The 57,671-nt window shown below is 64.2% G+C and carries 51 protein-coding genes, 1 tRNA gene and 1 pseudogene (1 of these 53 running past the window's edge); 24 read left to right on the top strand and 29 right to left on the bottom strand.

Annotated features, from left to right (window positions below):
* The 8 genes from RM530_RS08215 to RM530_RS08180 form a co-directional block, all read right to left on the bottom strand.
* Positions 1-2,905, bottom strand: partial view of a cellulose synthase subunit BcsC-related outer membrane protein gene (locus tag RM530_RS08215; protein ID WP_311364742.1) — the 5' portion only. Its footprint begins 2,150 nt before the window's first position; only the first 2,905 of its 5,055 coding nucleotides appear in the window; the start codon lies at positions 2,903-2,905; its stop codon lies off the left edge, out of view.
* Complete coding sequence (gene bcsZ / locus RM530_RS08210; RefSeq protein WP_311364741.1) at positions 2,881-4,050, bottom strand: cellulose synthase complex periplasmic endoglucanase BcsZ; 1,170 nt, start codon at positions 4,048-4,050, stop codon at positions 2,881-2,883. Before bcsZ ends, RM530_RS08215 begins: the two co-directional genes overlap by 25 nt.
* Positions 4,051-4,083: 33 nt before the next feature.
* Positions 4,084-8,529: a UDP-forming cellulose synthase catalytic subunit gene (bcsA, locus tag RM530_RS08205; RefSeq protein WP_311364740.1), complete on the bottom strand. Its 4,446-nt coding sequence runs from the start codon at positions 8,527-8,529 to the stop codon at positions 4,084-4,086.
* A 25-nt stretch (positions 8,530-8,554) separates the two neighbouring features.
* Complete coding sequence (gene bcsQ / locus RM530_RS08200; protein WP_311364739.1) at positions 8,555-9,334, bottom strand: cellulose biosynthesis protein BcsQ; 780 nt, start codon at positions 9,332-9,334, stop codon at positions 8,555-8,557.
* Between the two features lie 28 nt (positions 9,335-9,362).
* Positions 9,363-10,268, bottom strand: coding sequence for a hypothetical protein (locus RM530_RS08195; RefSeq protein WP_311364738.1), 906 nt, complete (start codon positions 10,266-10,268; stop codon positions 9,363-9,365).
* Between the two features lie 12 nt (positions 10,269-10,280).
* The gene (gene bcsD, locus RM530_RS08190) at positions 10,281-10,763 is read right to left on the bottom strand and encodes a cellulose biosynthesis protein BcsD (RefSeq protein WP_311364737.1); all 483 of its coding nucleotides are present in this window, start codon (positions 10,761-10,763) and stop codon (positions 10,281-10,283) included.
* A 228-nt stretch (positions 10,764-10,991) separates the two neighbouring features.
* On the bottom strand, positions 10,992-11,390 hold the full coding sequence (locus tag RM530_RS08185; protein ID WP_311364736.1) for a MazG nucleotide pyrophosphohydrolase domain-containing protein: 399 nt from the start codon (positions 11,388-11,390) through the stop codon (positions 10,992-10,994).
* Entirely contained in the window at positions 11,387-11,938 is a 552-nt protein-coding gene (locus RM530_RS08180; RefSeq protein ID WP_311364735.1) for a CoA pyrophosphatase, read from the bottom strand. Before RM530_RS08180 ends, RM530_RS08185 begins: the two co-directional genes overlap by 4 nt.
* Positions 11,939-12,141: 203 nt before the next feature.
* On the opposite strand from RM530_RS08180, the gene RM530_RS08175 reads away from it, so the two are divergent.
* From RM530_RS08175 to RM530_RS08160, 4 genes are all read left to right on the top strand, one after another.
* Positions 12,142-12,831 carry a class I SAM-dependent methyltransferase gene (locus RM530_RS08175; RefSeq protein ID WP_311364734.1) on the top strand — a complete coding sequence of 230 codons (690 nt, stop codon included), beginning with the start codon at positions 12,142-12,144 and terminating at the stop codon, positions 12,829-12,831.
* The gene (locus RM530_RS08170; protein WP_311364733.1) at positions 12,828-13,340 is read left to right on the top strand and encodes a SixA phosphatase family protein; all 513 of its coding nucleotides are present in this window, start codon (positions 12,828-12,830) and stop codon (positions 13,338-13,340) included. Before RM530_RS08175 ends, RM530_RS08170 begins: the two co-directional genes overlap by 4 nt.
* The gene (locus tag RM530_RS08165; RefSeq protein ID WP_311364732.1) at positions 13,303-13,977 is read left to right on the top strand and encodes a transposase; all 675 of its coding nucleotides are present in this window, start codon (positions 13,303-13,305) and stop codon (positions 13,975-13,977) included. Before RM530_RS08170 ends, RM530_RS08165 begins: the two co-directional genes overlap by 38 nt.
* A gap of 98 nt (positions 13,978-14,075) precedes the next feature.
* Positions 14,076-15,260, top strand: a complete 1,185-nt coding sequence (locus tag RM530_RS08160; RefSeq protein WP_311364731.1) for a DUF3047 domain-containing protein — start codon at positions 14,076-14,078, stop codon at positions 15,258-15,260.
* Between the two features lie 498 nt (positions 15,261-15,758).
* Here RM530_RS08160 and RM530_RS08155 read toward each other — a convergent pair whose 3' ends face one another.
* Positions 15,759-15,971 (bottom strand): hypothetical protein, encoded by a 213-nt coding sequence (locus tag RM530_RS08155; RefSeq protein WP_311364730.1) that lies wholly within the window; start codon positions 15,969-15,971, stop codon positions 15,759-15,761.
* A 180-nt stretch (positions 15,972-16,151) separates the two neighbouring features.
* Positions 16,152-16,649: an Hsp20/alpha crystallin family protein gene (locus RM530_RS08150; RefSeq protein ID WP_311364729.1), complete on the bottom strand. Its 498-nt coding sequence runs from the start codon at positions 16,647-16,649 to the stop codon at positions 16,152-16,154.
* 316 nt (positions 16,650-16,965) lie between these two features.
* Here RM530_RS08150 and RM530_RS08145 point away from each other — a divergent pair, with 316 nt between their 5' ends.
* From RM530_RS08145 to RM530_RS08115, 7 genes are all read left to right on the top strand, one after another.
* Entirely contained in the window at positions 16,966-18,039 is a 1,074-nt protein-coding gene (locus RM530_RS08145) for a glycosyltransferase family 4 protein (protein ID WP_311364728.1), read from the top strand.
* Between the two features lie 12 nt (positions 18,040-18,051).
* Positions 18,052-20,202: an amylo-alpha-1,6-glucosidase gene (locus RM530_RS08140; RefSeq protein WP_311364727.1), complete on the top strand. Its 2,151-nt coding sequence runs from the start codon at positions 18,052-18,054 to the stop codon at positions 20,200-20,202.
* Between the two features lie 107 nt (positions 20,203-20,309).
* Complete coding sequence (locus RM530_RS08135) at positions 20,310-20,498, top strand: oxidoreductase-like domain-containing protein (RefSeq protein ID WP_311364726.1); 189 nt, start codon at positions 20,310-20,312, stop codon at positions 20,496-20,498.
* A gap of 479 nt (positions 20,499-20,977) precedes the next feature.
* Positions 20,978-21,349: a S8 family serine peptidase gene (locus RM530_RS08130; protein WP_311364725.1), complete on the top strand. Its 372-nt coding sequence runs from the start codon at positions 20,978-20,980 to the stop codon at positions 21,347-21,349.
* A gap of 778 nt (positions 21,350-22,127) precedes the next feature.
* Positions 22,128-23,294 (top strand): ribonucleotide-diphosphate reductase subunit beta, encoded by a 1,167-nt coding sequence (locus RM530_RS08125; RefSeq protein ID WP_349256198.1) that lies wholly within the window; start codon positions 22,128-22,130, stop codon positions 23,292-23,294.
* A gap of 58 nt (positions 23,295-23,352) precedes the next feature.
* Positions 23,353-23,586: a BrnT family toxin gene (locus RM530_RS08120; RefSeq protein WP_311364724.1), complete on the top strand. Its 234-nt coding sequence runs from the start codon at positions 23,353-23,355 to the stop codon at positions 23,584-23,586.
* A gap of 34 nt (positions 23,587-23,620) precedes the next feature.
* The gene (locus RM530_RS08115; RefSeq protein ID WP_311364723.1) at positions 23,621-23,902 is read left to right on the top strand and encodes a toxin-antitoxin system, antitoxin component; all 282 of its coding nucleotides are present in this window, start codon (positions 23,621-23,623) and stop codon (positions 23,900-23,902) included.
* Between the two features lie 358 nt (positions 23,903-24,260).
* Here RM530_RS08115 and RM530_RS08110 read toward each other — a convergent pair.
* The 5 genes and pseudogenes from RM530_RS08110 to RM530_RS08090 all read right to left on the bottom strand — a co-directional run.
* Positions 24,261-24,513, bottom strand: a pseudogene (locus RM530_RS08110) (FAD-binding protein); the annotation flags it as partial.
* A 61-nt stretch (positions 24,514-24,574) separates the two neighbouring features.
* Complete coding sequence (gene secF, locus RM530_RS08105) at positions 24,575-25,510, bottom strand: protein translocase subunit SecF (protein ID WP_311364721.1); 936 nt, start codon at positions 25,508-25,510, stop codon at positions 24,575-24,577.
* Between the two features lie 11 nt (positions 25,511-25,521).
* Positions 25,522-27,381: a protein translocase subunit SecD gene (gene secD, locus RM530_RS08100; RefSeq protein ID WP_311364720.1), complete on the bottom strand. Its 1,860-nt coding sequence runs from the start codon at positions 27,379-27,381 to the stop codon at positions 25,522-25,524.
* A gap of 6 nt (positions 27,382-27,387) precedes the next feature.
* Positions 27,388-27,738 (bottom strand): preprotein translocase subunit YajC, encoded by a 351-nt coding sequence (gene yajC, locus RM530_RS08095; protein ID WP_349256200.1) that lies wholly within the window; start codon positions 27,736-27,738, stop codon positions 27,388-27,390.
* Between the two features lie 549 nt (positions 27,739-28,287).
* A complete protein-coding gene (locus RM530_RS08090) occupies positions 28,288-28,626 on the bottom strand; it encodes a P-II family nitrogen regulator (protein ID WP_311364718.1) in 339 nt (112 codons plus the stop codon).
* A 189-nt stretch (positions 28,627-28,815) separates the two neighbouring features.
* Here RM530_RS08090 and RM530_RS08085 point away from each other — a divergent pair, with 189 nt between their 5' ends.
* On the top strand, positions 28,816-30,102 hold the full coding sequence (locus RM530_RS08085) for an MFS transporter (protein ID WP_432276084.1): 1,287 nt from the start codon (positions 28,816-28,818) through the stop codon (positions 30,100-30,102).
* On the opposite strand, the gene fghA is transcribed toward RM530_RS08085, so the two are convergent.
* The 3 genes from fghA to ilvD all read right to left on the bottom strand — a co-directional run bounded on the left by fghA (position 30,047) and on the right by ilvD (position 34,000).
* Positions 30,047-30,889: an S-formylglutathione hydrolase gene (gene fghA, locus RM530_RS08080; protein ID WP_311364716.1), complete on the bottom strand. Its 843-nt coding sequence runs from the start codon at positions 30,887-30,889 to the stop codon at positions 30,047-30,049. The genes RM530_RS08085 and fghA overlap by 56 nt on opposite strands.
* On the bottom strand, positions 30,889-31,998 hold the full coding sequence (locus RM530_RS08075) for an S-(hydroxymethyl)glutathione dehydrogenase/class III alcohol dehydrogenase (protein ID WP_311364715.1): 1,110 nt from the start codon (positions 31,996-31,998) through the stop codon (positions 30,889-30,891). Before RM530_RS08075 ends, fghA begins: the two co-directional genes overlap by 1 nt.
* 163 nt (positions 31,999-32,161) lie before the next feature.
* Complete coding sequence (ilvD, locus tag RM530_RS08070) at positions 32,162-34,000, bottom strand: dihydroxy-acid dehydratase (protein ID WP_311364714.1); 1,839 nt, start codon at positions 33,998-34,000, stop codon at positions 32,162-32,164.
* A 113-nt stretch (positions 34,001-34,113) separates the two neighbouring features.
* On the opposite strand from ilvD, the gene RM530_RS08065 reads away from it, so the two are divergent.
* Positions 34,114-35,010 (top strand): LysR family transcriptional regulator, encoded by an 897-nt coding sequence (locus tag RM530_RS08065; RefSeq protein WP_311364713.1) that lies wholly within the window; start codon positions 34,114-34,116, stop codon positions 35,008-35,010.
* Between the two features lie 32 nt (positions 35,011-35,042).
* Here the strand turns inward: RM530_RS08065 and mdeB are convergent, their stop codons facing one another.
* Complete coding sequence (gene mdeB, locus RM530_RS08060) at positions 35,043-37,745, bottom strand: alpha-ketoglutarate dehydrogenase (RefSeq protein ID WP_311364712.1); 2,703 nt, start codon at positions 37,743-37,745, stop codon at positions 35,043-35,045.
* A gap of 149 nt (positions 37,746-37,894) precedes the next feature.
* Here mdeB and uvrB point away from each other — a divergent pair, with 149 nt between their 5' ends.
* Together uvrB and nhaD are read left to right on the top strand one after the other, a co-directional pair.
* Positions 37,895-39,949: an excinuclease ABC subunit UvrB gene (gene uvrB, locus RM530_RS08055; protein WP_311364711.1), complete on the top strand. Its 2,055-nt coding sequence runs from the start codon at positions 37,895-37,897 to the stop codon at positions 39,947-39,949.
* A gap of 81 nt (positions 39,950-40,030) precedes the next feature.
* Positions 40,031-41,485, top strand: coding sequence for a sodium:proton antiporter NhaD (nhaD, locus tag RM530_RS08050; RefSeq protein WP_311364710.1), 1,455 nt, complete (start codon positions 40,031-40,033; stop codon positions 41,483-41,485).
* A 32-nt stretch (positions 41,486-41,517) separates the two neighbouring features.
* On the opposite strand, the gene RM530_RS08045 is transcribed toward nhaD, so the two are convergent.
* Genes RM530_RS08045 through RM530_RS08000 form a run of 10 tightly spaced genes read right to left on the bottom strand, consistent with a single transcriptional unit; the run spans position 41,518 to position 48,914 of the window.
* Positions 41,518-43,224 carry a Na(+)/H(+) antiporter subunit D gene (locus RM530_RS08045; RefSeq protein WP_311364709.1) on the bottom strand — a complete coding sequence of 569 codons (1,707 nt, stop codon included), beginning with the start codon at positions 43,222-43,224 and terminating at the stop codon, positions 41,518-41,520.
* Complete coding sequence (locus RM530_RS08040) at positions 43,217-43,486, bottom strand: hypothetical protein (protein WP_311364708.1); 270 nt, start codon at positions 43,484-43,486, stop codon at positions 43,217-43,219. The genes RM530_RS08045 and RM530_RS08040 overlap by 8 nt, the downstream gene beginning before the upstream one ends.
* 11 nt (positions 43,487-43,497) lie before the next feature.
* Entirely contained in the window at positions 43,498-45,024 is a 1,527-nt protein-coding gene (locus tag RM530_RS08035) for a proton-conducting transporter transmembrane domain-containing protein (protein WP_311364707.1), read from the bottom strand.
* Complete coding sequence (locus RM530_RS08030; protein ID WP_311364706.1) at positions 45,021-46,496, bottom strand: monovalent cation/H+ antiporter subunit D family protein; 1,476 nt, start codon at positions 46,494-46,496, stop codon at positions 45,021-45,023. The genes RM530_RS08035 and RM530_RS08030 overlap by 4 nt, the downstream gene beginning before the upstream one ends.
* Positions 46,493-46,858 carry a cation:proton antiporter subunit C gene (locus RM530_RS08025; protein ID WP_311364705.1) on the bottom strand — a complete coding sequence of 122 codons (366 nt, stop codon included), beginning with the start codon at positions 46,856-46,858 and terminating at the stop codon, positions 46,493-46,495. The genes RM530_RS08030 and RM530_RS08025 overlap by 4 nt, the downstream gene beginning before the upstream one ends.
* Complete coding sequence (locus RM530_RS08020; RefSeq protein ID WP_349256199.1) at positions 46,855-47,283, bottom strand: Na(+)/H(+) antiporter subunit B; 429 nt, start codon at positions 47,281-47,283, stop codon at positions 46,855-46,857. The genes RM530_RS08025 and RM530_RS08020 overlap by 4 nt, the downstream gene beginning before the upstream one ends.
* The gene (locus RM530_RS08015) at positions 47,283-47,843 is read right to left on the bottom strand and encodes a DUF4040 domain-containing protein (RefSeq protein ID WP_311364703.1); all 561 of its coding nucleotides are present in this window, start codon (positions 47,841-47,843) and stop codon (positions 47,283-47,285) included. Before RM530_RS08015 ends, RM530_RS08020 begins: the two co-directional genes overlap by 1 nt.
* Complete coding sequence (gene mnhG, locus RM530_RS08010) at positions 47,840-48,166, bottom strand: monovalent cation/H(+) antiporter subunit G (protein WP_311364702.1); 327 nt, start codon at positions 48,164-48,166, stop codon at positions 47,840-47,842. The genes RM530_RS08015 and mnhG overlap by 4 nt, the downstream gene beginning before the upstream one ends.
* Positions 48,163-48,441 (bottom strand): MrpF/PhaF family protein, encoded by a 279-nt coding sequence (locus tag RM530_RS08005; RefSeq protein WP_311364701.1) that lies wholly within the window; start codon positions 48,439-48,441, stop codon positions 48,163-48,165. Before RM530_RS08005 ends, mnhG begins: the two co-directional genes overlap by 4 nt.
* Positions 48,441-48,914: a Na+/H+ antiporter subunit E gene (locus RM530_RS08000; protein WP_311364700.1), complete on the bottom strand. Its 474-nt coding sequence runs from the start codon at positions 48,912-48,914 to the stop codon at positions 48,441-48,443. The genes RM530_RS08005 and RM530_RS08000 overlap by 1 nt, the downstream gene beginning before the upstream one ends.
* Positions 48,915-49,291: 377 nt before the next feature.
* Here RM530_RS08000 and RM530_RS07995 point away from each other — a divergent pair.
* The 9 genes from RM530_RS07995 to RM530_RS07955 all read left to right on the top strand — a co-directional run.
* A tRNA-Val gene (locus RM530_RS07995) sits at positions 49,292-49,368 on the top strand.
* A gap of 382 nt (positions 49,369-49,750) precedes the next feature.
* Entirely contained in the window at positions 49,751-51,610 is a 1,860-nt protein-coding gene (gene atzF, locus RM530_RS07990; RefSeq protein ID WP_311364699.1) for an allophanate hydrolase, read from the top strand.
* 76 nt (positions 51,611-51,686) lie between these two features.
* Positions 51,687-52,373, top strand: coding sequence for a biuret amidohydrolase (gene biuH, locus RM530_RS07985; RefSeq protein ID WP_311364698.1), 687 nt, complete (start codon positions 51,687-51,689; stop codon positions 52,371-52,373).
* Between the two features lie 136 nt (positions 52,374-52,509).
* A complete protein-coding gene (gene hpxZ, locus RM530_RS07980; RefSeq protein WP_311364697.1) occupies positions 52,510-52,911 on the top strand; it encodes an oxalurate catabolism protein HpxZ in 402 nt (133 codons plus the stop codon).
* A 93-nt stretch (positions 52,912-53,004) separates the two neighbouring features.
* Positions 53,005-53,700, top strand: a complete 696-nt coding sequence (locus tag RM530_RS07975) for a GntR family transcriptional regulator (RefSeq protein ID WP_311364696.1) — start codon at positions 53,005-53,007, stop codon at positions 53,698-53,700.
* A gap of 407 nt (positions 53,701-54,107) precedes the next feature.
* On the top strand, positions 54,108-54,986 hold the full coding sequence (locus tag RM530_RS07970) for a hypothetical protein (protein WP_311364695.1): 879 nt from the start codon (positions 54,108-54,110) through the stop codon (positions 54,984-54,986).
* A 53-nt stretch (positions 54,987-55,039) separates the two neighbouring features.
* Entirely contained in the window at positions 55,040-55,711 is a 672-nt protein-coding gene (locus tag RM530_RS07965; protein WP_311364694.1) for a cysteine hydrolase family protein, read from the top strand.
* 54 nt (positions 55,712-55,765) lie between these two features.
* Entirely contained in the window at positions 55,766-57,361 is a 1,596-nt protein-coding gene (locus RM530_RS07960; protein WP_311364693.1) for a regulator, read from the top strand.
* A gap of 70 nt (positions 57,362-57,431) precedes the next feature.
* A partial coding sequence (locus tag RM530_RS07955) for a nucleoside deaminase (RefSeq protein WP_311364692.1) occupies positions 57,432-57,671 on the top strand: 240 nt, incomplete at its 3' end.

Raw genomic sequence — 57,671 nt, 5'->3', positions numbered from 1 at the left:
GAGCGCGCGGGGCATCCGCCCCGGTTTGCGATGCAGGCCTGGTCTGCGCTGTCACCGGCTCGGGTCCGGCTCGCATCGGTGCCGGTTCGATGCCGTAGATGCTGGGCCGAATGCCTTGATCGACCGAGACTCCTGGAATCGGCTCAACCCTCTCTTCCGGAATCTCGGACTTCTGGGGCTCGGCTGAGCGTCGCGGTGCCGCGGTCTTGATCAGGTAGCCGCCGCCGCGTGCCGGTTGCCAGGCCGCTTCACGCGCCCGCGCCGAATCACTGCGCCTCGGGCTCTGCGCAGATGAGGGACGAAAACCGAAACCACCACGATCGCTCGGGGCCGGAAGCACCCGGCTGCCAGCCGCAGCCGGATCCAACAGATACAACTGCGGCGCATAGCGTCCCCCGAACTCCTGGGCACCCTGCTGCGCATCCAGCGCCAGGGCGCGTTGGTAATACTCCAGCGCGCGCCCGTCTTCGCCGCGCGCCCGGGCCAGCCGCCCGGCCAAGGCATACAGGCGTGCGTTCTGTGGGTCCAAATTGAACGCCTCGTTCAACAGCTGGTTCGCGGCTTCCAGATCGTTGCGTGCCAGGGCGGCGCCGATCGAGCCCTTGTAGGCGTCGAGGTTTTCCGGATCGGTCTGCAGTACCCGATCGTAGATCTGCGCGGCGTGGTCGTATTCTTCGGAATCGTTGTAGAGGCGCGCCAGCGCCATCAGCAGCCGCGGATCATTGGGGTTCACCTGCAGCAGCGGCGCCAGATAGTCATAGGCGCGCGCAAGATCACCTTCCTCGCGCACCAGGTCGGCCTGACGCAGGCGATAGGCCACGCGCAGATTGGCCAGATCGAGTGCCTGTTGCTGGGTCAAGCCGCCGCGCTGCACCAGATCGGTCATCACCACCTCGAACTCCGCGTCCTGTCGCAGCTTGAACAAGAGCGAGGCGTATTGCAGGCGCAGCCCCGGATCGGGATCCGGCGTACCGGACAGCGCCGCGCGGATATAACCCAGCGCCCTGCCCTCGTCACCGACTTCGGCATAGGCCGTGGCCAGTGCGCCCAGCAGTTCGGGGGCGTTGTCGACCTGCGGTTCCACCCGGCGCAGCAGATCCAGCGCATCCTGGGTGCGACCGTACCGGGCGTAAACACCGGCGCGTTCCGTCTGGTAACGCACCCACAGCCGATGCTGCAGCTGCACCATGCCGGTGTCACGCGTCGACAGCGGGATCTGCTCCATCAGTTGCAGCGCGTCATACCAGCGTTGCTGTTCCGATAACAGCAAGGCCTTGACGAAAATCGCTTCGCCCATGTTCGGGTTGCCGGACAGAATGCCGTCAACCAGGGTGTTGGCTTCACGCGTGCGCTTCTGTTGCTGGTAGATGCGTGCCAGATCGAGGCGCACCCAGACGCTGTTCGGATCGAGCAGCAGCGCCTGTTTGAGCAGGTTCTCGGCGCCCTGCTGCTCACCGGCCTCGGTCGCCTCGATTGCCTGATCCCTTAGATATTGCGCCTTGAGTTGACTGAGGCTGCCGATCTGGTTGCGCAGTTCGGGCGGCAAGCGTTCCGCCAGCTGGATCGCTTCCTGAATCCGATTGCTGCGTGTGAGCAAGCCGACCAGTCCGCGTGTCGCATTCATGTTGTCGGGGTGACGCGACAAGACTTGACGATAAAGCCGTTCGGCTTCGCCGATTTCATCCTGCTCGGCGAGCACGTCAGCCAGGGTGCTGCGCACGTCCGAGTCGTCGTCGACGCCATCCGCGGCGAGTGCGCTGCGCAGCAATTGCTCGGCGCGTACCGGCTGCGCCGCCTGACGCGCCGTTTCCGCCTCCCTTACCAGCGCGTAGAACCGTGCACTGGACAGGGCTTCCGACCAGCGCTGCGAGCGCTTGGGGTCGGCAATGCTGGCTTGTTCGAGCAGCGAAGCCGCTTCGGCAAAACGCTGCTGGCGTAGCCGTACGATGCCCAGACCGCCGAGTCCATCGGCGTCGCGCGGATCGTCGAGCAGCAAGTCCTCGAAACGAGCAGATGCGGCGGCCAGTTCGCCGCCATTCAATGATTCGTACGCTTCCTGCACCTCGGCAACACGCGGGTCGGCCTGCGGTGTGACGCTGGCCACCGCCTCCTGCACGCTGCGCAGCTTGGCGGCAACCTCCGGATCGTTGCCGTATTCGTCGAGGTAAGCCTGATAGTAGCGCCGGTCATTGGAGTCCGTGGACAACCAAAGCAAGGCTTGGCGCCATGCTTGCCGCGCCTGCACCGACACCGCCGCATTGTCGGCGAGCTGTGCCAGGCGACTGATGCCGTCGCGGCGCGAATCCTCGCGATAGGTCAGGTGCTGCGCCAGCGCCAGACGATAGACCGGGTCATCGGGGTAGTCCTTGGCCAGTCGCTCAATGCCCTGTCGGGCCTCGCCCCATTTGCCGTCGACACCCGCCAGGGTCTGGTAGTACTCGAGACCCAGGCGGCCGCCGGGAACTTCACCGCCGAACAGCCTGCGATAGGACTCCACCGCCTCCGGATAACGCCCCTGCCGGGCGAGGCCTCGGGGTTCTTCGAGTTTGGTCTGATCGATGGCGCCTTGCTGAATCGCGGCTTCGATCCGGGAAATCGCGGGGTGCTTGGGATGCGCTTCCTTGAGCCGCTCCAGGTAGACCCCGGCCGCCTCCGGCTTGTTGCTGCGCGCCTCGGCCTTCGCCAGACCCTCCAGCGCCTGTGCGTCGTCGGCTTGCACGCGCAGCAGCTTGAGCCAGGATTCCCGCGCGAGATCATAGCGACCGCGGTCCTCCCAGTAATGCGCCTGGGCAATCAGCGGTTGCAGTTGGGCATCACCCTCGGCCGCGCCTGCGACGCCGCAAACAGCGGCGCCCATCAGCAGTCCGACGGTCAGACCCGTCAGCGCGAAAATACGCCGCAGCACGATTGCTCCCATCTTGTCTCGAGTTGACCGTTGTCGCCGAACCGAAAGCGGCCCGCGACCCATCCCTCACCGAACAGGGCCAAGACCTGATCGTAGTAATGCGCAGGATCACCCAGGCTCCCAGATTCCGCCCCGCCCTCGCCATCAGCTGCAATTCTGTTTTCAATCAAACGCTTTTCTTGCCTTTCTAAGAGCCTATCTTCATTCAAGGCATGTAGATATGGCAAGGCGGCTGCTGAAAATCCAAGAGGATTCCCCCCATTGATGCCGCGCGTCGTCACCTGCACCTGTTCCGGCGGGAGTCCGCGCATCCGAATCAGCTCCGCATAACCGTCCAGCATCGATGGCGACAGCGTCGGTTGTGGCGTCATTCCTGCCCACAGGTAGACTCGGATCGCATCGTAGCTTCCGATACCGGCGGTCTTTCGGTCCTGCTGGGCTCCCTGCTCGGGGTACCACTCGAACCAGTCCGGAGCTACCTTGGCTGGCGTGACCTGCGCCAGCATGTCGGTGTATGTGCCCCAGACTCGCGACCAAGGTCCCGATGGATCTTCCATGGCGAAATAGCGGATCTGGAACTCCGGAAGGTAGCTGGGATTGAAGCGCCAGCCATTGGGCTTGAGTGCGAAGCCTTCGGGCGCCGGCAGCAACATCGGGCCGGCCGCCGTGTCGATCACCTCGTGGGCCTTGACCCGCCACAGAATCGCGCGCCCGATTTCCTCGTAGCGCGGCGCGTCCCACAGTCTGGCGGCCTCCATCAGGCTGTATGCCATCCACAGATCTGCATCACTGGCGGGATTGGCATCGATCACACCCCATGTCCCGTCATCGCCCTGGCCCCAAAGCCAGGCTGGCAGGCTCCCCGTCAGATCGCCCCCGGCCAGATTGTCTCGGGCCCAGGCGAGTATCGCATCGAAAACCTGCCGGTCATTCGCGACCAGCGCGAAGAACAGTCCGTAGGCCTGTCCCTCCGACGTCGACCGTGCATTGGCTGTGCGGTCGACAATGCGTCCGTCCGGCTGCACGAACACCCGCGCAAATGCCTGCCACGCCTTCCATGGGCGCGCGGCATACCAGTTCATCGCCAGGCATGCGCCGATCGCGAGCAGCACGATCGCCACCAAGCCGACAAGCACTTTGCGCATCGCGAGCAAATCCCAGGTGAGCCCGCGCCCCGATCAGGCGCGGCCATCCTTCCGCGCAGCGGCCATGCGGCGCAGCAGGCGGAACAGAATGGCCGCCATCAACAGAGCGATCACCACCACGAAAATCACGAGTATCAATGGCTGCTGGGACAGCCACCAGCGCAGGCCGAGCAAGAACGGCAGGCGGCCAACGGCGTACTGGTTCTCGAGGCTGTAGTGGTTGACCTCGTCGCCATTGAGCAGCACCAGATCACCCTGGACGAACGGCACCTTGCCGTAATCTGTGAACATGCGGGCGACGTCGAGCAAGCGGTCCGAGTCGCCGGCGGTGAGCACCACCACGGTACGTCCGGACGACAGGGGCGATTCGAAGCTCATGACGCCGCCGAGCGAACGGCCCGCTTCAAGAATCACCCGGCCCGCATGATTGATCGCGCCCTCGACATCACGCCCTTCCCACCGGGCACGCAGACGTTCCACCGGTCCGATCACGCGCAGCCGGGTTTCGCCGCGTGCCACCGTCATCGGCATGTAGTCGGCCCACTGTTCGAGCAGCGGCTGGTTACCGGCGGCGCCGAACACCAGGATGTCGCGATCGCTCAGCTCGGAGATGCGATCGGCGTGTACCAACTGGAAACGAATCGCCGGATAGCCGGTCACGTCGCCGAGACGCCCCATCACCAGCAAATAGGCGCTGATTTCCTGCGGCGTGATGTTGCTCGGCAGGACAATTCCGGTCTCCGAGAGGTCGGCCAGTCGCGAGAACGGAAAGCCGCCGTCGGCAAACAGGGCCAGATCAGGCAGGAAGGCATAGTGCGGAATGTCGCTGAGGTCGACGGTTGAATCCTCGTCGATCACACCGCGCAGATTGTCGAGGACGATGTCCTTGCACTGTCCTTCCTTCTTGCGTTCGAAGTAGTACTGCAGCTGAAGCTGATTGTCACCACCGATCTTGTAGTCCGGAATGCTGACCTTGGCTTCGTTGACGGCCGCGAACGACGACACGAACGGCAGATTGATCCGGTCGGCCGAAGCGCCTTCCTCATCGAGATAGGACAAGGCGATCGCCTCGACAAAACCATCGTTGATGTTGACGTTGAGCGTGGACTTGCTGCCCACGGTCGGCGTATAGCGATATTTGAGGTTCACCTCCATGCCGTCGGACTGCCAGGTGAACAGGTCCGGCGGCAGATGGAAGTTGATGCGGATCGTGTCCGGATACAGGCCGCTGGCCTCGAGTTGCCAGGACTCCGCAATTTCGCCAATCTCGACCGGACGATCGGTCGGAATCCAGCGCGGTGCATCGTAGGGCTCACGGGGCTCGGGCTCACTGAACTCACGAATCGCCGTCGACGGTCCGGCCAAAGCCTCGGACCCCATGGCCAGCGCACGCGCGGCCTGCTTCAGCGCCAGACCGTCAGCCCCCTGGATGACCAGTAGCTTGGCGCCCGGCGTCTTCGGGTTGTCGACGATCGAAATGCTGGCCGAGGCGTTGTTGCTCGGCAGACGCAGTCCTGCTGGTCCGCGCCCCCCCACCACGAACACGACGCCATGGCCGGGCGGCAGGCTGTCGATGTAGGTTGGAAATTCCGCTCCGCGATAGTTCGCCATCGCGCCGAACCACGAGGCGGTCACGCCCGCCGCATCAAGCGCGTCGAGGGTCGGCGTGCCGGAAAAGACGAACGGCAGCGTCAAACGACGCGTGTCGCGGCCATCGAAGAACGGTGACGGCAGCAGGTTGAGGTCATTCGACAGAGACAAGGGCTCGGTATCGAGCTCAAGCACGGTCTGGTTACTGACGACACCCCAGAGACTGGTGTACGCGGGGTCTTCGCACTCATAACGGTAGTGCGCGATCAGCTGCAGCGTGATCTGGTTGTACTGCACGAACAGGCGCGGGTCGATATCGATCGTGCGCTCGGTTCCACTGGCGGTTTCGGCCGAAATCGGCAGCGTGCCCGCCAGTTCGTTGTTGACCAGTACGTTGAGGTGCGAGACATCCCACAGCAAGGACGGCGAATGCGCAAACTCGAGGTGCAGGCGCGCCCGCGTGACGATCTCGTCATCACGCACGTTGACCGGAACGGAGACCTCCCCCTGCAGGCCGCGCAAACGAATCGGCCGCGAAATGCCGAGATCCTCAAGTGTCAGCTGCCGGGTATGAGAGCGGATCACGCGATCGGTGGTGGCCTGATCCTTCATTGGTTTGCCCGCTCCGGCGGAAGCGGCGGCCTGCTGCTGCGCCGACACCTGCGCCGCAGACTGCGCATGGCTGTCCGGTGCCACGCCCAGCGCCGACAACGCCGCGACCACCAGCAGCCAGGACGCCAGCTTGCTCCGGCGCTTGATTCCCAATGCATTCTTCACCGATTTGCTCCCCATGGCGATCAGGCGACCAATGCCCGATACACCGATACCCAGAATTTCCTTGAACGACGCGGACGGCACGTCCATGCCACGGTCCTCCGACCAACTGACCCAAGCGTCCGCTCGACCGAAGATCGCATAAATCAACTGCTTTTCCTGTTCGACATCGAGTTTGCCGAATCTCAGCCCGACGCGCCCTCCCACAGCGCGTACCACTTCGGCCGGCATCCAGACTTCTCGATAGTCCGGTGCCAATGCCACTTCAACGATCGTTCCGTGCGCGACCTCCACGCCCTCTGGCAAGGTCAGGGACGTCCCGGTTTCCGACAGATCGAAGGTCTTGGTCGTGAACACCCGACCGTCCGGCAGAGCGAGCCCTGCCAGCAGTTCGGCTTCGACTCTGATCGCCTTGCGAATCTGTCGTTGCTCCCAGGCGACCGACAATGCGGCGCCGACGATCAGCAGGTTGTAGATCGTCCACGCCATGTTGAGCAGTACAGTATCGGTTTCGTTGGTGTTCCAGACGAACAGTCGCCCCACCCCGACGATCAACCCCACCGTATTGAGGAGCAGCAGCACCACATAAGGCTTGGCGATCTGCTGATCAAAATATTCGTTCTCGACGATGCCGCCCTTGGCGGTCACGTTGAAGGTGCCGAGCTTGGGGTTGATCACGGCCATGGTGGTCGGAATCAGAATATAGGTCGCGAGTACCGACTCATAGACTTCTGCCCAGAAGGAGTGCCGGAACGGTCCCTGCAGACGCGAGTTCGTCATGTTGGCCAGGATCAAATGCGGCGCGGCATAGGCAAGAATCGTCAGCGCCGGCGCATCGATGATATGCGCCTCGAAAAACAGGTACGACAAGGGCGCCGTCAGGAACACGATACGCGGCAGACCGTAGAAGAAGTGCATCATCGCGTTGAAGTAGCACAGACGCTGGAACCACTTCAGGCCGCGTTTGAACAGCGGGTTGTCGATTCGGAATATCTGCGCCATGCCGCGTGCCCAGCGGATGCGCTGCCCGACATGCGCGGACAAGGACTCGGTCGCCAGCCCGGCCGCCTGCGCAATATTGATGTAGGCGCTGCGCCAGCCGCGCGAGTGCATCTTCAGCGAAGTATGAGCGTCCTCGGTGACGGTTTCGACGGCGATGCCTCCGACTTCGAGCAACGCTTCACGACGGATGACGGCGCAGGAGCCGCAGAAGAAGGTGGCATCCCAGAGATCGTTGCCATCCTGCAACAGTCCATAGAACAGCTCACCCTCGTTGGGCACCTTGCGGAAAGTGCGCAGATTGCGCTCGAACGGGTCGGGCGAAAAGAAATGGTGAGGCGTCTGTACCAGCGCCATTTTTGGATCGTGCAGGAACAGACCCAGCGTGAGCTGCAGGAACGAGCGTGTGGGGACGTGATCGCAATCGAAGATGGTGATGAATTCGCCGGACGTCTTCTCCAGCGCCCGATTGATGTTGCCGGCCTTGGCGTGCTTGGAATCATTGCGCGTGATATGCGTGACACCCACCTCGGCGCAGAACGTCTTGAACTCCTCGCGACGACCGTCATCGAGCACATAGACCCTGAACTTGTCGACCGGCCAGTCCATTTCCATGGCCGCCAGCACCGTGGGCCGCACCACTGAAAGAGGCTCGTTGTAAGTCGGAATGAACACATCGACGCTGGGCCAAAGCGATTGGTCATCCGGCAGCGGAACCGGCTTGCGGTGCAGCGGCCAGACCACCTGAAAAAATCCCAGCGCCAGCACCATGAACGCGTACAGCTCGGCCCCGATGAGGCCGACCGCGAAGAACATGTCGGTAAAACTACGGTGCTGATCGAAGCTGACTGATTCGGTAAGCCGCCAATAGATGTAACGGGAACTGGCGAGCAGACTGATCACCATCAGTGCGATCGAAATCAGCTGCCCTTCAATGTGGCGCATCCGCATTGCTGCCAAGCTGGCTCCGATCGCAAACACCGCCTGCCAGGCCAGGCTCAATGGTGTTGTCACGACCATCAAGGCCGGGATTGACATAAAGACCAGTGCCACCCACATCACCCAGGGCTTGTCGAGCCAGTCGGTGGCCTGCCATTGACTCAGCCGTTCCCTCACGATCCCCCCTTCGTCCGATCAAGATTCATAGGATGGACATCAGCCAGGCAGCCAGTTCGCGGAAGTCCCGTGCCGCCCGTGCCTGCGGGTCATAGGCGGCCACAGGCAATTGTGAGGCAAGCGCCTCTTCCACGGCACCGTCAAAATGAATCACGCCGCCAAGCATTCGATACCCCAATTGTTCGCGCATGGCGGCATGGACGTCGCGCCGCAAAGGGCGCGAATCGTCCATGCGGTTGACCAGATAGAACGAACGCTGCCGTGCCGGAGCGCGATCACGAAAGTCGCTGAGCCAGCGCTCCATCGTCGGCAGGGTCGCGAACGAGGCTGCGTCGGCCAGCACCACGCTGAGCACCACACCGGCATTCGACAGCACCTGCGGCAGAAACACCGAGCCACCCGGTGGCGTATCAATGACGAAGATCGCGTCGTCCGGAGCATGCAGGGAGGCCAGGCCCTTGCTCAACCAATGGCGGTCGGACGCAACCGTGCGTTCGTAGCAGGCGCGTTCACTCTCACCGACAATCCCGAACGGAACACAGATCACACCGCGATCAGTGCCGCGACAGCATTCCGACCACGCCGCGCCGTTTCTGGAGCCTGGGGCGTGGCCCACCGGATCACAGAAGTCGGTACGAAAGCACAGGCGCGCCGCGTTCTGCGAATCGAGATCCACCAGATAAACCTGCTTTCCGGCTTGCGCCAACTCCGCCGCCAGGTTCGCGGCGACCGTGGTCTTGCCCACGCCGCCTTTGGGCGACAGCACCGCGATCACGCGCGCGCTATCGACCCTCGTTCGAGGCATATCCACCGCCGCGTGCGAACCCGGAGCGTCAGTGATCATCGCCGACCCGTTTCAGGCGGGCGAATACCTCTCGCAGATTCGCATCCCTGGGCTGCGACACGCCGTGAGCCTCGCTGCGGGCGCCGTAATTCAGCCGTAACCTGGCCAGGTCCGGATTGGTCAGCGGACGCGGAGCCTCCAGGCGTCGGAACGTCGAAACCAGACCGTCCGCCAGACCGTCCGCCAAACCGCCCGATATACCACGCATCAACGAGGACGCCGGCGGCTGCGCCGACGTTGACGAAAATTGGGGCTCCGGCCCGGGCGCCGGCGGAGGTGCTGACTCGGCGGTCGGCGGCTCCGGCACCGCCGCAGGCTGGGCCGGACTGCTTGGCGGCACCGACGGCCAGATGGCCGAGCGCAGTGACACCTCGATCGAACGACCGTCTTCAGGTGAGGCCACCGGCGGCTGCGAAGCACCCGGCTCGGCCGCTGCTTGAGCGGGCGGGGCTTCACTGCGCGTGTGTTCGGCGCCCATCGGTTCCGGCTCGGCCGCTGCTGGACTGGCCGCGCGCTGCGCGGCGTGGTCCACCTCATATGCCTTGAGGCTCGCCAACAGGCTGGCCGCCAGAGATTCCCTGCCCGCAACCGGCGTTGGCGCCAACGTCGGCTCGACACGAGCAGCCTGGGGTACCTGTGGGACGAAGGATGCTTGCTGCGCCGAATCGGGCCGCGCATCTGGTGGCGGTATCGTCGGTGATGCTGCCGGCGGAGCCTGCGGTGCTGGCGCGCCTTGGTCCAGGCGTGAGCGTACCGCTCTCAGCAGCGACCAATCTCCGGATTTTCCTGCTTCGGGATTTTCCGCCCTGTCGTCACGAATCTCGCGGTAACTTCGCGGATCGAGCCCCAGGTGTCCGTATAACTGCTTGATATCGTCATTTCCCTGGTCCGACATGATGTATCGACCTCAGACGAAGAGGCTGGGATGTGCAAGCCGGAAACGCAAAGCATCGCTCGGCCCTTCGGCCTGACCGACCTGACGCAGCTGCAGTTCATCTCCAGCGCCGAGCTGCTTCAACCAGCCGGCATACAGGCCTTCAAGGACACCACCGGACCACGACATCGCCGCATCGCCGAACGCCTGCCGCATCGGCGCGCAGGCATGAACGATCTCCAGACTCGAATGAATATCCCGAATCCGGGTCCAGCCCCAGCGGATGCTGCGCAGCTGAACATTGATGCTTTGTTCCAGCGCTTCAAGCGTATCGGCCTGCGGCAGGCTCAGGCGATCCGCCAGGCGGGCGCCGAGCACATAAAAAAAGGCGCGATTCTCCTCGGCGCTCATCTGAGCGTCGAGTTCGGACGCCAGCGTCTTCAGGAAATCGCCCCATTGCGCCGAGCAGTCCGAGGACTGGTAATACAGCAGGCTGGTCTGCTCGATATCGCTCATTGAATCGTGTCCGGCATGGTCCAAGATTACCCGGAGCCTGAAAGGCTTACGCTTGGTTTGATTCTATTCAAGTGAACCAGGTGCGTGAAGGTATTGATTTCAGGCAAATAGCGGAAATTCTCAAGTTGCGGAAAGCCTACTCCGCCATCGTCCTGCGTTGCAGGAGGATTCAGGCTGGTGCCCCAGTCATCATGCCCAGTCCATCTTCGGCTCGCGAGTGGGTAAAAATCACTCCGGTTCCCCGTGTTTCTCCTTAGTCTTCGCCTCTTGCCAGCGCGCCTCCATGCATTCCAGACGGGCAGGATCGCCGATGGCCGGAAACGCGTGCAGATATTTGCGCACGTGCTCATAGCGGCGCTCGAACTTGCGATTGGCGCCAGCGAGTGCTTCGCTCGGATCGAGCTGTAGCTTGCGCGCCAGATTGACCACGCAGAACATTACGTCACCAAGCTCATCGAGCACCCGAACCGGGTCCGCGGGCTCGGCTTCAAGCTCCGCGCGCAATTCACGGAGTTCCTCGACGATCTTGTCAAACAGGTCCAGCGCCACGGGCCAGTCAAAACCATCCAGCGCCGCGTCCGCTTGCAGGCTCATCGCGTGGTGCAGAGTCAAGTCCGAGCCGCTCATACCGTGACGGCCTCCAGCCGGGAGATCAGATCGCGCAACATCGCCGCAGTCGCCCCCCAGATCTTCTGTCCCTCGTAACGCACCTGAACGAACGGTAGCTGCAGCCCATCACGGGTCAGGACATGGCGCTCAAACCGTCCGGGCTCCATCAGCAGCCGAAGCGGCACTTCAAACACTTCGGCGACTTCGGCCGGATCGTGCCGCAGCGTCGGCACATCATCCACTAATCCAACGACCGGCGTCACAATGAAGCGTGTCAGTGTCGGATAGTCGTCCAGATAACCGCAGATCTCCACCGCTTCCGGACGCAGGCCGACTTCCTCCCAGGCCTCGCGCAGCGCGGTCGCGGCCGCCGAGGCGTCGTCCGGCTCGCTGCGACCACCCGGAAAGCTCACCTGCCCCTGGTGTGCCCGCAAGTGATCCGCGCGACGGGTCAGCAGTACCGTCAGCTCACGCTCGCGACGCATGATCGGTACGAGAACGGCAGACGGCCTCAGCACGCCCCGCGTCTGCTGCTCGAACCATTTGCGCACAACGGGAGAGTCCATTTCCTGCGCGCGGCGGCGTGGCGCCCTGGACTCCGTGTCGGCCAGTGCGGCTCGCAGCCTTCTTTCAAGTTGCTTCGCGTTCAAGAGCAGGAGAAATGGTTGGTTGGTTGGCGGCGCCGGTGACGCAAAACTTCCGATCCGGCGGCAGACCGGCAGTGTAGCGGAGGCTGCTACCATCCTGGTCTGCGGTCCATGCCACGAAGATGTCTACGCGAGCCGATCCCCCACTGCCGCATGCAGCTTCCTTCCGACTCGAACAGGATCGGGACCGCTTGGTGCTACGCGCCGAACACCTGCCGAATTATGCTCCGATCGGTGTGGACTGGGCTTCAGACGACATCCGGCGCCGCATTCGTGGCGGAAAGCGACAATTGCTGGGGCGCGCGGTTGGACTGCACAAGTACCCGCAGACCAGCATCGTGGATGCCACCGCCGGCCTCGGCCGCGATGCCTACGTGCTCGCTTCGCTGGGCGCCGAACTCACCCTGCTGGAACGATGCGAACAAACCGCGGCGCTACTGGCCGATGCCCTGCAACGTGTTCCGGACGACCCGGCCATTTCCCGCATGCGGCTTTTCGCCACCGAAGCCGTGGTGTGGCTGCACGCGCACCCGGCCACCGCGGATGTCGTCCTGATCGATCCCATGTATCCCCACAGCGGCAAACAAGCCTTGGCCAAGAAGGAAATGCAGGTCCTGCGCGCGCTCAGTGGCGGCGACGAGGATGCGGATGCCCTGCTGCCCGCCGCCCTGGCCTGCGCGACACGGCGCGTCGTTGTCAAACGGCCGCTCAAGGCGCCGCCGCTTGCGAATGCCACACCCAATTTCCGCATCATGGGCTCTCAGGCCCGCTATGACATCTATCTGCCTGCACGGGGTTCCACCGAAACATGAGTCTGCAACTGACACTGGTCCGCCATGCCAAGTCCGATTGGGGCGACGGCACGCTGAGCGATTTCGAACGCCCGCTGAGCGCACGCGGTCTGCGCGACGCTCCGGAAATGGCCGAACGCTGGCGCCAGCGATATACGCCACCACAGTTGATCGTCAGCTCCCCGGCGCGGCGAGCCATCACCACCGCGCGGATTTTCGCGGACGTGCTTGGGCTCGATACGGCGCGGATCGTGGAAGAAGCACGCATCTATGAAGCCGCGTTGCCCACGTTGCTGACGGTGGTGCGCGAATTGCCCACCGATTGCGCGAACGTGGTGCTGTTCGGGCATAACCCGGGTTTCAGCGAATTGCAGCATGCGCTGGCGCGGGACGCTGGTGGTGTACTGCCGGCGGACGTACCGACCTGCGCCGTCACACGTCTGGCACTGGACGGCGTCAACTGGAGCGCCGTCACCGCGGACGGCGGACGGGTTGTCGACTACGACTATCCGAAGCGCGTCGACCACTGAGCTGACGAAACCGGAGGTCGGACTCGGCCCCGAGTGGCTTGGCTCGGCTCGGGCCTGCGGAACCTCACGTGGATTCCGGATCAAGCCCAGGTGGCGACCCTACCTGAAGGTCATCGCCAAGAAGGCTGGTCAGGCGCTGCGCGTGCTCGACCGGTTCCACATCATGATGTACCTGAGCAAGGCGATCGACATGGTGCGGGCCGAGGAGGTACGCGCCTTGAAAGCCAAGGGCTACGAACCTGTGCTGACCAGGTCCCGCTGGCTGCTGCTCATGCGGCCCGAACATCTGACCGCCAAGCAGACACCGAAGTTGGCCGAGCTGCTGCGCTACAACCTGCGTACAGTTCGCGCCTGCCTGCTCAAGGAAGACTTTCAAACCTTCTGGACCTACGTGTCGCCCTGCTGGACGGTCCGCTTTCTGGATCAATGGTGTACGCGTACCATGCGTTCGAAGCTCGAACCGATGAAAAAGGTTGCCAAAATGCTCCGGCGCCACCGCGCGCTTTTGCTCAACTGGTTCCGGGCCAAAGGCCTGTTTTCCAGCGGTGTCGTGGAGGGATTCAACATCAAAGCAAAACTGGCCACCAGAAAATCCTTCGGTTTCCGGACCTACCACGGCGCTGAAATCGCCTTGTAATACGCGCTTGGCGTCCTACCTGAGCCAGAATCCACCCACAGATTTTGCTGACGAGCCGTTACGATAATGCTTGAGAAAAGCGAGCGGAGGAGCCGTCAATGGCGGGAGTGATCACCGAACTGGCAGTGGCGGGGCGACGTTTCATCGATACGCGGCGGCGCCGACGCGCGGGTCAGATCGAACCCGCACCGGACTGTGCGCGGTTCAAGCTGCGGATGCAGGCACTGCTGGACCAGGCGCCGGCAGGACTCATCGCCAAAGCCCGCTGGATCGACATGCCAGCCAACGCCGCGCCGTGGCTGGACAGCGGCGTGCAACTGGAACCCAACGATGTCGTCAGCTGGTTCGTTTGCGGTCGCACCTGGGCATCGAAGCCGCTGGACGTCTGGGTCTCGCCGGCGCTGCAAGTCTGGAGCCGGATCGGCAACGACGGCGACCTCATCAGCGCTTCACGCAACAGTCACTCCGTCACAGCGGATCGCGCCGGAACGCTGCAGTTCGGCAACTACTTTCCGAACGATTGGGCAGACAAGCACGGCAACACCATGAATCCCGACACGGTTTACCGCTCACTGAAGGGCGAACTGCTGATCCTGGTGATTCGCTGGCAGTCCGACGCACTGACCGGCCTGAAAGCGCTGCAGCAATCCGGCGATGTCGATGGCTGGCTGGCACGCGAGATCGAACGACTGGAACTGGGGCCGCAGCGTCCGAGTGGGTGGAATCAGCTCTGGCATATTCCCGACAATGAAATCTATCGCGCATGCCAGACTCCGGACGGCGCACCCGCCATCTGCTGCCATACCCACGGCGATGTCGGCATCATCCAGCACGATGTTGACTTTCCCTTTGTCCCCAGCACACAAATCGATTGGCGCTGGATCGTCGAGACGCTGCCCTCCACCATCCGCGAGGACGCCGTCCTCAGCCATGACTATCTGAGCATCGCCATCGAATTCGATACGGGCAAGGACCTCACCTACTACTGGAGCAGCACCCTACCGGTGGAGACTGGCTACATCTGCCCGCTGCCGGCGTGGAAGGACAAGGAGTATCACGTCGTCGTCCGCAGCGGCTCCGACGGGCTCGGCGAGTGGCACTCCGAGTCACGCAATCTCTACGCTGATTACCAACGGCACATGGCGCGCAGCATGGGCGGCTCGCCCCAGCGCATCGTGCGGATCTGGCTGATCGCCAACAGCGTGTTTCAGCGCGGCACCGGCGACTGCAGCTATGCCGGGATTCGGCTCAGTGACGGCGAGCGCGTCCTGTCAGTGCTGTAGCGACGCCGCTGTATCGTCGGTGGACACGTGGGCAGATGACTTCGTGGCGGATCGCACCGTCGGCGCGCCGATCGCAAGATCGCACACGCTCGACTTCAAGTTTGCTGGCTTTCCCCGCACATCGCCGAAGCCTCCATCCACATGACGCCCCAGACATGTCCGTCCGGATCGAAGAGGTCGCGGCTGTACATGGAGCCAAGGCCCTGAACGGGGTGATGTCCGCCCAGGCCATGCACGCAGCCGTCTCATCCGTGAAATGGGAGTCGCTTTCAAAACCAAGCGCCCGATAGAACGCGATCGATGCATCGAGATGGGTCACGGGCAGGCTGATGAAAATCGTTTTGGTCATGGCAGGCCTCGGATTCGGTGTCGGGTGACGTGACGGATACCGTCATCAGATGGTCGAACGCAGGCCTTCGCTTTCGGCACCGCCGGAAAGAACGGCCTGGCGGTGTCCCTTGCTTGCAGGCAGTGACCACCGCCACGACGATCGACGGCTCAGTCCAGCCCGGCCAGGATCTGGCTCATGCGCTTGCCGGTCGCGGATTTCCAGAGCGCACGGATGATCGCGTCGCGCAGGGCCTCTTCCGAGAACTTCGGCTGGGCGAGATCGGTCGGGCACGACAAGGGACCGAGGAAGGAGGTCCAGTCATCACCCACCCACCAGTCACAGAACGCGGGATCGGCATCGTCATCCAGGGGCGTCGCCACAAACCGCTGAGAGCTGGCCCCGATCGTCTGTACAGCGGGCCTGAATTTATAAGTGGATTCTCTGCGTGGGTTTAAGCTGCCATGGCCAATGACAGTGCAGCGAAGTAGACCTGATCTGGCGTCTTGCGATCAAGAAACAGCGTCCGCCCAGAAACCTGGACGGGCGCTGTTTCGTTCCGCTTACTGCTCGACCGTGATGCGGCGCATCCGGTACGGACTGTTCTCGGCCTTGGGCACCGTGACGCGCAGTACGCCCTTGCGCATCTTCGCGGTCGTCTCGTCGGCCAGCGCGTCCGGACCGAGCTGCAGCCGGCGCTCGAAGCGACCGTAGTAACGCTCGCCAATCTGGCGCCGGGCATCCGTGTCCTCGCTGCGCTTCTCGCCGCGCACGACCAGCACGTCGCCCTCCACGAACAGTTCCACATCGTTCTCGTCCATGCCGGCGAGCTCGATATCGATCACGTAGGACTTGTCGTTCTCCGAGGCATCCAGGCGCGGCCAGACCATACCGGCGGAGCCGAAATTCTGGCCCACGAACGGTGCCTCGAAGGCACGCCAGAAGTCGTCGAACATGCGGTCGACCTGCTGACGCCAAGCCATGAGCGGCTCGGTGTCGGCCTGCCGCTGCACCGGCACGGAACGGTGTTTGTTCCAGGGAATCAGGTTGCTGATGCTCATAGTTACCTCCATCGGCTGGTGGAACTCATACGACATCACCCCGCCGGTCACCCGGGCTGGAGTGATCCGCCAGCGAATCTAGGGCTGTCGCGGTCACTTTCAAGAGCGATTCGCGAATCTCCGAAGCCGAGGGCGAAAGCACTCTTGAAAATTTTCCCGGCAACCCCACCAGCGGCGAAAGACCGTCTCGATACCGGCATCCGTCCGGTCCGGGACCGTCGATCCGGATGCCAGTGGACGGCTCAGCGGCGGCCCCGAGACGAGCCACCACGCTGTGCATCGAATTTTCCGAAGACGGCCTATGGAGAATTTGACGATGAGAATCGCCCAGATCGCCCCCCTGCACGAGAGCGTGCCGCCGAAACGCTACGGCGGCACCGAGCGCGTGGTGTCCTACCTGACCGAAGAGCTGGTGCGTCAGGGCCACGAAGTCACGCTATTTGCCAGCGGCGACTCCGTGACCCAGGCCCGGCTGGTGCCGCTGGTCGAGCGACCGCTGCGCACCGACCCGGACGTTCGCGACACCGTGCCCTATCTGATCACGCAGATCGATCAGGTGCTGGACCACGCCGCGGACTTCGACGTGCTGCACTTCCACAGCGACTACCTCGCTCACTGCCCGCTGGTGCGCCGGCTCGGCATCCCGCATCTGACGACGCTGCACGGGCGTCTGGACATGCCGGACTTCCGCGGCCTGTTCGAGCGCTTCGCAAGTTCGCCAATGGCCTCGATTTCCGAGGACCAGCGCCGCCCGCTGCGGCAGCTGCCGATGAACTGGCGCGCCACCGTGTACAACGGCCTGCCGGAGGACCTCTACCGCCTGCAGGCGCAGCCCGGGAAATACCTGGCCTTCGTCGGCCGCTTTTCGCCGGACAAGCGCGCCGACCGCGCGATCGACATTGCGATCCGCGCCGGCATCCCGCTGCGCATCGCCGCCAAGCTCGACCATTGCGACGAACCCTGGTTCCGTGAACACATCGAGCCCTGGCTGCGGCATCCGCTGATCGAGTACGTCGGCGAGATCAGCGACGCCGACAAGGACGACTTTCTCGGCCATGCCAAGGCCTTGCTGTTCCCGATCGACTGGCCCGAGCCCTTCGGCATGGTGATGATCGAGGCACTGGCCTGCGGCACGCCGGTCATCGCCTTCCGCCGCGGATCGGTGCCCGAAGTGATTCGCGATGGCCACACCGGCTTCATCGTCGACAGCGTCGAGGAAGCGGTGGCGGCGGTATCGCGCCTGGACCGCATCGACCGCGTGCACTGCCGCCGCGACTTCGAGCAGCGCTTCTCCGCGCGGCGCATGGCCGAAGGCTATGTGCGCTCCTACGAGGGCCTGCGCTTCGGCCGCGACCCGGGCGAGGCAGTGCCCTGGGACCGGGTCGCCTGAGGCGTCGCCGCCATGGACGATCTGATCCACGTCAACGAACGCTGGTACGTCAGCGCGACCTCCCCGCGCGCCGATGCGCGCACCCGCGTGCTCAAGCACGGCGACGCCTTCGCGGTGTTCGATCGCCTTGGCGACATCCAGCCCGCGGGCCTCGGCGAACAGGGCCTGTACCGCGACGGCACGCGCTTTCTGTCGCGGCTGGAATTCAGCGTATCCGGCGTGCCGCTGCTGCTGCTCAATTCTGCGGTCAGCCGCGACAACAACGCATTCTCGGTGGACCTGACGCTGCCGGAGATCACCGCGCCGGGCGGCGGCATTCCGCGCGACAGCGTGCACATCCGCCGCAGCAAGCAGCTCTGCGACGGCGTGCTGTACGAAACCGTCGAATTGATGAACTACGCGCATGAACCGGTGAACCTGCAACTGGCGCTGAATCTGGCGGCGGACTATTCCGACATCTTCGAAGTCCGCGGCCAGACGCGCGCGCAGCGCGGCACGGCTTTGCCGACAGCGCTATCGGGTGACGGGCTGCGGCTCGGCTACCGCGGGCTCGACGCGCGCCCGCGCTACACGCAGGTCCGTTTCGATCCCGTGCCGGACCGCCTGGTCGAGGACGGCGCCGGCTTCGATCTGGTGCTGCAACCGCGCGAGCCCATGGTGCTGCGCTGGTCCGTCGCCTGCGACCTGGACGCCCCAGCCGAGCATGCGGCCTCGGCCACCTGCCCACCGCCGGCCCAGGCCAACGGCAGTCGGCTGGGCCGGATGCTCTACAGCAGCAACGAGCAGTTCAACGAATGGCTGGGACGCTCGGCCTCGGACCTGGACCTGCTGGTGTCGCAAACACCCTACGGCCCCTACCCCTACGCCGGCGTGCCCTGGTTCAGTACCGCCTTCGGCCGCGACGGCATCATCACCGCCCTGCAAACCCTGTGGCTGTGGCCGGAACTGGCGCGCGGCGTGCTGCACTATCTCGCGGCGCACCAGTCGCAGCAACTGGATCGCTCGCGCGAAGCCCAGCCCGGCAAGATCCTGCACGAAATGCGCGGCGGCGAGATGGCCGCGCTGCGCGAGATCCCGTTCGGCAGCTACTACGGCACGGCCGACGCCACACCGCTGTTCGTGGTGCTGGCCGCCGAGTACCACGGCCGCACCGGCGACGAGGCCACGCTGCGTGCGCTGTGGCCGGCGGTGGAGGCCGCGCTGGACTGGATCGACCGCTACGGCGACGTCGACGGTGACGGCTTCGTCGAGTATCAGCGGCAAACCGCCGACGGCCTCGAACAGCAGGGCTGGAAGGATTCCTTCGACTCGATTTCGCACGCCGACGGCGCACCGGCCGAGGGCGCGATCGCGCTGTGTGAGGTCCAGGCCTATGTCTACGCCGCACGCTGCGGCGCCGCCCGTCTGGCGCGGGCGCTCGGGCAGCACGAACGTGCGGTTCAACTGGAGGCCGCGGCCGCGCAGCTCAGGCGGCGCTTCAATGAGGCCTTCTGGTGCGAGGACATCGGCAGCTATGCCTTGGCACTGGACGGCCGCAAACAAGCCTGCCGGGTGCGCGCCTCCAACGCCGGCCACGCGCTGTGGGCCGGCATCGCCGAACCCGCGCAGGCGGCCACGCTTGCAAAGACGCTGCTGGCGCCCGGCAGCTTCAGCGGCTGGGGCCTGCGCACCCTGGCCGAACGCGAGGCGCGCTACAACCCGATGTCCTACCACAACGGCTCGGTCTGGCCGCACGACAACGCCATCGTCATGGCGGGGCTGGCGCGCTACGGCTTCCACGACGAGGCGTTGCGCCTGCTCACCGGCCTGTTCGACGCGAGCCTGAACATGGAACTGATGCGCCTGCCGGAACTGTTCTGCGGCTTCCCGCGCCGCGACGGCGAAGGCCCCACGCTCTACCCGGTGGCCTGCGCACCGCAGGCCTGGGCTGCCGGCAGCGTCTTCCAGATGCTGCAAAACTGCCTGGGCCTCAGCTTCTCGCTGGACCCACCGCAGCTGCGCTTCGAGCGGCCGCGTCTGCCGGTGTGGATCGACACCCTGGAAATCCGCGATCTGCCGATGGGTGAGGCACGCATCGACCTGGCCCTGCGGCGCCACGAGAACGACGTCAGCGTCAATATCCTGCGACAAAGCGCGCCGCTGCAGGTCGCCGTGCTGATCTGACGCAACCCGCAGCGAAGCCTCGATTTGCACCGCGTGCGTCAGCCGATCAGTATGGTCGGCTGACGCTCCAGGCAACGATTCCTCCGCACCGAACCGCCCATCGTTCGATGACCGTTTTGGTTCCCGATACTCCCAATCCGCAGGACCCTCGTCCCGAACCGCCGGAGAAGCCGCTGCCGAGCGATTGCTGCGGCAGCGGCTGCACGCCCTGCGTGCTCGAAGTCTACGAGGATGCGCTGGCACACTATCAACAGGCGCTGCGCATTTGGGAATCGCGCCAAGCCCGCCGAGATTGATCAGACTCCGTCATTCCGGACAAGCCGCCAGCTTGATTCGGAATCCATGCGGCTCCCGGCCAAACCGCATGGATTCCGGATTCCCGCCACGCGAGCCCCCGGAGCGACGGTCCGGCAGCCCCACACCCGCCGCCGGTCAACGCCCGGTCCGAACGTCCGAATCGTTGACGTGAATCACACGCGGCGTGATGCCGACCCACCCTCGCCCGTTTGCGGGAGAGAGGGGGACCGCTCGCGAATGCGAGCGGTGAGTGAGGGCAACGGCCATGCCTCAGGCGATCCATTCTGCGGGGTTCCGCTTGTGGCGTGGCCGTTAGGTTCGATTGGCCTGGCACCACTGTGGCCCGCGGATTGCCTCTCCAGGCTTTCAGCATCTCAACTCAATGGAATGTGGATGCCCCGCTTCGAGTGACCTCCAACAGTTACGGGGGCTACACAAGAATGAATCGACCGTCCCTGCTAGCGGGATTGATACTGCTTTGCGCCGCACACATCGCCACCGCCGCCGAACCGACGATGGCGCCGGACGTGGTCAACAACTCCTGGGGCTGTGTGGAAGCCTGCGCACCGCCGCGGCTGCAAACGTCAACGAGGCCACCAAGGCCGCCGGCATCGTGCAGGTGGTCTACGCCGGTAATGACGGCGACACCTGCGGCACCCTCGCCTTCCCACTGGCCGTCTACGAATCCTCGTTCACCGTCGGCGCCACCGACAACAACGACGAAATGGCCTACTTCTCCAGCCGCAGCCCCGTGCTCACCGACCCGTCGCTGCGCATCAAACCGGACGTGGTTGCTCCCGGCGTGAACAAGGCTTCCGATCCCGGCATGTGTGCTCCCCACTCTTCATGAACTCCTCAATCAGGCAACACGAAGATTACAGGCCGATTCCACTCGTTTCGGCATGGACCCGATATTCGGCGCTGCCTGGTTCGCCGCTTCCCGTATTCGGTGTTGTTCCGCACACTTGCGGACGACGTGGTCCGGATACTGGTGATTCACCATCATCGCCGCGCTCACGGATACACCGCAGTCCGCTTCGCGGGGGGGGGGGCGGCAATTCACACCCGAGCACAAGCTTACCGCCCCAACGGTCCGCTCGATTTCAGACGCCGAAGCAAAATTCCTGGCGGGAAAAGTCAGACAATTCCTCCGGCTCACGATGCGCTCCGAGCGGTCAGTTCCTGCTCATCGGCACCGCGAGCCCAGCAAGCTCAAGCACTGTGTCATCCACAGCCCGCATGAATACGCTCTGCACAAGCTGTGGATAGTTTGTTGATCAACATATAGGGGGCCATTCGTCGGCCAAACACAACAGATTGTGTTTTTCGCTTGACTGAACCCCAAGGCCGGGTGCACGCTTATCCAACGCAACGCGTGCCTTGCGCGTGGTCTGCGCGGCGCTTGGGGACCGGCCACAGAAGTCGGGCTCCCACACCGTCCGCCAGCTTCTTTCGCAAACGCCCGACGCAACGAAACGCAGCAGCTCCCGGCCGCCCCGGCCGGTGGCTAGGGGGGAGGCAAAAACCTCTCGAATGAACAAATAACGGTCGCGCTGACTCTGATCAATCCAGTGCTTCCAGATCGCCTGTGGTGGCCCCACGGCGCGATCCGCAAAAGGAGATTCAAGATGCTGAACTGGGACGACGCCCCCGCCACTCCGCAGCCCCGCCTCGAGCCGGTACGCTCGAGTGCGCTGCATCAGGCGCAGGCACCCGTGAGCGCCCCTGTGGGTGATGTTGCCGGTGCCACCGGTCTGGAAGATCTGGAAATGGGCGCCGGCCGCATCCAGGTGGACGACAAGAAGATCATCAACTGCCGCGCGGACCTCAACCAGCTGGTGCCGTTCAAGTACAAATGGGCCTGGGACAAGTACCTGGACGCCTGCAACAACCACTGGATGCCGCAGGAAGTGGGCATGTCTGCCGACATCGCCCTGTGGCAGGACCCCAACGGTCTCACCGAGGACGAGCGTTCCATTATCAAGCGCTCCCTGGGCTTCTTCAGCACCGCGGACAGCCTGGTCGCCAACAACCTCGTGCTCGCCGTCTACAAGCACATCACCAACCCCGAATGCCGCCAGTACATCCTGCGCCAGGCCTTCGAGGAAGCGATCCACACCCACGCCTACCAGTACATCATCGAAAGCCTGGGCCTGGACGAGGCCGAAGTCTTCAACATGTATCGGGAAGTGCCGAGCATCCACGACAAGGCTGCGTGGAGCCTGCCCTACACCCAGTCTTTGGCAGACCCGATGTTCCACACCGGCACCCCGGAAATGGACCAGCGCCTGCTGCGCGACATGATCGCCTTCTACGTGGTGTTCGAAGGCATCTTCTTCTACGTCGGTTTCGTGCAGCTGCTCAGCTTCGGCCGCCGCAACAAGATGATGGGCACGTCCGAGCAGATCCAGTACATCATGCGCGACGAAGCCATGCACATGAACTTCGGCATCGACGTGATCAACCAGATCAAGGTCGAAAATCCGCACCTGTGGACCGCCGAATTCCAGGAACAGGCCCGCGCCATGATCATCGAGGCCACCGAACTGGAAATCCGCTACGCCCACGACACCATGCCGCGCGGCGTGCTGGGCCTCAACGCCGGCATGTTCAACGAATACATGAAGTACATCGCCAACCGCCGCTGCAACCAGATCGGCCTCAAGGAAATCTACCCCGGTGCGGAAAACCCCTTCCCCTGGATGAGTGAAGTCATGGACCTCAAGAAGGAAAAGAACTTCTTCGAGACGCGTGTGACGGAGTATCAGACGGGAGGAGCCTTGAGCTGGGATTGAAGCCAAATGGATGCCTGCCCCGGTGCGAGCCGGAGCAGGCATCCGAGGGGCTTGCTCCATGCGCTTCGAGTGGGACCCGCGGAAAAACGCGCTAAATCGAGCCAAGCATGGCCTGAGCTTTGAAACGGCTGTCCTTGTCTTCGAAGATCCGTTGTCAGTGACGGTATTCGACAGAAAAGTTGACGGCGAAGACCCTTGGCATACGATTGGCATGGCTGGCGGGATCACCCTGCTGCTCGTCGTTCACACAGTAACCGACGACAGCGGCGAAGAAGTGATCCGCCTGATTTAGGCACGCAAGGCCACCGCGAACGAGCGTAAACGCCATGAGCAAGCTGACCTCTAAACAACGGGAAGAACTGCAAGCGCTCGCCGGGCTTCCAGACCAGAACATCGACACGTCCGATGTTCCCGAGGCAGTCGGTTGGAGCACGGCCGAAAGAGGCAAGTTCTACCGGCCCGGCTCTTCTCAACAAATCCCGATCTATCTGGACACCGATCTGATGGAATTCCTGAGTCAGCGCGCCGAGCGTCGCCAGATCGATACCGGAACACTCGTCAACGAGCTGCTTCGGAAAGACGTGGAACTGATCAAGGCTGCCGATTAGCGCGGCCCAACCCCATCATGTTCAACAAGTCGATCATCGACAACTGTGGCCGTGATCACCCAGTTCTCAAGAGTGCGGCACCTCGCTGCGAAGACGAACCCCGCCCCCTCCTGCTCAGGGCACTCTGCCGCGCGAAAGCCGCTGCAATGGCCGACCGGGTCGTGGTGCGACACCACCGTCATCGCCGCCATGACGCGGCGGCGCGGTGAACGCGCACACCGTCTCCATACCGCGCATGCGAGTCGGGGACGTAGAACAACGTCCATCACCTCGCTGTATCTTCCTGTCCTAAGCTGACAACAAGTGCAAGGAAATCCCCTGCCATCAGCCTCCGTTCGGAACCAGACCGATGGCGATCTCAACCGGCCGCCGCCCGCCCCGCCTCGCGGCCGAAATAGGTGGTGTCTGCCAGCGACAGCCCGGGGCTGTATATGCTTCGCCCCAGCGTGGCAAGGCCGCAGGCGGTACGGCCGGCGGCGTACAGGGCGGGGATCGGCGTGCCCTGCGCATTCAGCACTTCGCCGCTGGGCTGTGTCTGCAAGACCGCCCAGGGTGAAGCAACTGTAGGCGGCCTAGTCCACGCGCAGGTCCAGGGCCACGAACGGCGGCTCCACGCGAATCTCTCGATCCGTCGTAGCGTCGGCGTCGACTCGCGCGGACACCGAAACGCCGCTACGGCATGTCGTCGATTTCACCTTTCTGCTCGGGCGGCAACAAGTCTTCGCGTGATACACCCAGCATCAACGTCAGGGCGCTGGCGACGAACACCGAGGAGTAGGTTCCGGCGACGATGCCGACGATCAGTGCGGTGGCGAAGCCGCGGATGGTCTCCCCGCCCAACAGCAACAGTGCCGTCAGCACCACGATCGTGGTGAGGCCGGTGTTGATGGTACGCGCCAGCGTCTGGTTGACGGCGTTGTTGATGACTTCCGCCGAGGTCTCGGTGCGGCTGGCGATGAAGTTCTCGCGCACGCGATCGAACACCACGATGGAGTCGTTCAGGGAGTAGCCGATCACCGCCAGTACTGCGGCGAGCACTGTCAGGTCGAACTCCGTGCCGGTGATCGCGAAGTAGCCAAGCACCACCACCGCATCGTGAACCAGGGCCAGCACGGCGCCGAGCGAGAACTTCCACTCGAAGCGGAACGATACGTAGATCAAAATCAGGATCAGGGCGACGATCATCGCCAGCGAGCCATCGACGGCCAGCTCGTCGCCGACCTGTGAACTGACGAAAGCGAAACTGCGCACTTCCAGGTCGGGCGCGTTCTGGCTGAGCACGCCCAGAAGATCGTTGCGAACCTCGTTGTCCTGCGCGCCTTTGCCGCTCGGGGCGAGGCGGATCAGCACGTCGCTGCGCGTCCCGAAATACTGGACCTGCGCGCCGGAGAATTCGCTGTCATCCAGCGAAGCACGCACTTCCGACAGGTCCACCGCCTCGGGATAGCGCACTTCCACCAGATAACCGCCGGTGAAGTCGATGCCGAAGTTGAGGCCCTTGAGCAGTACCGCAGCCAAAGAACCCACGATCAGCACGGTCGAGATCGCGAACATGGCGCGCCGACGCGACATCCAGTCGATCTTCGGCGCACGAGAGAAATAACGCATGAATATTCTCCTTACACCGGAAGATCGGTGAGGCGCTGCTTGCGCCCGTACGTGAGCTCGACCAGCGAACGCGAGCCGATGATGGCCGTGAACATCGAAGTGAGAATGCCGATCGACAGCGTCACCGCAAAGCCCTGCACCGGGCCGGTACCGAGGGCGAACAGCACCACTGCGGCTATCAGCGTGGTGATCTGGGAGTCGGCGATGGTGAGGAAGGCGCGGTCGTAACCGGCGCTGATCGCCTCGCGCGGGCTGCGCCCGGCGAACAGTTCCTCACGCACGCGCTCGTAAATGAGCACATTGGCGTCCACCGCCATGCCCAGCGTCAGCACGATGCCGGCAATGCCGGGCAGGGTCAGCGTGGCCTGAATCAGCGACATCGCCGCCACCACCAGTACCAGGTTGGTCATCAGCGCGATGCCGGCAAAGATGCCGAATACGCGGTAGTAGACCGCCATGTAGGCCACGACCAGCAGAAAGCCGATCAGCGCCGCCATGAAGCCCTTGTTGATGTTGTCGCGACCGAGGCTCGGGCCGATGGTGCGCTCCTCGACGATCACGATCGGCGCGGCCAGCGCACCGGCGCGCAATTGCAGCGCCAGGTCCTGGGCTTCCTTGCTGTCCAGCCCGGTGGTCTGAAAGCGCTTGCCGAAGATGCCGTTGATGGTGGCGACCGAAATCACTTCCTGCACGTCACGACGCTCGCGCATCGGCTCGCCCTTGGCGTTGTACGAGGTGGTGATCTGCGTTTCCTTGTAGAGCACCGCCATCGGCTTGCCGACGTTCTTCTGCGTGAAGTCGAACATCCTGTCGGCGGCGCGGCCGTTGAGCGTGACCAAAACCGCCGGCGAACCCGATTGCTGGTCGATGGTGGAGGTCGCATCCACGATCTGCGCGCCGGTGGCGATGACCTCGCGCTTGAGCAGCACCGGCTGGCCGTTGCGCTCATAGAACAGCTCGTCGCCGTACGGCACGTTGCCGCTGGCGGCGGCCGCATTGGCGTCGCCCTGGGTATCGACCGCGCGATATTCCAGGGTCGCGGTCGCGCCCAGCAGGTCCTTGACGCGGGTGGTGTCCTGCACGCCGGGAAGCTCGACCACGATACGGTCCCGACCCTGGCGCTGCACGATCGGCTCGGCCACGCCAAGCTGGTTGACGCGATTGCGCAGCGTCGTCAGGTTCTGCTTCACGGCGAAGTCGACGAGGCGCTTGCTTTCGTCTTCAGTCACGCGCGCGATCAAGGTCGGTGCGGTGGCATCGCCGCCGCTGCTGAACTGCAGCTCCGGGAATTCGCCGCCGAGCACCGCTTCGGCCTGGTCACGCAGATCGTCGTTCTTGAACTGCAGAACCACGGAATCCCCCTGAATGTTGCGCCCGCTGTAACGGATGTCCTGATCGCGCAGAAAACGCGGCAGATCTTCCAGATAGCGCGTCATCGCCGCCTTGAAGATGTCGTCGGTGGCGACTTCGAGCAGGAAGTGCACACCGCCGCGCAGGTCCAGGCCCAGCGCCATCGGCTGGGCACCGATGGCTTCCATCCAGGCCGGCGTCTTGGACGCCAGGTTCAGGGCAACGACGTAGTCGCGGCCCAGCCCCTGCTTGAGCGCGTCGGCCACATCGAGCTGCCGCTCCTCATCGGGCAGGCGGACAATCCACTGTCCGTCCTCGAGCGAGGATTCCAGCACTTCGGCACCGTCGGCCTTGAGCAGCGCGGCGATGCGGTCGCCGAAATCGGCGCTCAGCGGTTCGCCGTTCTGCCGGCTGACCTGCACGGCGGGGTCGTCACCATAGAGATTGGGCGCCGCGTAGAGCACGCCGAAGACCACCGCCAGCAACAGCAGCAGCGTCTTCCACAGGGGGTATGTGCGCATCTCGAATCAGGCGGACTTCAGGCTGCCCTTGGGCAGGACGCCGGTAATTGCCTGGCGCTGCAGCTTGATCACGGTGTTGTCAGCGATCTCGACGGAGACGAAATTCTCGCCCAGCGTCGTGACCTTGCCGGCCACGCCACCGGAGGTAACGACTTCATCACCGACCGCCAGCTTCTCCAGCAACTGCTTGTGTTCCTTGCTGCGCTTCATCTGCGGACGGATCAGCAGGAAGTAGAACAGCACGATCAGGGCAATCGGCATCAACATCGAAACTAGCGGACTGCCCTGCTGCGGCGCGGCCGCCTGTGCATAGGCGGAGCTGAGAAAGAAATCCAGCACGGATACGACTCCCGAAATAGAGTGAAAAGGTCTGAGTCCAGACCCCGTGGTGACGCGAAAGGTCGCGAATTATGCCACAGGCCGGCGGCTCGCCCGAATGCCCGTCCTGCCGGGCCGCAATGTCGGTCGAAGGCCTGGTGATAGCCTCCCGCTCAACTCAATTCCCGTCCTTTTCGGAGACCCGTTCCATGGCAAATTGCAAGGCGCCGCTGCGAGAAATCGACCTTGTTCTCAACAAGGTACTGAATGCCGGACAGCTCGCGGGGCTGCCCGGTTCCGAAGACGCGACGCCTGATTTCACGTCCACTTCGTGCTCGCGCGGCTGCCGGATGCACCTCCGGGCGTGAAGGGCCTGTCCACGTTCATCGGACCTTGTGCGGCGCAAGCTGTTCCTCAACGGCGGACGCCTGCCGCAGCGCTTCTTTGCCGCGGTACGCTCGCAGATGGTCGGGGACGCTCCGCCGGGCTAGTAGTACGTCCGCTGACCAAGGCGGTGAATGCACTCGAGGAAACCACGGCCCGCCCTGTCATCGACTGATCGTCACCGCGCCATTCGCACCGGCCGGCTCAAATCGCCTGGGCATCCCGCTCGCCCGTGCGGATACGCACGGTCTGGCCCAGGTCCAGCACGAAAATCTTGCCGTCTCCGATCTTGCCGGTGCGTGCCGCCGCCACGATGGCGTCGACAGCCGGCGCGCATTGATCGTCCGTCAATGCCACTTCGATCTTCAGCTTCGGAAGAAAGTCGACCACGTACTCGGCACCGCGATACATTTCGGTATGCCCTTTCTGCCGGCCGTAGCCCTTGACCTCGGTCACCGTAATGCCGGCAACCCCCATCGCCCCCAAGGCCGCGCGGACTTCGTCCAGTTTGTGCGGCTGCACTATTGCCATGACCATCTTCATGCCGGTTTTCCCCTTTTGCGCCCATAGTCAGTGTGTCGCCGACCCGCGTGAGGCGCCGCTATCGCGCGGTCGCTCCATCATGACGCACCCGGTGTGCCAGTGCACGCGCGGCCCGGTGAGCCACCGCAGCGGCCGCATGATGTTGCGGCGCAGCGAAAAACTGGGTCGAATGGCGCAATGATCAGACTCGTGCTTCCGATCACCGCCCTGCTGGGCGGTGTTGCCTTCCTGCTGCTTGGCAGCGGCCTGCTGAGCACCTTGCTCGCCGTGCGCGGCAATCTCGAAGGTTTCGGGGACCGGACCATCGGCCTGATCATGTCGAGCTATTTCCTCGGCTACTTCGTCGGCACCTACGTCGCGATTCCCCTGATCCTGCGCATCGGCCACATCCGCGCCTTCGCGTTCTGCGCCGCGATCGCGGCCTGCACCGCGCTTGGTCACACGCTGATCGTCAACCCCTGGGTGTGGATGGCGCTGCGCGTGCTGATGGGCATGGCCCTGGTGACGCTGTACACGGTGATCGAAAGCTGGCTCAACAGCGAGGCGCCGCCATCCAAGCGCGGCCAGGTGTTCGCGATCTACATGGCGGTCAATCTCGTGGCGCTGGCACTGGCTCAGCAGTTGATCCGCCTCGACGAAGCAACCGCGTTCAGCCTGTTCGCACTTGCCTCGATCCTGATCAGTGCCGCGTTGCTGCCGGTGACCTGGACGCGCCTGTCACCGCCGCAACCCCATCAGGCCGAACGGCTCCCGGTGAAACGCCTGTTCGCGATCGCGCCAGTCGCGGCCGGGGGCGCGCTGCTGTCGGGACTGGCGATGGGCGCACTGTGGGGACTGGCTCCGCTGTATGCCAGCCGGATCGGGCAGGACGAGGCTGGCGTCGCCCTGTTCATGAGTGCGGCAATTCTTGGCGGCGCCTTGCTGCAATGGCCGCTGGGCCGATATTCCGACACACATGATCGGCGTTCCGTCCTCGCGACGGTCTGCGCGCTGGCCGCCATCGCCGCGCTGTTGATGCCGCCGGCTTCCGGCTTCGGACTCAGCTTCGTCGCGGCACTGCTTTACGGCTGCTTCGCGTTCGCGGTCTATCCAATCTGCGTGGCACATCTCGTCGATCACCTGCCGAACGACCAATTGCTCGGCGGCAGCAGTGGCTTGCTGCTGCTGCATGGTGTGGGCGCTGCCATCGGCCCGGCCGTGGCCGGCAGCCTCATGGGCTATGCCGGACCCCACGCCCTGCCGGTGTATTTCGCGTTGATGCAAAGCGTGCTGGCCGGCTTCGCCTGGTGGTCACGACGCGGCCGGGCCGACGAGGCGCAACCGGCCCATTTCGTCGCCATGGTGCGGACGTCGCCACTCGCGATGGAAATGATGTCGACGCCCGAGGAACAGGGCATCCCGCCCGACGGGCTGAACGGCGCTACTTCAATGCCTGCGCGTGATGCGCCAGATGATCGGCAACGAAGCTCTGGATGAACCAATAGGAATGGTCGTAGCCGGCGTGGCGGCGCAGCTCCAGGGCCTGCCCCGAAACCTTGGCCGCGGCCTCCAGTGCCTCTGGCTTGAGCTGCTTCTCCAGAAACTGATCGGCCTCGCCCTGATCGACCAGGATCTTCCCCGGAAAGGCCTTGGCCTTGATCAACAGACTGGCGTCCCAGTCTTCCCAGCGCACGCGATCGGCACCCAGGTAATTGCCGAAGGCCTTTTCGCCCCAGGGCACGGCGCAGGGATTGGCGATCGGCGCAAACACCGACACCGACTGCCAACGCTGCGGATTGCGCAGCGCCGTCACCAGCGCGCCGTGGCCGCCCATGGAATGGCCGAAGATGCCGCGCTTGTCGCCGCGAATCGGGAAGTTCGCCTCGATCAGCGCCGGCAGCTCCTCGTTGACGTAGCTGCCCATGCGGTAGTGCCCGGCCCAGGGCGATTCGGTGGCATCCAGGTAGAAACCGGCCCCTACGCCGAAATCCCAGGATCCCGAATCACCCGGCAGGTCCAGGCCACGCGGCGAGGTATCGCAGGCCACCAGCGCAAGGCCGTATTCGGCCGCCAGACGCTGCGCGCCAGCCTTGATGACGAAGGTTTCCTCGCTGCAGGTCAGGCCGGCGAGGTAATACAGCGCGGGCACCGGGCCGTTCTTCGCCTGCGGCGGCAGGTACACAGCGAAATTCATGCGAGTGCGGGTCTGAGCGGAATCGTGCGCGTACAGACCGAGGCTGCCGCCGAAACAGACCTGCTCGCTGCGTGTTTCGATCGCCGCCATCAGTAGACCACCACGCTGCGGATCGACTCGCCGCGCGTCATCAGGTCAAAGCCTTCATTGATGCGCTCCAGCGGCAGGCTGTGCGTGATCAGGTCATCGATGTTGATCTTGCCGTCCATGTACCAGTCCACGATCTTCGGCACGTCGGTGCGGCCACGGGCGCCGCCGAAGGCCGAGCCCTGCCACACCCGCCCGGTGACGAGCTGAAACGGCCGCGTCTGGATTTCCTGCCCGGCCGCAGCCACGCCGATGATCGTCGAAACGCCCCAGCCGCGGTGACAGCACTCCAGCGCCTGACGCATCACCTGGGTGTTGCCGATACATTCGAAACTGTAGTCGGCACCGCCGTCCGTGAGTTCCACCAGGTGCGCGATGAGGTCGCCGTCCACGTCCCTGGGATTGACGAAGTGAGTCATGCCGAACTGGCGAGCCAATGCCTCGCGTTCCGGATTCAGGTCCACGCCGATGATCTTGTCGGCACCGACCATTTTCGCGCCCTGAATCACGTTGAGGCCGATGCCGCCGAGCCCGAACACGATGACATTGGCGCCGGCCTCGACCTTGGCCGTGAACAGCACCGCACCGATGCCGGTGGTGACGCCGCAGCCGATGTAGCAGACCTTGTCGAACGGTGCGTCCTCACGGATTTTCGCCAGCGCGATCTCCGGCAACACCGTGTAGTTGGAGAAGGTGGAGCAGCCCATGTAGTGATGGATAGGCTTGCCCTGGTAGGAAAAGCGGCTGCTGCCGTCCGGCATCAGGCCCTGGCCCTGGGTGGCGCGAATCGAGGTGCACAGATTGGTCTTGTGCGAGGTGCAGCTCTTGCACTCGCGACACTCGGGCGTATACAGCGGAATCACGTGATCGCCCTTCTTCAGGCCCTTCACGTCCGGGCCTACATCGACCACCACGCCCGCACCCTCGTGACCGAGGATGGATGGGAAAAGGCCCTCCGGATCGGCGCCGGACAGCGTGTATTTGTCGGTGTGGCAGATGCCGGAAGCCTTGATCTCGACCAGGACTTCGCCAGCCTTGGGGCCGTCAAGCTGCACGGTTTCGATGCTCAGCGGCTGGCCGGCTTCGAAGGCAACGGCGGCACGGACGTCCATGGGGGTCTCCAGGCGGGCTTGTTGTCGGGTGCGCGGTGGCGCTTGCGCGCGCAAGGCCGGCATGGTGCCGGCCCGATGCGGCGCGCGCAAACCGGGTGCGGAATCGGCGCAGTCCGGCCGTGGCCCCGCACCCAACGCGGCGGGACGACGTCGCCGCGCGCGCTCAGTCGAACAGGCTCAGGTCGCGCACCGCCCCCTTGTCCGCACTGGTGGCCAATTTGGCGTAGGCCTTGAGCGCGGTACTGAGCTTGCGCGGTCGCGGTGCCGCCGGCTTCCAGCCGCGCGCGTCCTGCTCGGTGCGGCGCCGCGCGAGTTCCTCATCGCTGAGTTTGGCCCGGATCGATCGCCCGGGAATGTCGATTTCGATGCGGTCGCCGTCGCGGATCAGGCCGATGGCACCGCCTTCGGCCGCTTCCGGCGAGACATGACCGATCGACAGCCCAGAGGTGCCACCGGAGAAGCGGCCGTCGGTCACCAGCGCGCAGGCCTTGCCCAGGCCCTTGGACTTCAGATAGCTGGTCGGATACAGCATTTCCTGCATGCCGGGACCGCCGCGCGGGCCTTCGTAGCGGATGATGACGACGTCACCTTCCTTGACACGCCCGCCGAGGATGGCATGCACGGCGTCATCCTGGCTCTCCAGGACCACGGCCGGGCCGCCGAATTGCAGACTGCCGGCGTCGACCCCGGCGGTCTTGACGATGCAACCACGCTCGGCAAGGTTGCCGAACAGCACGGCGAGGCCCCCGTCCTGGCTATAGGCATGCGCCTTGTCGCGAATGCAGCCCGTGCTGCGATCCGTATCCAGCGTCTCGTAGCGGCAGGCCTGCGAAAACGCCTGCGTGGTGCGGATGCCGGCGGGACCGGCGCGGTAGAACTCGTGCACGGCAGCATCGTCGCTGAGCGTGATGTCCCACTGCCGCAGCGCCGCCGCCAACGGGCCGCCGTGCACGGTACCCACCGAAGTGTCGAGCAGATCGGCGCGGGCAAGTTCGCCGAGAATCGCCATCACACCGCCAGCGCGATGCACATCCTCCAGATGGTGGTGGCTGCTGGGGGCGACCTTGCACAGATTGGGCACCTTGCGTGACAGCCGATCGATATCCGCCATCGTGAAGTCGACCTCCCCTTCCAGCGCCGCAGCCAGCAGATGCAGCACGGTGTTGGTGGAGCCGCCCATGGCGATATCCAGGGTCATCGCGTTCTCGAACGCGGCCTTGGTCGCGATGTTGCGCGGCAGCACGCTGGCGTCGTCCTGTTCGTAGTAGCGCTTGGCGAGGTCCACCACCGTGCTGCCGGCACGGCGGAACAGGGCTTCGCGGTCGACGTGCGTGGCCACCAGCGAACCGTTGCCCGGCAGCGACAGGCCCAGCGCCTCGGTCAGGCAGTTCATCGAATTGGCGGTGAACATGCCGGAGCACGAACCACAGGTCGGACAAGCCGAGCGTTCGATCTGGTCCACGTCCGCATCCGAGACGCGGTCGTCGGCTGCGGCAACCATCGCGTCCACCAAATCCAGCGGAATCACTTTGTCGGCGAGCGTGGTCTTGCCGGCCTCCATCGGCCCGCCGGAGACGAACACCACCGGGATGTTCAGGCGCATCGCCGCCATCAGCATGCCCGGCGTGATCTTGTCGCAGTTGGAAATGCACACCAGCGCATCGGCCGTATGCGCGTTGCACATGTATTCCACGCTGTCGGCGATGATGTCGCGCGAGGGCAGCGAGTAGAGCATGCCATCGTGACCCATGGCGATGCCGTCGTCGACGGCGATGGTGTTGAATTCCTTGCCGATGCCCCCGGCCTTCTCGATCTCCCCGATCACCAGCTGGCCGAGGTCCTTGAGGTGCACATGGCCGGGCACGAACTGCGTGAACGAGTTGGCCACGGCGATGATCGGCTTGGTGAAGTCGCCGTCCTTCATGCCGGTGGCGCGCCACAGGGCGCGCGCGCCGGCCATGTTGCGGCCGTGGGTGCTGGTACGGGAACGGTAGGCGGGCATCGGCGGTTTCCTTGCGTGCGGGGCGCGGCTGGGTTCTCAAAGCGACACTGTGCTGTGTTTTACCTATACCGACCAATACAATATATCGCGCTCAGGTATAGGGAATCCAAATAGTGGACCTGCGTCAGCTGCGTTATTTCGCGGCCATCGTCGAGGAAGGCAGCCTGTCGCGTGCGGCGGCGCGGCTGCACGTGTCGCAGCCGCCGCTGTCGACCCATCTCAAGGCGCTGGAGCGTGAAATCGGCGCCGCCCTGCTCGTCCGCGGCAACCGCGGCGTGACGCCGACCGCCGCCGGCGCGGTGTTCTACGAGGAAGTCCGCGCGGTGCTGAGCCGGCTGGAGCAGGCGCAGGAACGTGCGCTGCAAGTCCATCGCGGCGACGTCGGTGTGCTCTCGGTCGGCTTCGTCTCGATCGCCGACTACAGCATCCTGCCGCCGGCCCTGAGCCACTTCCGCGCGCGCTGTCCACGGGTGGAGGTGCAATTACACGAACTGACCACCGACGCTCAGATTCGCGAGCTGCGGGCCGGGCGGCTGGACCTCGCCATCGGCCTGGCGCCGGTGGATGAACCAGATCTGCGATTCGAGCGCCTGCGTCGGGAGGCACTGATACTGGCGGCGCCAGAGGATCATCCCGCTGCCCAGCACTCCGATCCGGTCGATCTGCGCAGCCTGGCCAAGGCCAGTTTCATCGTGCCGCCGCGCGCGATCGGGCCGGGGCTCTATGATCTGGTGATCAGCCGCTGCCGCGCGGCGGGCTTCGTCCCACGCATCACGCAAAGCGCGCGGCAGATGCAGACCGTGATCGGGCTGGTGTCCGCCGGCATGGGCGTCGCCCTGGTACCCTCGTCGGTGCAGAACCTGCAACGCGCCGGTGTGCGCTACCTGCCGCTGAGCGGACGCTCTGCGAAGATCGAGCTTGGCATCCTGCGCAGAGACGCAGACGCGGCACCCCTGGCGCAGAATTTCATCGAGACCCTGCGCGGCCTGGCGGACGCGGCGCCGAGCTGATCGGCTTGCCTGCTCACCCCCGGCACCCACCTTCAACGGGTCCACGGTGCGCCAGGATCACCGTTACGGCCGTAGCGTTCCCGCGCGGCCATGACACTGGACGCGTCCACTGCACCTTCGACATGCAGGGCGTCCAGCGCCGCGATGACGATGGACGCCGCGTCCACCTCGAAGAATTTGCGCAGTGCCGCGCGCGTGTCGCTGCGACCGAAGCCGTCGGTGCCCAACGTGACATAGCGATTCGGGACAAAGCCCCGGATCAGCTCCGGCAAGGCGCGCACGTAGTCACTGGCGGCGATCACCGGCCCCTTGGCGCCCTGCAACAAATGCGTGACCCGAGGTAACGCAGCGGACTCGCCGCAGCGCGCCGTGCGTTCGCAGGCAATGCCCTCGCGCTGCAACTCGGTATAGCTGGTCACGCTCCAGACATCGGCATCGATGCTCCAATGCGCCGACAGCCACTCGCGGGCTTTGAGCACCTCGCTCATGATCGCACCCGAACCCAGCAGCTGGACCTGGGCATCTTTCGCCGCTCCCGGCAGGCGGTACAGCCCACCGAGAATCGCCGCGCGGGATCCGTCACCGTCCGGCATCGACGGCTGCGCATCGTTGGCGTTCATCACCGTGAGGTAATAGAACACGTCAGTCTGCTCGGCCAGCATTTCCTGCATGCCGCGTTCGACGATCACCGCCACTTCATAGGCAAAGGCCGGGTCCCAGGCACGGCAGTTCGGCACCGCCGAGAACGACAGATGGCTTTGGCCGTCCTGATGCTGCAGCCCTTCGCCGCCCAGGGTGGTGCGCCCGGAGGTGGCGCCGATCAGGAAGCCGCGCGCACGTTGATCGCCGGCCGCCCAGATGAAATCGCCGACGCGCTGATAGCCGAACATCGAGTAGTAGATGTAGAACGGCAGCATCGGCTTGTCGTGCACGCTGTAGCTGGTGGCCGCAGCGATCCACGAGGAAATCGCGCCGGCTTCGGAAATGCCTTCCTCCAGAATCTGGCCGGACTTCTCCTCGCGGTAATACAACATCGTGCCCATGTCCTCGGGCTCGTACATCTGGCCGTGCGGCGCGTAGATGCCGACCTGACGGAACAGATTGGCCATGCCGAAAGTGCGCGCCTCGTCGGCGACGATCGGCACGATGCAAGAACCGAGTTTCTTGTCCTTGAGCAGGCCGCCGAGCATGCGCACGAAGGCCATGGTGGTCGACATCGCCTTGCCGTCGGCCTGCAACGCGAACCTGGCGAAGGATTCCAGCGCCGGCACCGGCAGCACTTCGGCGGACTGCCTGCGACGCCGCGGCAGGTAACCGCCGAGCGATTCGCGGCGCCGTTGCAGGTAGCGCAGTTCCGCACTGTCAGCGGCCGGTTTGTAGAACTCCAGCTTCTCGACCTGCTCGTCGCTCAGCGGCAGACCGAAGCGGTCCCGAAAATCCTTGAGGCTTTCGAGTTCCACCTTCTTGTTCTGGTGCGTGGTCATGCGGCCCTGCCCAGCGGCGCCCATGCCGTAGCCCTTCATGGTCTTGGCCAGGATCACGGTGGGCTGGCCGCGATGCGCCGCCGCCGCGGCATAGGCCGCGTAGAGCTTTTTCACGTCGTGCCCGCCGCGCTTGAGGCGTTCGACTTCCTCGTCGCTCATGTTGGCGACCAGGGCCTTGAGCTCCGGCGTCTGCGAAAAGAAGCGCTCGCGGTTGTAGGCGCCGTCGTTGGCCGAGAAGGTCTGGAACTGTCCGTCCACGGTTTCGGCGAAGGCGCGCAGCAGCTCGCCCTGGGTGTCGCGCGCGAACAGCACGTCCCAGTCCGAGCCCCACAGCACCTTGATCACGTTCCAGCCGGCGCCGAGGAACAGGGCTTCGAGTTCGTCGATGATGCGGCTGTTGCCACGCACCGGCCCGTCCAGGCGTTGCAGATTGCAGTTGACGACAAACGTCAGGTTGTCCAGCCGCTCGCGCGCCGCCAGCGACAGCGCGCCGATCGATTCGGGTTCGTCCATCTCGCCGTCGCCGAAGAAGCCCCAGACCCGGCGGCCGGCGGTCTCCTGCAGTCCACGGTCCTGCAGATAGCGCATGAAACGCGCGTGATAGATCGCGCTGATCGGGCCCAGTCCCATGGAACCGGTCGGAAACTGCCAGAAATCCGGCATCAGCCAGGGATGCGGATAGGAGCACAGGCCGTGGCCGGCGATCTCCTGGCGGTAGTTGTCGAGATGCGCTTCGTCGAGGTGTCCTTCCAGCCAGGCACGTGCATACACGCCGGGCGAGGAATGCGGCTGGAAGAACACCAGATCCTCGCCTTCGGCATGGCCGGCGGCCTTGAAGAAATGATTGAATCCGACCTCGAACAGCTCCGCCGCCGAGGCGTAGCTGGCGATGTGGCCGCCCAGCTCGGCGCTGGTCTGGTTGGCACGCACCACCATCGCCAGGGCGTTCCAGCGGATCGCGCCCATCAGCTTGTCTTCGAGCCGGGTATCGCCGGGATAGGCCGGCTGCGCCTCCACCGGAATGGTGTTGCGGTACGGCGTGATGCGCGCGCGGCCGGACTGCACGCCGCGCGTCAGCGCATGGTCCGCGAGCCGGTCGAACAGGTACTGCGCACGCGCCTTGCCGTGCACACGCACCACCGCGTCGAAGGCTTCGAGCCATTCGCGGGTTTCTTCGGTGTCGGTGTCGGCATCGGCACCGCCGGCGGCGGCCGACAGCACGACTTCGCCGCCCGTGGGCAGGTCGTTCATGGTGAGTTCTGGGCAAAGAGTCTGGCGGCGATTCTATCGCTATCGCCGGAGCGCCGCGCCTTGCTGACAACGAATGTCAGCAAGGCTGCGGTATCCTTTTGTGTTCTCCATTTTTGTCCGGCGCCCGGCCGGCAAGGACCCCGCTGCCAATGGCACGAGACCTCAGCGAAGCACAGCTCGCGCGCCTGGCGCGGCGCGACAACATCCCGTTCCAGCTGAAAGCCGACTGGGCTCCGGCCGGCGATCAACCGGCCGCGATCCAGGGGCTGACGGCGGGGCTCGAAGACGGCCTCAGCCACCAGACCCTGCTGGGCGTGACCGGCTCCGGCAAGACCTACACCATCGCCAACGTCATCCAGCAGTTGCAGCGGCCGACGATGATCATGGCGCCGAACAAGACGCTGGCGGCGCAGCTCTACGGCGAGTTCAAGGAATTCTTCCCGGACAATGCGGTGGAGTATTTCGTCTCCTACTACGACTACTACCAGCCGGAAGCCTACGTTCCGTCCACCGACACCTTCATCGAGAAGGACAGTTCGATCAACGACCACATCGAACAGATGCGACTGTCGGCGACCAAGGCGCTGCTGGAGCGCCGCGACGTGATCATCGTCGCCTCGGTGTCGGCGATCTACGGCCTCGGCGACCCCGAGGCCTACGCCACGATGCGCCTGCACCTCGACAAGGGCGACATCATCGGCCAGCGCGAGATCATCCGCCGCCTCACCGAGATGCAGTACACACGCAATGACCTGGAACTCAGGCGCGGCACCTATCGCGTGCGCGGCGAGATCATCGACGTGCATCCGGCCGAATCCGACGACGAGGCCGTGCGCATCGAGCTGTTCGACGAGGAGGTCGAGTCTCTGTCGTTCTTCGATCCGCTCACCGGCGAATCGCTGCGCCGCGTGCCGCGCCTGACGATCTACGCCAAGTCGCACTACGTGACGCCACGTGAACGCCTGTTGGCGACCTTCGACGCGATCCGCGAGGAGTTGCGCGAGCGACTCAAGGTCCAGCGCGAGAACGGCAAGCTGCTGGAAGCGCAGCGCCTGGAGCAGCGCACCACCTTCGACCTGGAGATGATTCAGGAGATCGGCTACTGCTCTGGCATCGAGAACTACTCGCGCTACCTGTCGGGCCGTGGCCCCGGCGAGCCGCCGCCGTGTCTGCTCGACTACCTGCCGCCGGACGCGCTGATGGTGCTGGACGAATCGCACGTCACCGTTCCGCAGATCGGCGCCATGTACAAGGGCGACCGCTCACGCAAGGAAACCCTGGTCGAATACGGATTCCGCCTGCCCAGCGCGATGGACAACCGGCCGCTGCGCTTCGACGAATTCGAACGCATCGTGCCGCAGACCATCTTCGTCTCCGCCACGCCCGGGTCCTACGAGGCGCAGCACGCGCAGCAGGTGGTCGAACAGGTGGTGCGCCCCACCGGCCTGATCGACCCCGACGTGGAAATCCGGCCGGCCGGCACGCAGGTGGACGACGTGCTCGGCGAGATCCGCCTGCGCGCCGAAGCCGGCGAGCGCGTGCTGATCACCGTGCTGACCAAGCGCATGGCCGAGGATCTGACCGACTACCTGCACGAACACAGCGTCAAGGTGCGTTACATGCACTCCGACGTGGACACCGTGGAGCGCGCCGAGATCATCCGCGACCTGCGCCTGGGTCTGTTCGACGTGCTGGTCGGCATCAACCTGCTGCGCGAGGGTCTGGACCTGCCGGAAGTCTCGCTTGTTGCGATCATGGACGCCGACAAGGAAGGTTTCCTGCGTTCCGAGCGTTCGCTGATCCAGACCATCGGCCGCGCCGCGCGTCACCTGCGCGGCAAGGCGATCCTCTACGCCGACGAAATCACCAGGTCGATGCGCAGCGCCATCGACGAAACCGACCGTCGCCGCGACAAACAGCGCGCCCACAACGCCGCACACGGCATCACGCCCAAGGGAATCGAGAAGCGCATCGGTGACATCCTCAAGGCCGGCTACGAGGAAATCTCCGTGGCCGCCGGGCTCAAGGCCGCCGAGAAGCGCGGCGAGTACGGCGATATTTCACCGGACAAGCTCGCCAAGGTCATCAAGCAGCTCGAAAAAGACATGTTCAAGGCCGCGCAGAACCTGGAGTTCGAAAAGGCCGCGTCGCTGCGCGACCAGATCAAGAAAGCGCGCGAACAGGTACTGGTCAACGCCGCCTGATCGGCCTCGCGCGCAGAAGACGCGCCACCGATCGTTCAGAAGTCCTAAACTACGCCGCCGAAAAACGAGACGGAACCCCGAATGACCGCATTGTCGCGCACGCTTGGCCTGAGCCTGGCGGCTCTGTTCACCTTCCTTCCGACACTGGCCCTGGCCGCAGAGCCCGCGGGCGCGCATGACCACACCGATCACTGGGTCGGTTGGGTCTGCGTCGCCCTGTTCGTGGTCGCCTACGCGCTGGTCGTGGCCGAGGAATGGCTCAAGCTGCGCAAGTCGATTCCGGTGCTGCTGGCCGCCGGTGCGATCTGGATATTGATCGGCTACCTCTATACACAGCTCGGCGACTCCGCCTACGTCGAGGAAACCGTCGAGCACAGCCTGCTCGAATACGGCGAGTTGTTCCTGTTCCTGCTGGTGGCGATGACCTACATCAACACCCTGGAAGAACGCAACGTCTTCGACGCCCTGCACGGCTGGCTGGTATCGCGCGGCTTCTCGCTGCGGACGATCTACTGGCTCACCGGGCTGCTGTCGTTCTTCATCTCGCCGGTGGCGGACAACATGACCACGGCGCTGGTGATGTCCTCGGTGGCCATGGCCGTGGGCCAGGGGCGGCCAAAGTTCGTCGTCGTCGCCTGCATCAACATCGTCGTCGCGGCCAATGCCGGCGGTGCCTGGAGTCCGTTCGGCGACATCACCACGCTGATGGTCTGGCAGAAGGGCAAGGTCGGCGCCCTGGAATTCCTGGCGCTGTTCCTGCCGTCGATCGTCAACTGGCTGGTGCCGGCGGCGCTGATGTCGCTGGCCGTGCCGCGTGAGGTACCCGAAGCCTTCGAGGACGCGCCGCGCGTCAAGCCCGGCGGTTACGTCGTCATCGGCCTGTTCGTGTTCACCATCGTCATGACGATTACGGCGCACAGCCTGTTCCATCTGCCGGCGGTGGTCGGAATGATGGCCGGACTCGGCCTGCTCAAGCTGTTCGGCTCCTTCCTCAACCGCCGCGACATGCGCGAGATCAGCTTCCTTGAAGAAGGCGGGATGCGCCCCGACACTGCGCCGCAAAGAACCTCGGCGCACCCCTTCAACGTGTTCGAGCAGGTGGCGCGAGCCGAATGGGACACGCTGCTGTTTTTCTACGGCATCATCCTGTGCGTCGGCGGGCTCGGCACGCTGGGCTATCTCACCGTGGGTTCGGAGGCCATGTACACCGGGCTGGGCGCCACCCAGGCCAATGTCATCGTCGGCTTCGCCTCGGCGATCATCGACAACATCCCGGTAATGTACGCGGTGCTGACCATGGACCCGCTGATGTCGCACGGGCAATGGCTGCTGGTGACGCTGACGGCCGGCGTCGGCGGATCATTGCTGTCGATCGGTTCGGCGGCGGGCGTCGCCGTCATGGGCCAGGCGCATGGGCAGTACACGTTTTTCGCACACCTGCGCTGGTCCTGGGCGATCGTGCTCGGCTATGTCGCCAGCATACTGGTGCACTTCTGGATCAATGCGGCCGCGTTCGCGGTGATTGCGGCGCCCTGAGCGGGCGCCGCGAGTCGCCCCCGGACAACGCGCTACGAGCGTCCCAACAGGAAGGACAGCATCAGCAGCACGGCCAGGGCGCCCGTCACCCAGGCGGTGATCGAGCCGGTGCTTTGATGCCCGATCAGGCCGGCGCCGTGACGCTGCACCTGCCCGACCATCGCCAGGCTGCGACGAGCGAGATCTCCCAGCAGACCCTGCCACGCCGCGCCCAGGCGATCGAGCCCACGCAAGGCCACGCCGACCAGGGCCGGCGCCGCACGGCGGTAGATCCAGTCGCTATCGAGATTCAGCGATCGAATCTCCGGCGGATACCAGCCGCGCCGATACAGGAAGGCGAAGCCCGCCGCGGCGAACAGCAGCAACTGCAACTGAGTGATCACATGACCGGCGGTATATGGCGAATAGGCCACGGCGTATGGCAACAGATCGTAGAGCGGCTGCGGATACACGCCGATTCCGATACACAGGAAAGCCGCCGCCCCCATCGCCAGCAACATGTTGCTCGGCGCCTCCTGGCAACGCTTGCCGGAGTCGTGCGCAAAGAACGAGAAGAACGGGATCTTGATGCCGGAATGATCGAGCACGCCCGCCGAAGCAAACAGCAGAATCAACCACGGCAGCCACAGATGCTCCTCCCCGGCGGCCGACAGGATCATCGACTTGGTGACAAAACCGGAGGTCAGCGGAAACGCCGAGATCGAAACCGAGCCGACGATGCACAGGCCCGCCGTCCACGGCATGGATTTGTAGAGTCCACCCAGCTCCGAGGCCTTGACCGTACCCACGCGGTACAACACCGCGCCCATCGCCATGAACAGCAGCGACTTGTAGATGATGTGCGCGAAGGCATGCGCCGCGGCACCGTTGATCGCCAGGTCGGTGCCGATGCCGATGCCGCAGACCATGAAACCGAGCTGGTTGTTGAGGCTGTACGACAGCACGCGCCGCAGGTCGTTTTCGATGACCGCGAAGAAGATCGGGAACAGCGTCATCGCCGCGCCGATCCAGATCAGGATTTCGGTACCCGCGAAGCCACGGGCCAGCGCGTAGACCGCGAGCTTGGTGGTGAAGATCGACAGCACCACGGTACCGGTGACGGTGGCTTCCGGATAGGCGTCCTGCAGCCAGTTGTGCAGCAGCGGAAACGCGCATTTGACGCCGATCGCGACCAGCATCATCAGCGAGCCAGGTTCATCGAGCGTCATCCGCTCGAAGGCGAGATCGCCCGTCGCCGTGTAGCGCATCACGATACCGGACAGCAGCAGCACGCCGGCGCCAGCCTGCACCAGCAGATAGCGCATGCCCACGTGATAGGCCCGTTCGGTACGCCGCGCCCAGATCAGGAACACCGAGGAAATCGCCGTCAGTTCCCAATGCAACAGCATGGTGATGAGGTCTCCGGCGAGGACCGCGCCCACCGCCGCACCGGCATAGACCAGCGTGCTGGCATGCTGCAGGACATCACGCAGATGCCAGGCGTAGACCGCCGAGATCAGCGCCGCGATATGGAAGATCAGCGCAAAGATGAAGGCCAGTTTGTCGACGCGGAGCGTGACCAGATCCAGACCGAACAACACCGCCCGCCCGCTCTCGCCATCCGGCAGACAGCACAGCAGCACCAGGCTTGCCGCCGGCAGCGCCAGACTCATGATGCGACGCGGCAGCGGCCCCAGCAGCGGCAGCAGCAGGCCACCGAAAATCAGCAGCAGTGCCGGATTGGCCCACCACTCAGTCATGGTCGCGCTCCGGCGGCGCGGACTGGTAATAGGTCTCGGGACGCCCGATCAGACGCCGCAGAACCTTGGCAGCGTTGACGATGAACACATAGGCCAGAAAGCCGAAACCGCAGAAGAAGCCGAACCAGTGCTCGAACTCGAAATGGCCGTGGCGTTCATAGAACAGGTCCACGAGCAGCAGCGCTGCGCAGGCCAGGTAGAGAATCCGGACCAGCAGCGTCGCGCTCTGCGGTCGGTCCAGCCAATGCTTGGATTTGTTCATGGATGGTTTGCTCACGGGCTTCCCAGGCGGCGCACCAGAGGTTCGATCAGGGCGTGTTCAAAAAAGAACATCGCGATGCAGGCCAGGGCCGTGATGCACAGCGGGAGCACGCAGGCCAGCGGCGCCTCCTGAACCGGTTCGGTGCGCGGGCGTGGATTGCCGGACGGGTTATCCGGGTCGGCGCCATGGGTGTCGGAACGGACAAAGAACGCTCGCATCGGCACCGGCATGAGGTAGGCGATGGCGAGCAGCGCACCCGTCAGCAACACACCGAGCATCACCGGTACGCCGGCCTCGAGCGAGCCTTCGATCAACAACAGCTTGTCCCAACTGCCGGCCAGCGGCGGCAGGCCGATGATCGAAATCGAGGCCACGGTGAACGCCGCAAAGGTGTACGGCATCTTCTGGCCGAGGCCATCCAGTTCGCTGACACGTGTGAGGTGGTGCGCGGTATAGATCGCGCCGGCGCAGAAGAACAGCGTGATCTTGCCGACCGCATGCGTCGCGATATGCAGGGCACCTTCCAGCACGGCGTAGTGCTGGGCGAGTGCCGCGCCCAGCACGATGTAGCTGAGCTGGCTCACGGTCGAGTAGGCAAGCCGCTTCTTGAGGTTGTCCTGACGCACCGCGATCACGCCCGCGGCCAGCAGCGTAAAGGCCGCGACCCACATCATCGGCTGCGAGGCACCGGTGGCGCTGAGGTTGTCCAGCCCGAAGATGTAGATCGTGACCTTGAGCACCGAGAACACACCCGCCTTGACCACGGCCACCGCGTGCAACAGTGCAGACACCGGCGTCGGCGCCACCATCGCTGCGGGCAGCCAGCGATGAAACGGCATCAGCGCCGCCTTGCCGATACCGAACAGGAACATGGCATAGAGCACCGCGAACAGCGCCGGGCTGCCGTGACCGGCCAGAATCCCGCCATCGGTGAAATCCGTGGTCCCCGCCAGCAGATAGGTCCAGACGATGGCCGGCAACAGCAGGCCGATCGAGGTCGTCAGCAGAACCGCGAGATAGACACGCGCTCCGCGCTTCGCGTCCTCATTGCCCTTGTGGGCGACCAGCGGCCAGGTGGCCAGGGTCATGAACTCGTAGCCCACGAACAGCGTCACGAGATTGCCGGAAAAGGCAATCCACTGCGCCGCGGCGATCGCCAGCGCGAAACACAGGAAGAACCGGGTCTGGTGCTTCTCCGCGTTGCCGCGCATATAGCCGACGGCATACAGCGTGGTCAGCGGCCAGAGCACGGCGGAGACAGTCGCGAACAACAGCCCCAGCGGCTCCATCCGGAACTCGAAGGTGAGGCCCGGCAACCAGTTCCATATCGTGAAACTCAGCTCCGCATCGGGCGCGCTCCACAACGCGCCGACCACCAGGGCCAGTACCAGGCCCATCAGCATCGAACTGCCATCGCGTAAATCGGGGCTGCGCTGCAGCAGCAACACCAGCGCGCCCGCAAGCAGCGGGAGCAGCACCGTCAACGGCAGGGCCAGCGCCTGGCCCGCTCCTGTCAGCGCAGCCGGCAACGCGATCACGGGGCCACTCCCAGCAGGGCTGCGGACGCGGTCTGCGCCAGGGCCAGCGGCAGACGCGTATCGATTCCGAAGTAGATCGTGGAGATTGCCAGCAAGGCGGTCACGGCAGTCATTGCTCTCGGCACGGCGGCCGGTGTGCGCCCGGCTTGCGGTTCACGAAACCACGCCGCCTCGACAATCCGTCCCACGTAGACCAGCGCAAGCAGGCTGCTGAACAGAACCGCGACCAGCACCAGCCATTGCCCGCTGTCGATCAGGGCCGTCGCCAGCGCCCATTTGCTGACGAATCCGGCGCTCAGAGGGACGCCGATGAGCCCCAGTCCGGCCACCACGATCATGGCGAAGGTCCAGGGCATCAGGCGTCCCAGGCCGGCGATGCTCTGCAGATCGGTACCGCCCAGCCGCAACATCACCACGCCAGCGGCCGCGAACAGCGCGGCCTTGATCAGGGCATGGTTGAGAATGTGCAGATAGGCGGCGGTAAGTCCCTCGCTGGTAGCCAGGCTGATGCCGGCAACGATGTAGCCGACCTGGCCGATGCTGGACCAGGCCAGCACGCGTTTGAAATCAGTCTGCAGACAGGCCATCAGCGAGCCGGCGATCATTCCGGCACAGCCGACCAGCAGGCCGATCTGGCTCAGCGGCAGGATCTGGAACGCGACACTAGCGCCGAAGATCGTGAACAGAAAGCGACACAGCGTATACAGCGCGATCTTGCTGCCGGTGGCGGACAGGAACAGGCCAACGGCTGAGGGAGACTCCGAATAGGCGCCGGGCTGCCAGGCGTGCAGCGGAAAGACGGCCGCCTTGATCGCCATGCCAATGGTGACGAAGGCGATGGCTCCGATCAGTGCGCGGTTCTCCCCCAGTTCGGGGACGCGCTGCGCCAGGTCCGCCATGTTGAGCGTTCCGGTGACGGCGTAGGCCAGGCCAATGCCGATCAGCAGGAAGGTGCCGCCGATCGTGCCCAGCACCAGATACTGGAAGGCCGCGAGCAGCGCCCGCCGCCGCTTGCCCAGCGCGATCAGCGCATACGAAGCCAGCGACGAGATTTCCAGGAACACGAAGACATTGAACGCGTCACCAGTTGCCGCGATGCCCAACAGCCCGGTCAAACACAGGCACATACAAGCGAAGAACAGACCGACTCGTGCCGGCTCGAGTTCGGACGCGATGCTGCGCGGCGCATAGACCGAGACCAGCAGCGCGATCAGCGAGACCAGCAGCAGCAAGGGCGCATTGGCGCCGTCGATCACGTATTCGATCCCGGCCGGAGGCGACCAACCGCCAAGCCGGTAGTGCAGCACGATACCGTCCAGCGTCTGAAGATTCAGGCCGACGGCGCAGGCAAACGCCGACGCTGCAGCAATGAAATAGATCAGCGCGGCCACGCGCGGCGTACGAAACAGCACGCACAAAGGCGCACACAGCAACGGCAGGACAACCTGCAGTACGGGAAGGTGAACGATCATGCCGCTTTGATATCCTCGCGTTCCCGTTGCTGCGCCTCGGTCTCTTCAAGCGTCCCGTAGGCCTCGTGAATCCGCACGGCCAGAGCCAGCCCCAGCGCAGTCGTCGCAACGCCCACCACGATCGCGGTGAGGATCAGCACATGCGGCAGCGGATGCGAATACAACTCGAACCGGTCGTCAATGATCGGCGCTGTGCCGCCGACGACGGCGCCGAGACTGATGTAGAGCATGAACACCGAAACCTGGAACAGGTTCAGTCCGATCAGCTTCTTGATGAAATTGCCGTGGCTGATCACGGTGTACAGACCGATCATCATCAACACGATGACGACCCAGAAATTGTAGTGTCCCGCCAGACTCATTGCTTCACACCTCGTCCGGCAAATGCATAGAAGACGGCGGTGAGAACCGCCGCAACGGTGATGCCCACACCCGCCTCCACCAGCAGAATGCCGAGATGCTGGCCGGCATGCGGGTGATGCGGATTGAGCGTGTCGTAATCCAGAAACCGTCCGCCCAGCAGCAGGCTGACCACGCCGACGCCGATATAGATCAGCAGCCCCAGCGGGATCAGGAACATCAAGGCGTTCCACGGCAGTACCTTGCGTGCCCGGTCGAGCCCGAACACCAGCCCGTAGAGAATCATGCCAGTGGCGAAGATCGCACCGGCCTGGAAGCCCCCCCCGGGGCCATAGTCACCGTGAAACTGCACATACAGCGCGAACAGCAGAATGAACGGCATCATGATCTTGCTGACGACCCGCAATACCAGATGATCGTTCTCCATCATGAGCTGCCGGCCTCCGAACCAGGCTTGCGGGTTCTCGCCAGCAGCAACAGCACACCGATCCCGGCAGTGAAAATCACCGCAACCTCGCCCATGGTGTCGTAACCGCGATAGCTCGCAAGCACCGTAGTGACCACATTCGGAATCCCGGTCTCCTGCACCGATTCCTCCAGATAAACCGACTTCAGGGGGTGCGTCTGCACCGGCGAATCCAGGGAGCCGACAACGGGCAGATCCTGCGAGGCGTAGATAAGCGTTGCGCCGGTGATCGTGACCACGATCAACGCCGGCAGGCCGAGCCGGCGCGGTGTGAAGCGTTCACCCGCATTGGTCAGCGCCAGGGCACTGAGAAACAGGACCGTCGTGATACCGGCCCCGACAGCCGCTTCGGTGAACGCGACGTCAACCGCGTCGAGCAGCACGAAGATCGACGCGCACACCAGACTGAACAGACCGGACAGCATGGCCGCCGCATACAGGTGTCGTAGCTGGGCGATCGTGATGGCGGTGACCGTCAGAATCGCGAACAGAATCAGGTCGACGTAGAAGAATCCGCTCATCGCCGACTCCCGGATTTGCGCGTCCACGGACTGAGACCGTCACCCAGCGCCGCACTGGCCAGCGCATGCGTGGCTGTCGGCCCGGTAAACAGCAGAAACAGGGCAATCAAGGCAAGTCGCAAGCCCTGTGCGAAATCATCCACCTGAAACAGCAGTCCCAACAGGATCAGACCCGCACCCGCGGTATCGGTGAGACTGGCGGCGTGGGTGCGTGAAAAGAAATCCGGCATACGCAGCAAACCGACACCGCCCGACACCACGAAAAGGCTTCCAACAAGCAAGGAACATCCACTGGCAATGTCCAGCGCCGCCTCAAGACTCACAACACCCCCTCCTCGTCCGCGGCCCCGAGGTCGCCGTAGTGCGACAAGCGCATCACCGCAATCGTTCCCACAAAATTGATCAGCGCGTAGACCAGGGCGATATCGAGGAAATCGGGACGCCCCGCGGCGAAGCCGGCCACCGCGATGAGGAGCACCGTCTTCGTGCCGAAGATATTGATTGCCAGAATCCGATCATAGAGTGTCGGCCCGACCAGCGCTCGCGTCAGCGCCAGAACCATCGACGCCAGCACCGCCAGCAGCGCAGCGACGAACATCAGTTGACCTCCAGCTTGCGCACCTGCGCCACGATCGCACCCTTGCGCAGCTCCTCCAGATCACGCCGATTGAGCGCGTGCACGGCGATGGAACCACGGCGGATTGCCAGAGCCAGCGTGCCCGGCGTCAGCGTGATCGAATTGGCGTAGGTGGCCTGCTGCAAGGGAGACAGGCCTTCCGCCTTCATTTCGGCGACGGCCGGATCAATCGGCAGGCGCAGTGTCCAGACGCACTTCGCGACAGATACGGCCGAAATCAGAATCTGGCCGGCGAGCCACAGCCAGTAACGCGGCGCCGCCAGACTCGGTCGGAGCGGCTGCGCTTCCGAGTCGACGATATCCATCCGGTGGGCCAGCCAGCCCACCAATGCGATCGAAGCCACTCCGAATGCCAGCAGCAGCGGCGTGTAGTGGCCGGACAATCCGAGCCAGAACAGGGCCAGCACCAAAGCCAGCCACAGCGCGTGGTTCATGCGTTCTTTGTTCCTAGGTCGCAATGGATATCCCGCGAACGTGATCGCGTCCGAAGCTGCGGTCAGCCCGGCTCACCAGGCTTTCTCTCCTTACGGCGGTGCCGTCTCCGGACTTTACCGTTCCCGGGGGGTGCGTGTCGCCTCAAGTTGCCGATCGAAGTCTCATGCAGCGTTGCCCCTCTCAGCAGCTTCGCTCGCTTGCCAGCGGAACAAATGGGTGTGAAGACGCCGTCCGGATCCGCAGTGCCACAGACTCACTGCACGGTTCCGACAGGCAAAATCGATACCGATGCCCACGGAAACCGACATGGACACCGGCAACAAAAGGATTGCAAGCGCACCGCCGCTCATTTAAAGTGCCGCCCCTGCGAAACAGCAGGCGCGTAGCTCAGCTGGTTAGAGCACCACCTTGACATGGTGGGGGTCGTTGGTTCGAGTCCAATCGCGCCTACCAAATCAATAACTTACAAGGCATCGTAAGTGTTCCGGGAAAAGTCCGGGTATTTTCCGGGAATTCCTTCTAAGAGCCTCGCCATTGTGCGGGGCTTTTTCTTTTGGTCGCGGGCATTCATATGCGTTGACGGCGAGCGTTCGTATGCGCTGCGCCGAAGCCAAATTGAGCATCGTTTCTCCACACAAGGTCATCTAAAACGAAGGGAAAAACCGAGCAGGAGCCGCTTTCAGCAAATGCACGCTCAAGTTAGGTGACCTTGGCGTCGCGTGCCGTACCCGCGAGTCGGAGTAAAGGACTAGGAACAGACGGCGGGGCGACAGTTTTCGGACTTCTGGGCCAGGCACCGTTTCGCCGGCCGGACTTGTCAATTACGGATTCAATCTTGTATACAAGAAGTGTGAATCCGTCCCAGGCCAGTTCCTCCCCGTTTTCGACGCCGCGATTGTCGGTCGCGCGCTTGCATCGGGACTACCTTGACGGCCACGTCACGATCGTCGACTGCGCGCGGGAGGTACTGCGGCGCTTGGCCGCGGCGGACGACAACCCGCTGTGGATCACGCGCGTGGCGGAATCGGCGCTGCTGGCGCGCGCCGCCGAGTGCGACGCCTGGCTGGCGCGGTATGGTGCCGAAGCGCTGGAGCGGTTCCCGCTGCTCGGTGTGCCCTATGCGGTCAAGGACAATATCGATGTCGCGAGCCTGCCGACCACGGCGGCCTGTGCGGCGTTCGCCTACACCCCCCAGTGCGACGCGACGGCGGTGGCGCGGCTGGAGGCGGCGGGGGCGATGCTGGTCGGCAAGACCAACCTCGACCAGTTCGCGACCGGCTTGGTCGGCACGCGCTCGCCCTACGGCGTGGTGCACCACCCGGAGTTTCCGGAGCGCATAGCCGGCGGCTCCAGTTCTGGTTCGGCGGTGGCGGTGGCGCAGGGTCTGGTGGCCTTCGCCTTGGGCACGGACACCGCGGGTTCCGGCCGGGTGCCGGCGGGCTTCAACGGCATCGTCGGGCTCAAGCCGAGCCGCGGCCTGGTCAGCACCCATGGCCTGTCGCCGGCTTGCCGCACGCTGGACTGCATTTCGGTGTTTGCCGGCGACGTGGTGGACGCCTGGCATGTTCTGGGCGTGCTGGCTGGCGAGGATGCTCAGGATTCCTATTCTCGGATACCGTTTGCCGTGCCGCCTTGCAGCCGCGCGTTTCGCATTGCCGTGCCGCAGTATTGCGAGTTCTACGGCGATGTACAGTCACAGGCGGCCTTCGAGGCTGCATGCGAGAGCCTGGCGCAGCTGCCATTCGTGCAGCTGCAGACCGTGGAAACGGAGGCGGTGTTCGCCGCCGCGCAGCTCTTGTATCAGGGCCCCTGGGTGGCTGAGCGCCGCGCCGCCTTGGGCGATTTCTTCGATGTGCATGCGGCGGACATCGAACCTTCGGTTCGCAGCATCATCGCGGCGGCCGACGGCCACAGTGCGGTCGACGCCTTCCTTGGTGAATACCGGCTGGCCGAACATCGCGCGGCGGCGGCGCGACTGTTCGCAACGGTCGACGCGCTGCTGGTGCCCACCGCGCCGACGCATCCACGGATTGTCGAGGTGCTGAACGAGCCGATCGCGATCAATGCGCGCCTTGGCCATTACACCAATTTTGCCAACCTCCTCGACCTGGCGGCGATCGCGATCCCCGCCGCGCGGCGCGGCGACGGTCTGCCGTTCGGCGTTACGCTGCTGGCGCCGGCGGGCAGCGATCACCGTCTTGCGGCCATGGCGCAGGTACTGGCCGAGGCGCTGGCCGGCGGCGCGCCGCGCTCGGCGGTGGGCAGCCTTGCGTTCGAGCCACTGCCGATGCCGCAGGCGAGCCTCGATCTGGTCGTGGTCGGGGCGCATCTGTTGGGGCAGCCACTGAACTGGCAATTGCTCGAATGCGGGGCGCGCCGGGTTCGAAGCTGCCGCACGGCGCCGCACTACCGACTATATGCGCTGGCCAATACCGCGCAGCCCAAGCCGGGTCTGGTGCGCTGCGAAGATGGCGGCGCCGCGATCGAGGTGGAAGTCTGGCGCCTGCCTGCGGCGCAACTGGGGCGTTTCATCGCCTGGGTGGGCTCGCCGCTGGCGATCGGCACGCTGGAGCTGGAGGACGGCGGCTGGCTCAAGGGCTTCGTCTGCGAGCCGTTGGCGGTGAACGGCGCCGAGGACATTTCGGCTTTCGGCGGCTGGCGTGCCTACCGGGCGGACGCCGGGGCCGCGCCATGAGCCGACCCATTACAACTGGCATCGGCGATGCGTCGTCGATGGCGCATTCGGGGATGGCCCCCTCAGGAGCATTGTCATGAAGTTCGGAACTGTCGCCGCGCAGCCCTATGCCTGGCCGTACAACGGTGAATTCACGCCCGCGGACACGGCGCTGGTGATCATCGATATGCAGACCGATTTCTGCGGGCCGGGTGGCTACGTCGACAAGATGGGCTATGACCTGAGCCTTACGCGCGCGCCGATCGGACCGATTCAGGGGCTGCTGGCGCGCGCGCGGGAGCTGGGCTTTTGGGTGATTCACACGCGCGAAGGTCATCGCCCGGACCTGTCGGACCTGCCGGCCAATAAGCGCTGGCGTTCGCGCCAGATCGGCGCCGGCATCGGCGATCCCGGCCCTTGCGGCAAGATCCTGGTGCGCGGCGAGCCGGGCTGGGACATTATTCCGGAGCTGGCGCCCGCGCCCGGAGAAATCGTGATCGACAAGCCGGGCAAAGGCTCGTTCTGTGCCACCGATCTGGAACTGATCCTGCGCACGCGCGGTATCGCCAATCTGCTTTTGACCGGAATAACCACCGACGTCTGCGTGCACACCACCATGCGCGAAGGCAACGACCGCGGCTTCGAATGCCTGCTGGTCGAGGATTGCTGCGGCGCCACCGACCATGGCAATCACCTGGCCGCCTTGAACATGGTCAAGATGCAGGGTGGGGTGTTCGGTGCGGTGGCGGATTCGGCTGCGGTGCTCGAAAGCCTGTCGGCCTGATGTGGCGGCGGCCGTCCAGTTCCGGCGCATTTGATATCGCGCACGGCCGACGTGCCTTTGCCGGCCAGGGCGGCAATAATCGGGCCTTCGCGAAAGCCCGATACGCCGCATGCCGGCCAAGGACGCTGTTTTGACGGTGAACGATCCTGCCACCCTGGCGGAACTTGAACAGGTGTTCGAACGCTACGAGGCGGCCCTGCTGGCCAACGACGTCGTGGCGCTCAATGACTTCTTCTGGTGCGATGAGCAGGTGCTGCGCTACGGCATCACCGAGCACAGCCACGGCCATGCTGCGCTGAGCGCCTACCGGCTCGGCGCCACGCCGGTGGACCGGCGCCGCCGTTTGCTGCGCACGGTGATCACCACCTTTGGTTGCGACGCGGGGGCCGCGAGTACCGAGTTCAGTACGCCGACGCCGGCTGTGATCGGTCGCCAGACCCAGACCTGGATTCGCTTTGCGCAGGGTTGGCGCATCGTCGCGGCGCATGTGAGCTTGATCGACGCCGCGCACGTGGCGCCGCCGGGCGAGAGGCCCTAAGCTCGAACCTCGCCGCCGCCAGCGATGAACCTGCGGGTTCCGCGCGCGCTGCGCCTGCCAACTTGAACACGACCCTTACGCCCACGCCCCGTCATGCCGAAGCCGAAGCAGACCAACCCGCTCGCCGAGCAGGTGTATTCGAAGGTCAAGCAGGCGATTTTCGATTTCGAGCTGCTGCCGGGCGATCGCTTTACCGAAAACGAACTCGCGGAACAGCACGGCGTGTCGCGCACGCCGGTCCGCGATGCCTTGTATCGACTGCAGCGCGAGGGGTATCTGGAGGTCGGCTTTCGTAGCGGCTGGAGCGTTTCGCCGTTCGACTTTCCGCGTTTCGATGAGCTTTACGACCTGCGCATCATGATCGAGATCGCTTCGGTCGAACGTCTGTGCCAGATGGACCCGCCGCCGGATCTGGACGTGCTCAAGCGTCAGTGGCTGGTTGCCAAGGACCAGCGTGTCACCGAAGCGCGCCTGATCGCCGCGCTCGATGAGGCCTTCCACTCCACCCTGGTCCGTGCCGCCGGGAATCGCGAAATCGCGCGCGTACATGAAGATCTCACCGAGAAAATTCGCATCATCCGCCGGCTGGACTTTCTCAAGTCCAATCGCATCGAGGCCACCTACGACGAGCACGCCAAGATTCTGCGTCTGATCCTCAAGCGCCAGTCGACGGAAGCGACAATCCTGCTGCGCTCGCATGTCACGCAGAGCAAGAACGAGGTTCGCAAGATCACCCTGCACATGCTGCATCAGGCACGCGAGGCGATCGCCGGCGCCGGGGTGGGCTGACAGCGTCTCGCCCGACGCGGCCGATTCGGCGCGCTTTCTCCATCACGTTCAAGACAGGGCATCGGACCTTCCTGCCGGATTCTGCACACCCTTGGATCGGCCTGCGCCCCCGATGCCGAGCCAGGCTGGTGCATGCGCGGCAAAGCGGAGTTAGCGCGCGGCATAGAACCGGCGCCCTCGGCGCGCATCGTGGGATGCCTAACAAGCTGAATTCAAAATAAAATAATCCCTGATCCGTGCCCGCTAACGCAATATTGCGCGGCGGCTCCCGGGCGTGATTCGTGGCCGAAAGACTGGCACAGGCATTGCGTATCCCATCTTGTATGCAAGTTTGGATAAGTTCAGATCCGGTGCCGGTAGCTCGATAGCCGGTGGCGCATTCGATGCAAGCAATCAGGGAAATCACGATGAAGAATTGGCTGGGGACTGCATGTTTGACCGTGGCGCTGTCGCTGGTGGTGTCACAGGCCTGGGCGGACGCGGCGCCGGGCTCGGCGATCCATGGCTTCGGTGACTATTCGGTCAAGCCGAACTACATCACGCCACGCGGGCTGCTGGTGACCGACGAGGGTGTGACCAGCCAGATTCTGGGCGGCTTGGTGTTTCTGAGCAGCGCCAAGACTTCGGTGGTCGTCGGCATCTGGACCGACATCAATCACGATCCGGCGGTGTCCTCGGACACGGTCGGCGCCTGGAACGAATTCGACTACTTCGTTGGCTTCAACTATTCACCCAGCGACAAGCTCAAGCTCGGCGCGAGCTACGTCGTCTTCCTGAGTCCGCCCGGGGCGTTCAAGACCGAACAGAACATCGAGTTCACGGCCAACTACGACGATAGCGCCGGTGGTCCGTTTTCGTTTCAGCCCTACGCCAAGCTGTTCTGGGCGGTCGATGGCGATTCCACGGTGGTACTCGGCAAGCGTGGCAATACCTTTGATGTGGAATTGGGTGTGACGCCGACATTCAAACCAGCCGGCGGTGCGCTGACGATCACGCTGCCGACCTGGATCACGGTCGGCCCCGAGGACTACTGGAGCGGCGGAACCAGCGAGGAATTCTTCTCGACTGACGGCAGCAACTTCGGTGTGGTCAGTACCGGAATCACGCTGAAGACGCCGGCCGGCTTCGTGCCGCCGCAGTTCGGCAGTTGGTACCTCTATGGCGGCGTGCAGTACTACTACCTGATCAACGACAGCCTGGTCGACGCGAACTCCTTGACGACGGGCCACGAGGGCGGCCACGACGATGTGGTCAATGTGTTCACCGGCTTCGGTTTCGGGTTCTGATCGGTGTGCCTGGTGAGCACGGCGCAATGGCAGGCAATCTGCAAGGGGGCGGCATGCTGACAATCGACGCGACACCTTATCCGTTCGAACTGGACCCGGAGCATTGCGGTCTGCTGATCATCGACATGCAGCGCGATTTTCTGGAGCCCGGCGGCTTTGGCGAAATGCTCGGCAATGATGTGTCGCAACTGCGCCGAACCATCGAGCCCAACCGGAACCTGCTGGCCGCCTGGCGCGCGGCGGGCCGGCTGGTGATGCACACGCGCGAAGGCCATCGATCCGACCTTTCCGACCTGCCGCCGGCCAAATGGCGCCGGGGTCACGGTGACACCCGCATCGGCGATGCGGGGCCGATGGGCCGAATCCTGATCCGAGGCGAGGCCGGCCACGACATCATCCCGGAACTGTATCCGGTGGCGGGTGAGCCGGTGATCGACAAGCCCGGGAAAGGCGCGTTCTGGTCCACCGACCTGCACGCCATCCTCCAGCATCGCGACATCCATCAGCTGATCGTGACCGGGGTCACCACCGAGGTCTGCGTCAACACCACCGTGCGCGAGGCCAATGACCGCGGTTACGACTGCCTGGTGCTGGAGGACTGCGTCGGTTCGTACTTTCCGGACTTCCAGCGTCTGGGCTTGGACATGATTTCGGCGCAAAGCGGCATCTTCGGCTGGGTCAGCCATTCGCAGCGCGTAATCGAGGCACTGTCCGCGCGCCGTTGAACCTCCAACCGCGCGCAGGGGCGGGCGGTCCTTCATGCAGTAGGGAGCAGACATATGAACACTTTCAAACCGCAGGTCTGGGCGCCGGGGGACTGGAACGCGTTCTTCGGTTTCGGTACCAATATTCTGGTCAACATGCTGACGCTGACGGCGCTGATGCGTTACGTCCTCAAGCTGCCCGATTCGCTGGTGTTCGGCACCATCCTGCCGGCCACCGGGCTGATGATGTTCCTGTCCACGGTGTACTACGCCTGGCTGGCCTACCGGCTGGCCAAGAAAACCGGACGCAACGATGTCTGCGCGTTACCTTCGGGCATCAGCGTGCCGCACATGTTCGTGGTGGTGTTCGTGATCATGCTGCCGATCAGCAGCAGTACCGGCGATCCGGTCAAGGGCTGGGAAGCGGGGCTGACTTGGGTGTTCGTGCAAAGCTTCGTGCTGATGGCCGGCAGCTTCGTGGCACCCATCGTTCGCAAGATCACCCCGCGTGCGGCGCTGCTGGGGGCGCTGGCCGGCGTCTCCATTGCCTTCATTTCGATGCGGCCGGCACTGGAGATGTACATGACGCCGATGATCGGCGTGGTCTGCTTCGCCATCCTCATCGCCAGCTGGTTCGGCGGCGTGCGCTACGGCGGTATTCCGGCCGGGCTGGTGGCCATCGCGGTCGGTTCGACGATTGCCTGGGGCTCGACCGCGCTGGGACTCAACATCGGCGGCCTCAGCGTGTCCGGCCTCGGCGATTCCTTGGCGAGCTTCGGCTTTTCGATTCCGCTGCCCCAGTTCGGACATGTGTTCTCGGGCTTCGAATTTCTCGGCGTGATCCTGGTCACCGCAATTCCCTTCGGCATCTACGACCTGGTCGAAGCGATGAATAATGTCGAAAGCGCCTCGGTGGGCGGTGACGATTTTCCGACCACGCGCGTGCTCACGGCCGACGGTGTGGTCAGCCTGATCGGCTGCTGTCTTGGCAATCCCTTCATCAACGCGGTCTACATCGGACACCCCGGCTGGAAGGCGATCGGTGGTCGCATTGGCTACTCGGCGGCCACCGGTGCCATGGTGCTGGTGCTGTCCTGGTGCGGCATTCTGGCCTTGATGATGGCGCTGATTCCGGTGGTGGCGATTTCGCCGATTCTGCTCTACATCGGCATGCTGATCGGCGCCCAGGCCTTCCAGGAGACGCCGCGCAGCCACGCGCCCGCAGTGATCATTGCGCTGATTCCGCAGGTGGCCGGCTGGGGCAAGACCATCATCGATGGCGCGCTCGGTGCCGCCGGCACCAATGCCGCTGCCGTCGGCATCGACAAGCTGGGGCAGGCGGGCGTGCTCTATCACGGTCTTGAGATCTTCGGCAGCGGCGCGATCCTGTGCAGCGTGATCCTGGCTTCGATCACGGCCTGCATGATCGACCGTCATTTCATGAAAGCCTCCGTGTTCGCCTTGGTCGGCGCTGTGCTGACCTTCTTCGGCTTCATGCACAGCGAGGCCATCGGTGTGTTCAAGACGCCCGAAGTGGCGCTGAGCTATCTCGGCGTTGCGCTGATTCTCTACATCTGCGAGCGGTTCGCGACGGAGAAGACAGCCCAGCCCTACGACGGTCATGAGCCGCCGGCCACCGATGCCCTGATGGAGCCCAGCGGCTCGACGTGAGTCCCGCAGATCGGGCGGCAGACCGGAGACTGCCGCCCGGGTCTGCCTGTCGGTGCACTATTATTTGTGGATGAACGATCCGCGTAGTGACGAACATTGGATGCGTGCAGCCCTGCGTCTCGGCGAGGCGGCCGGCGAGGCCGGCGAGGTTCCGGTCGGAGCGATGGTCGTCGACGCGCAGGGACAGCGTGTGGGCGAGGGCGCCAATGCGCCTGTCGGAGAGCATGACCCGACGGCGCACGCCGAGGTCGTCGCCTTGCGCGATGCCGCGCGGCGGCTGGGCAATTACCGTCTGAGCGGCTGCACGCTC

This window comes from Banduia mediterranea, from assembly GCF_031846245.1.
In the GTDB taxonomy this organism is placed as follows: Bacteria; Pseudomonadota; Gammaproteobacteria; order Nevskiales; family Nevskiaceae; genus Banduia; species Banduia mediterranea.
Note: the sequence above shows the minus strand (reverse complement) of the source record. Positions and strands in the feature narration are given on the sequence as shown.

Bases quoted from the DNA above. Each gene is read 5' to 3' on its own strand.
- bcsZ (WP_311364741.1), bottom strand. From the start codon at position 4,050: ATGCGCAAAGTGCTTGTCGGCTTGGTGGCGATCGTGCTGCTCGCGATC.
- bcsQ (WP_311364739.1), bottom strand. From the start codon at position 9,334: ATGCCTCGAACGAGGGTCGATAGCGCGCGCGTGATCGCGGTGCTGTCG.
- RM530_RS08195 (WP_311364738.1), bottom strand. From the start codon at position 10,268: ATGTCGGACCAGGGAAATGACGATATCAAGCAGTTATACGGACACCTG.
- bcsD (WP_311364737.1), bottom strand. From the start codon at position 10,763: ATGAGCGATATCGAGCAGACCAGCCTGCTGTATTACCAGTCCTCGGAC.
- RM530_RS08185 (WP_311364736.1), bottom strand. From the start codon at position 11,390: ATGAGCGGCTCGGACTTGACTCTGCACCACGCGATGAGCCTGCAAGCG.
- RM530_RS08180 (WP_311364735.1), bottom strand. From the start codon at position 11,938: ATGGACTCTCCCGTTGTGCGCAAATGGTTCGAGCAGCAGACGCGGGGC.
- RM530_RS08175 (WP_311364734.1), top strand. From the start codon at position 12,142: ATGTCTACGCGAGCCGATCCCCCACTGCCGCATGCAGCTTCCTTCCGA.
- RM530_RS08170 (WP_311364733.1), top strand. From the start codon at position 12,828: ATGAGTCTGCAACTGACACTGGTCCGCCATGCCAAGTCCGATTGGGGC.
- RM530_RS08160 (WP_311364731.1), top strand. From the start codon at position 14,076: ATGGCGGGAGTGATCACCGAACTGGCAGTGGCGGGGCGACGTTTCATC.
- RM530_RS08150 (WP_311364729.1), bottom strand. From the start codon at position 16,649: ATGAGCATCAGCAACCTGATTCCCTGGAACAAACACCGTTCCGTGCCG.
- RM530_RS08145 (WP_311364728.1), top strand. From the start codon at position 16,966: ATGAGAATCGCCCAGATCGCCCCCCTGCACGAGAGCGTGCCGCCGAAA.
- RM530_RS08140 (WP_311364727.1), top strand. From the start codon at position 18,052: ATGGACGATCTGATCCACGTCAACGAACGCTGGTACGTCAGCGCGACC.
- RM530_RS08135 (WP_311364726.1), top strand. From the start codon at position 20,310: ATGACCGTTTTGGTTCCCGATACTCCCAATCCGCAGGACCCTCGTCCC.
- RM530_RS08125 (WP_349256198.1), top strand. From the start codon at position 22,128: ATGCTGAACTGGGACGACGCCCCCGCCACTCCGCAGCCCCGCCTCGAG.
- RM530_RS08120 (WP_311364724.1), top strand. From the start codon at position 23,353: ATGCGCTTCGAGTGGGACCCGCGGAAAAACGCGCTAAATCGAGCCAAG.
- RM530_RS08115 (WP_311364723.1), top strand. From the start codon at position 23,621: ATGAGCAAGCTGACCTCTAAACAACGGGAAGAACTGCAAGCGCTCGCC.
- secF (WP_311364721.1), bottom strand. From the start codon at position 25,510: ATGCGTTATTTCTCTCGTGCGCCGAAGATCGACTGGATGTCGCGTCGG.
- secD (WP_311364720.1), bottom strand. From the start codon at position 27,381: ATGCGCACATACCCCCTGTGGAAGACGCTGCTGCTGTTGCTGGCGGTG.
- RM530_RS08090 (WP_311364718.1), bottom strand. From the start codon at position 28,626: ATGAAGATGGTCATGGCAATAGTGCAGCCGCACAAACTGGACGAAGTC.
- fghA (WP_311364716.1), bottom strand. From the start codon at position 30,889: ATGGCGGCGATCGAAACACGCAGCGAGCAGGTCTGTTTCGGCGGCAGC.
- RM530_RS08075 (WP_311364715.1), bottom strand. From the start codon at position 31,998: ATGGACGTCCGTGCCGCCGTTGCCTTCGAAGCCGGCCAGCCGCTGAGC.
- ilvD (WP_311364714.1), bottom strand. From the start codon at position 34,000: ATGCCCGCCTACCGTTCCCGTACCAGCACCCACGGCCGCAACATGGCC.
- mdeB (WP_311364712.1), bottom strand. From the start codon at position 37,745: ATGAACGACCTGCCCACGGGCGGCGAAGTCGTGCTGTCGGCCGCCGCC.
- uvrB (WP_311364711.1), top strand. From the start codon at position 37,895: ATGGCACGAGACCTCAGCGAAGCACAGCTCGCGCGCCTGGCGCGGCGC.
- nhaD (WP_311364710.1), top strand. From the start codon at position 40,031: ATGACCGCATTGTCGCGCACGCTTGGCCTGAGCCTGGCGGCTCTGTTC.
- RM530_RS08045 (WP_311364709.1), bottom strand. From the start codon at position 43,224: ATGACTGAGTGGTGGGCCAATCCGGCACTGCTGCTGATTTTCGGTGGC.
- RM530_RS08040 (WP_311364708.1), bottom strand. From the start codon at position 43,486: ATGAACAAATCCAAGCATTGGCTGGACCGACCGCAGAGCGCGACGCTG.
- RM530_RS08030 (WP_311364706.1), bottom strand. From the start codon at position 46,496: ATGATCGTTCACCTTCCCGTACTGCAGGTTGTCCTGCCGTTGCTGTGT.
- RM530_RS08025 (WP_311364705.1), bottom strand. From the start codon at position 46,858: ATGAGTCTGGCGGGACACTACAATTTCTGGGTCGTCATCGTGTTGATG.
- RM530_RS08020 (WP_349256199.1), bottom strand. From the start codon at position 47,283: ATGGAGAACGATCATCTGGTATTGCGGGTCGTCAGCAAGATCATGATG.
- RM530_RS08015 (WP_311364703.1), bottom strand. From the start codon at position 47,843: ATGAGCGGATTCTTCTACGTCGACCTGATTCTGTTCGCGATTCTGACG.
- RM530_RS08005 (WP_311364701.1), bottom strand. From the start codon at position 48,441: ATGTTCGTCGCTGCGCTGCTGGCGGTGCTGGCGTCGATGGTTCTGGCG.
- RM530_RS08000 (WP_311364700.1), bottom strand. From the start codon at position 48,914: ATGAACCACGCGCTGTGGCTGGCTTTGGTGCTGGCCCTGTTCTGGCTC.
- biuH (WP_311364698.1), top strand. From the start codon at position 51,687: ATGAAGTTCGGAACTGTCGCCGCGCAGCCCTATGCCTGGCCGTACAAC.
- RM530_RS07975 (WP_311364696.1), top strand. From the start codon at position 53,005: ATGCCGAAGCCGAAGCAGACCAACCCGCTCGCCGAGCAGGTGTATTCG.
- RM530_RS07970 (WP_311364695.1), top strand. From the start codon at position 54,108: ATGAAGAATTGGCTGGGGACTGCATGTTTGACCGTGGCGCTGTCGCTG.
- RM530_RS07965 (WP_311364694.1), top strand. From the start codon at position 55,040: ATGCTGACAATCGACGCGACACCTTATCCGTTCGAACTGGACCCGGAG.
- RM530_RS07960 (WP_311364693.1), top strand. From the start codon at position 55,766: ATGAACACTTTCAAACCGCAGGTCTGGGCGCCGGGGGACTGGAACGCG.